Source organism: Corynebacterium sp. HMSC30G07 (genome assembly GCF_001806945.1).
In the GTDB taxonomy this organism is placed as follows: Bacteria; Actinomycetota; Actinomycetes; order Mycobacteriales; family Mycobacteriaceae; genus Corynebacterium; species Corynebacterium riegelii.
In genome coordinates, this window is sequence record NZ_KV786453.1 from 36,573 (window position 1) to 81,279 (window position 44,707).

Annotated in this window: 41 protein-coding genes and 2 tRNA genes; 24 read left to right on the top strand and 19 right to left on the bottom strand. The window is 61.9% G+C overall.

What is annotated here, in order from left to right; genetic code table 11:
• Positions 1 to 52 precede the first annotated feature (52 nt).
• Positions 53 to 7,504 carry a G5 domain-containing protein gene (locus tag HMPREF3104_RS02975; protein ID WP_210386480.1) on the top strand — a complete coding sequence of 2,484 codons (7,452 nt, stop codon included), beginning with the start codon at positions 53 to 55 and terminating at the stop codon, positions 7,502 to 7,504.
• 395 nt (positions 7,505 to 7,899) lie between these two features.
• Here the strand turns inward: HMPREF3104_RS02975 and HMPREF3104_RS02980 are convergent, their stop codons facing one another.
• Positions 7,900 to 8,652: a hypothetical protein gene (locus tag HMPREF3104_RS02980; RefSeq protein ID WP_070494175.1), complete on the bottom strand. Its 753-nt coding sequence runs from the start codon at positions 8,650 to 8,652 to the stop codon at positions 7,900 to 7,902.
• Between the two features lie 289 nt (positions 8,653 to 8,941).
• On the opposite strand from HMPREF3104_RS02980, the gene HMPREF3104_RS02985 reads away from it, so the two are divergent.
• A complete protein-coding gene (locus HMPREF3104_RS02985; protein WP_070494177.1) occupies positions 8,942 to 10,135 on the top strand; it encodes a hypothetical protein in 1,194 nt (397 codons plus the stop codon).
• A gap of 155 nt (positions 10,136 to 10,290) precedes the next feature.
• Here HMPREF3104_RS02985 and HMPREF3104_RS02990 read toward each other — a convergent pair.
• A tRNA-Pro gene (locus HMPREF3104_RS02990) sits at positions 10,291 to 10,367 on the bottom strand.
• Positions 10,368 to 10,510: 143 nt separating this feature from the next.
• Complete coding sequence (locus tag HMPREF3104_RS02995) at positions 10,511 to 11,401, bottom strand: metallophosphoesterase (RefSeq protein ID WP_070494179.1); 891 nt, start codon at positions 11,399 to 11,401, stop codon at positions 10,511 to 10,513.
• Between the two features lie 24 nt (positions 11,402 to 11,425).
• Between HMPREF3104_RS02995 and HMPREF3104_RS03000 the strand changes: the two genes are divergently transcribed.
• Positions 11,426 to 11,875, top strand: a complete 450-nt coding sequence (locus HMPREF3104_RS03000) for a GatB/YqeY domain-containing protein (RefSeq protein WP_052205552.1) — start codon at positions 11,426 to 11,428, stop codon at positions 11,873 to 11,875.
• A 5-nt stretch (positions 11,876 to 11,880) separates the two neighbouring features.
• On the opposite strand, the gene HMPREF3104_RS03005 is transcribed toward HMPREF3104_RS03000, so the two are convergent.
• Positions 11,881 to 14,328, bottom strand: coding sequence for a penicillin-binding protein (locus HMPREF3104_RS03005; protein WP_070494181.1), 2,448 nt, complete (start codon positions 14,326 to 14,328; stop codon positions 11,881 to 11,883).
• 144 nt (positions 14,329 to 14,472) lie between these two features.
• On the opposite strand from HMPREF3104_RS03005, the gene HMPREF3104_RS03010 reads away from it, so the two are divergent.
• From HMPREF3104_RS03010 to HMPREF3104_RS03020, 4 genes are read left to right on the top strand one after another with little or no spacing between them, the layout of a single operon-like run.
• A complete protein-coding gene (locus HMPREF3104_RS03010; RefSeq protein WP_083278896.1) occupies positions 14,473 to 14,835 on the top strand; it encodes a WhiB family transcriptional regulator in 363 nt (120 codons plus the stop codon).
• Positions 14,836 to 14,862: 27 nt separating this feature from the next.
• Positions 14,863 to 15,018, top strand: coding sequence for a Sp36 family protein (locus tag HMPREF3104_RS12255; RefSeq protein ID WP_168156350.1), 156 nt, complete (start codon positions 14,863 to 14,865; stop codon positions 15,016 to 15,018).
• A complete protein-coding gene (locus tag HMPREF3104_RS03015) occupies positions 15,018 to 15,491 on the top strand; it encodes a RidA family protein (protein ID WP_070494184.1) in 474 nt (157 codons plus the stop codon). The genes HMPREF3104_RS12255 and HMPREF3104_RS03015 overlap by 1 nt, the downstream gene beginning before the upstream one ends.
• 10 nt (positions 15,492 to 15,501) lie before the next feature.
• The gene (locus HMPREF3104_RS03020; RefSeq protein ID WP_052205549.1) at positions 15,502 to 16,314 is read left to right on the top strand and encodes an MBL fold metallo-hydrolase; all 813 of its coding nucleotides are present in this window, start codon (positions 15,502 to 15,504) and stop codon (positions 16,312 to 16,314) included.
• A gap of 83 nt (positions 16,315 to 16,397) precedes the next feature.
• Here the strand turns inward: HMPREF3104_RS03020 and glxR are convergent, their stop codons facing one another.
• Together glxR and HMPREF3104_RS12860 are read right to left on the bottom strand one after the other, a co-directional pair.
• Complete coding sequence (gene glxR, locus HMPREF3104_RS03025; protein ID WP_052205548.1) at positions 16,398 to 17,081, bottom strand: CRP-like cAMP-activated global transcriptional regulator GlxR; 684 nt, start codon at positions 17,079 to 17,081, stop codon at positions 16,398 to 16,400.
• Between the two features lie 62 nt (positions 17,082 to 17,143).
• Positions 17,144 to 17,266, bottom strand: coding sequence for a hypothetical protein (locus tag HMPREF3104_RS12860; RefSeq protein WP_256388253.1), 123 nt, complete (start codon positions 17,264 to 17,266; stop codon positions 17,144 to 17,146).
• 23 nt (positions 17,267 to 17,289) lie between these two features.
• Between HMPREF3104_RS12860 and nth the strand changes: the two genes are divergently transcribed.
• Genes nth through HMPREF3104_RS03045 form a run of 4 tightly spaced genes read left to right on the top strand, consistent with a single transcriptional unit; the run spans position 17,290 to position 20,551 of the window.
• On the top strand, positions 17,290 to 18,096 hold the full coding sequence (gene nth / locus HMPREF3104_RS03030) for an endonuclease III (protein ID WP_070494185.1): 807 nt from the start codon (positions 17,290 to 17,292) through the stop codon (positions 18,094 to 18,096).
• On the top strand, positions 18,089 to 18,694 hold the full coding sequence (locus tag HMPREF3104_RS03035; RefSeq protein WP_070494187.1) for a TlpA family protein disulfide reductase: 606 nt from the start codon (positions 18,089 to 18,091) through the stop codon (positions 18,692 to 18,694). Before nth ends, HMPREF3104_RS03035 begins: the two co-directional genes overlap by 8 nt.
• Positions 18,695 to 19,351: an NUDIX hydrolase gene (locus HMPREF3104_RS03040; protein WP_070494190.1), complete on the top strand. Its 657-nt coding sequence runs from the start codon at positions 18,695 to 18,697 to the stop codon at positions 19,349 to 19,351. It abuts the gene before it with no gap.
• A 21-nt stretch (positions 19,352 to 19,372) separates the two neighbouring features.
• Entirely contained in the window at positions 19,373 to 20,551 is a 1,179-nt protein-coding gene (locus HMPREF3104_RS03045; RefSeq protein ID WP_070494193.1) for a MarP family serine protease, read from the top strand.
• A gap of 16 nt (positions 20,552 to 20,567) precedes the next feature.
• On the opposite strand, the gene HMPREF3104_RS03050 is transcribed toward HMPREF3104_RS03045, so the two are convergent.
• The 3 genes from HMPREF3104_RS03050 to HMPREF3104_RS03060 form a co-directional block, all read right to left on the bottom strand.
• Entirely contained in the window at positions 20,568 to 21,332 is a 765-nt protein-coding gene (locus HMPREF3104_RS03050) for an alpha/beta fold hydrolase (RefSeq protein ID WP_070494195.1), read from the bottom strand.
• 9 nt (positions 21,333 to 21,341) lie between these two features.
• Positions 21,342 to 21,872 (bottom strand): phage holin family protein, encoded by a 531-nt coding sequence (locus HMPREF3104_RS03055; RefSeq protein ID WP_052205542.1) that lies wholly within the window; start codon positions 21,870 to 21,872, stop codon positions 21,342 to 21,344.
• Positions 21,873 to 21,949: 77 nt separating this feature from the next.
• Positions 21,950 to 22,741, bottom strand: coding sequence for an HAD family hydrolase (locus HMPREF3104_RS03060; RefSeq protein WP_070494197.1), 792 nt, complete (start codon positions 22,739 to 22,741; stop codon positions 21,950 to 21,952).
• Between the two features lie 184 nt (positions 22,742 to 22,925).
• On the opposite strand from HMPREF3104_RS03060, the gene ssd reads away from it, so the two are divergent.
• The 7 genes from ssd (at position 22,926) to HMPREF3104_RS03095 (ending at position 27,275) form a co-directional block, all read left to right on the top strand.
• The gene (ssd, locus tag HMPREF3104_RS03065) at positions 22,926 to 23,945 is read left to right on the top strand and encodes a septum site-determining protein Ssd (protein WP_070494199.1); all 1,020 of its coding nucleotides are present in this window, start codon (positions 22,926 to 22,928) and stop codon (positions 23,943 to 23,945) included.
• Positions 23,942 to 25,081, top strand: a complete 1,140-nt coding sequence (locus tag HMPREF3104_RS03070) for a TadA family conjugal transfer-associated ATPase (RefSeq protein WP_070494201.1) — start codon at positions 23,942 to 23,944, stop codon at positions 25,079 to 25,081. Before ssd ends, HMPREF3104_RS03070 begins: the two co-directional genes overlap by 4 nt.
• A complete protein-coding gene (locus HMPREF3104_RS03075) occupies positions 25,078 to 25,842 on the top strand; it encodes a type II secretion system F family protein (RefSeq protein ID WP_070494202.1) in 765 nt (254 codons plus the stop codon). Before HMPREF3104_RS03070 ends, HMPREF3104_RS03075 begins: the two co-directional genes overlap by 4 nt.
• Positions 25,839 to 26,417 (top strand): type II secretion system F family protein, encoded by a 579-nt coding sequence (locus HMPREF3104_RS03080; RefSeq protein WP_070494206.1) that lies wholly within the window; start codon positions 25,839 to 25,841, stop codon positions 26,415 to 26,417. Before HMPREF3104_RS03075 ends, HMPREF3104_RS03080 begins: the two co-directional genes overlap by 4 nt.
• 72 nt (positions 26,418 to 26,489) lie before the next feature.
• A complete protein-coding gene (locus HMPREF3104_RS03085; RefSeq protein ID WP_070494245.1) occupies positions 26,490 to 26,681 on the top strand; it encodes a DUF4244 domain-containing protein in 192 nt (63 codons plus the stop codon).
• A 19-nt stretch (positions 26,682 to 26,700) separates the two neighbouring features.
• Entirely contained in the window at positions 26,701 to 26,973 is a 273-nt protein-coding gene (locus HMPREF3104_RS03090; RefSeq protein ID WP_070494209.1) for a hypothetical protein, read from the top strand.
• Positions 26,970 to 27,275, top strand: a complete 306-nt coding sequence (locus tag HMPREF3104_RS03095) for an Rv3654c family TadE-like protein (RefSeq protein WP_052205535.1) — start codon at positions 26,970 to 26,972, stop codon at positions 27,273 to 27,275. The genes HMPREF3104_RS03090 and HMPREF3104_RS03095 overlap by 4 nt, the downstream gene beginning before the upstream one ends.
• Here HMPREF3104_RS03095 and HMPREF3104_RS03100 read toward each other — a convergent pair.
• On the bottom strand, positions 27,272 to 29,671 hold the full coding sequence (locus HMPREF3104_RS03100) for a DEAD/DEAH box helicase (protein WP_070494210.1): 2,400 nt from the start codon (positions 29,669 to 29,671) through the stop codon (positions 27,272 to 27,274). The genes HMPREF3104_RS03095 and HMPREF3104_RS03100 overlap by 4 nt on opposite strands.
• A gap of 175 nt (positions 29,672 to 29,846) precedes the next feature.
• Between HMPREF3104_RS03100 and HMPREF3104_RS03105 the strand changes: the two genes are divergently transcribed.
• Positions 29,847 to 30,050 (top strand): cold-shock protein, encoded by a 204-nt coding sequence (locus HMPREF3104_RS03105; RefSeq protein ID WP_070494214.1) that lies wholly within the window; start codon positions 29,847 to 29,849, stop codon positions 30,048 to 30,050.
• Positions 30,051 to 30,267: 217 nt separating this feature from the next.
• Here the strand turns inward: HMPREF3104_RS03105 and HMPREF3104_RS03110 are convergent, their stop codons facing one another.
• Positions 30,268 to 30,903 carry a DedA family protein gene (locus HMPREF3104_RS03110; RefSeq protein ID WP_070494216.1) on the bottom strand — a complete coding sequence of 212 codons (636 nt, stop codon included), beginning with the start codon at positions 30,901 to 30,903 and terminating at the stop codon, positions 30,268 to 30,270.
• A gap of 151 nt (positions 30,904 to 31,054) precedes the next feature.
• Between HMPREF3104_RS03110 and topA the strand changes: the two genes are divergently transcribed.
• A complete protein-coding gene (gene topA / locus HMPREF3104_RS03115; RefSeq protein ID WP_070494219.1) occupies positions 31,055 to 33,958 on the top strand; it encodes a type I DNA topoisomerase in 2,904 nt (967 codons plus the stop codon).
• Positions 33,959 to 33,979: 21 nt separating this feature from the next.
• Here topA and HMPREF3104_RS03120 read toward each other — a convergent pair whose 3' ends face one another.
• Complete coding sequence (locus tag HMPREF3104_RS03120; RefSeq protein ID WP_070494220.1) at positions 33,980 to 35,506, bottom strand: adenylate/guanylate cyclase domain-containing protein; 1,527 nt, start codon at positions 35,504 to 35,506, stop codon at positions 33,980 to 33,982.
• 36 nt (positions 35,507 to 35,542) lie between these two features.
• On the opposite strand from HMPREF3104_RS03120, the gene HMPREF3104_RS03125 reads away from it, so the two are divergent.
• The 3 genes from HMPREF3104_RS03125 (at position 35,543) to HMPREF3104_RS03135 (ending at position 37,336) form a co-directional block, all read left to right on the top strand.
• Positions 35,543 to 36,757, top strand: coding sequence for a DNA polymerase III subunit delta' (locus HMPREF3104_RS03125; protein WP_070494222.1), 1,215 nt, complete (start codon positions 35,543 to 35,545; stop codon positions 36,755 to 36,757).
• A 107-nt stretch (positions 36,758 to 36,864) separates the two neighbouring features.
• Positions 36,865 to 36,937, top strand: a tRNA-Thr gene (locus HMPREF3104_RS03130).
• 120 nt (positions 36,938 to 37,057) lie between these two features.
• Positions 37,058 to 37,336, top strand: a complete 279-nt coding sequence (locus HMPREF3104_RS03135; protein ID WP_070494224.1) for a hypothetical protein — start codon at positions 37,058 to 37,060, stop codon at positions 37,334 to 37,336.
• 167 nt (positions 37,337 to 37,503) lie between these two features.
• Here HMPREF3104_RS03135 and HMPREF3104_RS03140 read toward each other — a convergent pair whose 3' ends face one another.
• Together HMPREF3104_RS03140 and HMPREF3104_RS03145 are read right to left on the bottom strand one after the other, a co-directional pair.
• Positions 37,504 to 38,658 carry an MFS transporter gene (locus HMPREF3104_RS03140; protein WP_070494226.1) on the bottom strand — a complete coding sequence of 385 codons (1,155 nt, stop codon included), beginning with the start codon at positions 38,656 to 38,658 and terminating at the stop codon, positions 37,504 to 37,506.
• Positions 38,658 to 40,316: an AMP-binding protein gene (locus HMPREF3104_RS03145; RefSeq protein ID WP_070494228.1), complete on the bottom strand. Its 1,659-nt coding sequence runs from the start codon at positions 40,314 to 40,316 to the stop codon at positions 38,658 to 38,660. The genes HMPREF3104_RS03140 and HMPREF3104_RS03145 overlap by 1 nt, the downstream gene beginning before the upstream one ends.
• 67 nt (positions 40,317 to 40,383) lie before the next feature.
• Here HMPREF3104_RS03145 and HMPREF3104_RS03150 point away from each other — a divergent pair, with 67 nt between their 5' ends.
• Positions 40,384 to 41,244, top strand: a complete 861-nt coding sequence (locus HMPREF3104_RS03150) for a GDSL-type esterase/lipase family protein (protein ID WP_070494230.1) — start codon at positions 40,384 to 40,386, stop codon at positions 41,242 to 41,244.
• Here the strand turns inward: HMPREF3104_RS03150 and HMPREF3104_RS03155 are convergent.
• From HMPREF3104_RS03155 to HMPREF3104_RS03175, 5 genes are read right to left on the bottom strand one after another with little or no spacing between them, the layout of a single operon-like run.
• The gene (locus tag HMPREF3104_RS03155; protein ID WP_210386481.1) at positions 41,241 to 41,567 is read right to left on the bottom strand and encodes a DUF2304 domain-containing protein; all 327 of its coding nucleotides are present in this window, start codon (positions 41,565 to 41,567) and stop codon (positions 41,241 to 41,243) included. The genes HMPREF3104_RS03150 and HMPREF3104_RS03155 overlap by 4 nt on opposite strands.
• A 5-nt stretch (positions 41,568 to 41,572) precedes the next feature.
• Positions 41,573 to 42,280 carry a glycosyltransferase family 2 protein gene (locus HMPREF3104_RS03160; RefSeq protein WP_070494235.1) on the bottom strand — a complete coding sequence of 236 codons (708 nt, stop codon included), beginning with the start codon at positions 42,278 to 42,280 and terminating at the stop codon, positions 41,573 to 41,575.
• Between the two features lie 22 nt (positions 42,281 to 42,302).
• Positions 42,303 to 43,100, bottom strand: a complete 798-nt coding sequence (locus HMPREF3104_RS03165) for a glycosyltransferase (RefSeq protein ID WP_070494237.1) — start codon at positions 43,098 to 43,100, stop codon at positions 42,303 to 42,305.
• 23 nt (positions 43,101 to 43,123) lie between these two features.
• Entirely contained in the window at positions 43,124 to 43,987 is an 864-nt protein-coding gene (gene rfbA, locus HMPREF3104_RS03170) for a glucose-1-phosphate thymidylyltransferase RfbA (protein WP_070494239.1), read from the bottom strand.
• A gap of 13 nt (positions 43,988 to 44,000) precedes the next feature.
• Entirely contained in the window at positions 44,001 to 44,441 is a 441-nt protein-coding gene (locus HMPREF3104_RS03175; protein WP_070494241.1) for a hypothetical protein, read from the bottom strand.
• Between the last annotated feature and the right edge of the window lie 266 nt (positions 44,442 to 44,707).

Below are 44,707 nucleotides of genomic sequence, written 5' to 3' on the forward strand. Positions count from 1 at the left end.
CCCCCCCCCCCGGGAGTTGCGCAGGTGCTCTGCGGTTTGAGAAGGAGTAATTGTGGCTCATTCATCTCGTTCATCCCTCGGTCAGCAGAAACGGACACGCACAGGCATCGCGGCGGCGTCAGTCGTGGCTCTTGCGCTCGGCTCATTCAGCGTCGTGGGACTTGGTCCGCTGGCACCGGAGGCCGCGGCAGCGAGCTTCACTGGCGGTATCCGCGACAAGTCCGGTGCGGTGGATCTTGAGAACCAGCAGACCTCGGACCTGCTTGCCGATTCATGTGTTGTGATGAGTAGCAACTCGTCTGGTAGCCGTGCGGGTTTTAGCTGGAACACCTCTGAGCCGGGCGCGACCAGCCCCGACAAAACCCGGTGGGGTTTGAGCGTCGCCTTTGACAGTTCGAAGGGCCGCACGTTCGCTGATTGGAACTTTTCCAATTCAGGCCTTATGGGTGCGTACCTCGATGTAGCTCAAATTCCCGCCACGGATGCCGGTCAGACCCTTGGTGGCAAGGTAGTCACCCACAAGGCTGACGAAATCCTCGGTATTACTGCTTCTAGGCAACAGCGAAACCTGAACCTCTACGCGAAACTGACCGATGCGAAAGTCAAGCAGTTCGCTGAGGCCACTGCCGTTAACCCAGTCCGTTACGCATGGCAGGGCAAATATACGCAGGAAAATCCTCAAGGGCCAAGGGCCACCCAGGGAACCAACGCATCCTTTACGGCCGTCGTGAACCCGTGGCCGAGCGAGAACATCGAATGTAACCCGATCAGGGTGGAGTGGGAGACCCGGGAAAAGCTAGTAATCAAACCGGGTGACGTGCTCAAGGTTGGCAAGATCATCGTGCCGCCTGTCACAGACGGTGGCACGGATGATTCGCTGTCCCGCATGGTCGTTGAGGCCTATGATGCCCAGGGCAAGTTCATCGGCACCAGCGACACTGCAGCGTCTGGTGGTGGAACGCCGAGTGTGCGCATCGACCAGACCACTGGCGAGATCTTCTACACCATGCCTGAGTACAAGGGCACGTCGCTGAAAGCCCAGCAGGGCATGCGCTTCAGCGTGCTTGCGAAGCCGCGTACCGTGGAGCAGCTGCAGGCTGCGGTTGAGAACAACAACGGCGGTGAGGGTAGAGCTTTCGCAGCCTCCAACACTTTGCCGCGCTACAGCAAGGCTAACGAGATTGGGAACCATCAGTGGAGCTTTGACGACACCCAGTTCCACGATCCGAAGTATGACCCTGACCAGGTGGAAATCATCTCCGGCGTTGATGGCCCGAACGGACCTGTGCGCACGGAGCGCCAAAAGGTCACCTTTACAGAGGTCGGGAACCTGCTCGCGGAGCTGAAGAAGAATAACAACGTTGACATCAAATTTGAAAAGCAGTTGGTCTATTCGGGCTGGGAAGCCACTATGGATCCCAACACTTATGAGGTCACCGTCACCGCACCGATAAACCCGAACCCGGGTACCTTCGCGCAGCCACGCGTTGTTGTGACGTATTCCAACGGCTCCAAGGACATCATTCCGCTGCTCGTTGTTGTGGACCCAAATAACACCCAGGTCACTACACTGGTCAGCCCTGGAGCCACCACGGGTGTTCCGGGCCATCCCATCGACGCGCAGCTGACTTGGGAACCTGTCTTCGAAGACCACGCCCCCGTCCAGCCGACGAAGTATGAAGTCGACCCGAACACCGTGCCTGAGGGCTGGACTGTCACTGTGGATGACAACGGCAAGGTCACCGCGACCTCGCCTTTAGACGCGCCGAACTTCTCCACGATCTCCCCAGAGATCAAGGGCATCTACCCGGATGGCACGAGCGACACTGTCAAGCTGACCTTCCAGGTGATCAACAGTGTGAAGGTGCCGGACTACACTGCGGTCTCCGGTAAAAATAATGAGGAAGTGTCGCTCCAGCCGGTCATGCCCCCGGTGGGGCAGGGTGGCAAGGATACGGACGAAGAGCCGAACCGCTACACGTTTGAAGACGGCTCTACCGAATACACGACTGGGGATTGGACGCTCAAGATCGACCCGGACACCGGCGTACTGTCTACCACCATCCCGCCCAATGTTTTCCCTGGCGCGCAGCTGACCGTGCCGGTGAAGGTGCATTATGCCAGCGGCGCAAACCCGCAGATCACTACCGGCACCATCAGCGTGATTGGTGATAAGTCGGGTGAGGATACCGCGCACTACCTGCCGAAACTGACCAAGGCAGGGGAGTCGGTGACCACCGAGTTTCAAAGCCTCCTGACCGATCCGACGTTGGCTACGTTCAAGCTGCCACCGAAGAATCAGTGGCCGAAGGACTGGAAGTTCACTATTGACGAAAGCGGTACCGTCACCGCAACCCCAGGCCCGAGCGTTCCGAATGGTCAGTCCGTCTCCATCCCGGTGCACGTGACCTACCCGGATGGTTCTACGGCTGAGGTACCGGCAGACTTCACGGTGGTTGGGACCTACGCGCGTGCCAACCAGCCGTCGTATCCGACGGTGACGGGTAAGACCGGAACAACGGTGACAAGCCAGGTTGACCGCAAGAACATCAGCGACGCCTCGGAGCCGCGCTTCTCCCTGGTCACTGACCCGAACGACCCGGACTACATTGCGCCGCCGCGCAACCTCACCTGGGACCAGGTGCAGATTGACCCGGTTACGGGCGAGATCAAGACGCCAATTGCTGCCCACGTGTTGCCGGGCTCGTCCGCGGACATTCCTGTGCGCGTGACGTACAAGGATGGTTCGACGGACTTCACCATCGCCACTGTGGTTGCTCAGGGTGCGCACCGTCAGATTTATGAGCCGAAGTACGAGCAGAAGACCACCAAGCCGGGCGAGGGTGTTGCCTCCTCCATCACGGAGGATACGAAGGTCCCTGAGCGCGACCTGGCCACGGACGTGTCGAAGCGTTACAGCGTGCCCGACACTGTTGATGGTTGGGCAGTCACGATCGATGAAAACGGCATTGTTACCGCAACGCCACCGGCAACCGCGAAGGCCGGCGACGGCATTCAGGTGCCTGTGACCGTGACCTACCTCGACGGTTCCCAGGACGTTGTCTTGGCTCCGTTCAAAGTGAGGGAGTCGCAGAAGGACGTCTACGAACCTTCCTACAATGTGGATGTCGCCGGCCCTGGCGAAGAGGTGAAGCGAAACGTCAACCTGAACAACATTCCGGCAGGTTCGACCTTCTCCTTCGGCATCAAGGGGGAGGATCCGGTGCTTGAGACTACTGTCGACGGCTGGACGTACAAGATCGATCCCGCCACCGGCGAAGTTTCGGTGACCCCGCCTACTGACGCCAAACCTGGCGACAAGCAAAGGTACAACGTCTCCGTCACTTATCCTGACGGTTCGGTTGATGAGGTCCCCGTTTCCACCGTGGTGAAGCTGACCAACAAGTGGGAGGCCAACCCGACCTTCCCGACTGAGACGGTCAGCCCTGGCGGCACGGTCACCTCGCCATTGAACGTGGACAAACCGCAGGGCGTCAATTATTCGGATGTAAACCCGTTTGTCATTGACCCTGCGGGGCTCCCAGCGGGTAGCGCACCTACCGGTGAAACCAATGAGCACGGCAATCCGACCTACAAGATTGCAACCGCAAACGGTGGCTGGATTGTCGGTTTGGACAAGCAGGGCAACGTCATCTCCACCGCGCCGGCAACCGCCAAGGCAGGCGACAAGATCAACGTCCCGGTCATTGTGACGTATGGGGACGGCTCCAAGGACACCGCCACCGCAACGGTGAACGTGGAGGACGCTCCTACGCGCGAGGTGCCGTTCAAGGTCGTCTACAAGTACGACGCCACCGTTAACCAGGGCACCTACCAGGTTGAAACCGAGGGTGTGCCTGGTGAGGACACCTTTAACAGGGAAACTGGCAAGTGGGATCCGACCAAGGCTCCGGTGAATGAGGTCGTAGTCATTGGCACGAAGCCGATGAGCGAGAAGGTCGAGTGGACCGAACCCATTCCGTACTCCACCATCGTGCGCGAAAACCCCGCCCTGGCTCCGGGTGAAACCCGCGTCGTGCAGGATGGCTCCAACGGCGAAGCGTCGTACACCGCCATCTTCAATGGCGTGAACGGCGAGGCCACCGTCCAGGAGACCAAGGCCCGCACCGAGCCGACAGACCGCATCGTCGAATATGGTCCGCGCCTGGCCGACCAAGAGCTGGTCACGGAGACCAACCGCAAGATTCCGTTCGAGACGACAATCGTCTTTGATGACGGGTTGGATGCGGGTACGCAGGTCGTCGATAAGCAGGGCGTTATCGGCGAGGAAAAGGTCACGAGCACACAGAAGCTTGTCGACGGCAAGCCGTCCGGCGACCCAGTCGTTGACATCACCACAGTGACGGAGAAACAGGATGCCGTCATCCGCGTGGGTACCAAGACCACGGGTACCAACACGGAGACCGTGACGTCTGAGGTTCCGTTTGGTGTGCAGGTCGAGTTTGACCCGACCATGGCGGCAGGTACCTCCGAGGTGACAACCCCGGGTGTGCCGGGCGAGAAGACGGTGACGATCAAGCGTGACATCACCAACTCACAGCCGGGTGATCCGCAGATCACCGAGGAGATCACCAAACAGCCGGTTGACCAGGTGATCAAGGTTGGTACGAAGCCGTCTGAGGCTTCGTCGAAGGTTGAGTGGACCGCACAGGTTCCGTTCGCGGTGGAGACTCGCCCGAACACCTCGCTGAAGCCGGGTGAGATCAAGGTTGTCCAGAAGGGCGAGCCGGGCGAGAAGACCTACACGGCTGACTTTGCTGCGACGGGTGATCAGGCAACGGTGACCCCGGAAGAAAAGCAGACGAAGGCCCCGGTCAACGAGATCATCGAGTACGGCCCGACGCCTGAGGACACCTCTGTGGTGACCAAGGTTGAAAAGCCGGTTCCGTTTGAGACCGAGATCGTCTTTGACAACACCCTTGACTCTGGAACGCAGGAGGTGAAGCAGCACGGTCGCGTTGGCAAGGACACTGTGACATCCACTCAGAAGATTGTGGCTGGCAAGCCGTCTGGTGATCCTGAGGTGAACACTGAGCGCACCGAAGAGCCGATCAAGCAGATCATCCGCGTGGGTACGAAGACCACTGGTACGAATACCGAGACTTTCGAGACGGAGGCTCCGTTCAAGGTCGTCGTGAAGTACGACCCGAACATGCCTGCTGGCACCTCCGAGGTGACCACCCCGGGCGTGCCGGGTAAGAAGACGGTGACGATTACCCGCAACATCACCAACTCGCAGCCGGGTGACCCGACGGTCTCCGAGGAGATCACCAAGCAGCCGGTCGACGAGGTCATCACCGTTGGCACCAAGCAGGCCACGGCAACTGACAAGGTGGAGTGGACCGAGCCGATTCCGTTTGGCACCACCTTGCGCCCGAGCCCGGCGCTGAAGCCGGGCCAGACCAGGGTTGTCCAGCCGGGCAAGAATGGCGAGGCGTCCTACGCCGCTGTTTTCTCTGGTACCAACGGGGAGGCAACGGTCCAGGAGACCAAGGCCCGCACCGAACCGGTCGAGCAGATCATTGAGTACGGCCCGCGCCTGGCAGACCAGGACCTGGTGACGAAGACCGAGAAGTCTGTCCCCTTCGAGACGAAGATTGTCTTTGATGACGGGTTGGATGCGGGTACGCAGGTCGTCGATAAGCAAGGCGAACTTGGTACTGAGGTGGTGACCTCCACGCAGAAGATCGTGGATGGCAAGCCGGAAGGTGAGCCGACCGTGATCACTGAGCGCACCAAGGAGCCGGTAGCTGCCGAGATCCGCGTGGGTACCAAGACCACCGGTGAGACCACGAAGACGGTTGAGGCTGAGGTGCCGTTCGGCGTGAAGGTCGAGTTCGACCTGAACATGCCTGCAGGCACCTCCGAGGTTGTTACCGATGGCAAGCCGGGCAAGAAGACCATCACCGTGACCCAGAAGGTGACCAACTCCAACCCGGATGGTCAGGCCACCGTTGAGGAGAAGGTCACCGAAGAGCCTGTGGATCAGGTGATTAGGGTTGGTACGAAGCCGTCCGAGGCCTCGTCGAAGGTCGAGTGGACCGCGCAGGTTCCGTTCAATGTTGTGACCCGCCCGAACCCGGCGCTCAAGCCGGGTGAGATCAAGGTTGTTCAGAAGGGTGAGCCGGGTGAGAAGACGTACACCGCTGACTTCACCGCTGTGGGTGACCAGGCGACGGTGACGCCTGAGGAGAAGCAGACCAAGGATCCGATCGACGAGATCATCGAGTACGGCCCGACGCCTGAGGACCAAACGGTCACCGGTACTGAAACGAGGGTCATCCCGTTCGAGACGACCATTGTCACCGACCCGGACCTGCCGGCAGGTCAAACTGCAGTCACCCCGGGTGAGAACGGTGAAGAGACCATCACCTCCACACAGGAGTTCAAGGATGGCAAACTCGTCGGTGAGCCGAAGATCACTTCAGAGCGCACCAAGGAGCCGAAGAACCAGATCATCCGCGTTGGCACGAAGACTGAGACGGCGACGTCGACAGTCGAGTGGACTGAGAAGACCCCGTTCGAAATCGAGCTTCGCGTGAACCCGGATCTGGAGCCGAACGAGACAAAGGTTGTCCAGGAGGGTACCCCTGGCGAGGTCAAGCACACGGTTACGGTGACCGTGGAAAACGGCAAGGCCACGCAGGGGGAATCCACCGAGAAGATCAGCGATCCGACGCCACGCATCATCGAGGTTGGCCCTGTTGAGAAGCACGAGACCTCGCTGACCGACACGTACACCGAGGAGATCTCCTACGACACCATCATCGAGGAGGACCCGAACCTCGAAGCCGGCAAGGTTGTCGAGGACCAAGCCGGTGTCAACGGTGAGAAGGAAGTTTCCAAGACCTGGAAGCTTGTCAACGGTGTTCCATCGGGCGAGCCGGAGACCACCGAGACGGTGACGAAGGAAAAGCAGGATCGTAAGGTTCGCGTTGGCACCAAGTGCAACTGCGGTCAACCTTCGGATCCTTCGGATCCGTCTGACCCTGGCCAGCCGGGTGAGCCGGGCGATGACAAGAAGGGTTCGTCTGAGAAGGCGGAGCGTTGTGTTGCGAATGCGTTTGCAACGAACAGTCCGCTGCTGTGGATGCTGCCGATCGGCCTGTTGGCAGGCATCGGCTACGGCGTGAACGAGGCATTCGGTCCGCAGATCCAGGCTGCGTCCGCTCAGATCAATGCTCGCTTCCAACATGTGCTGCCGAACAACAACGCTGGCTATGGTGGTAATAATCAGCCGGAGTGGATGCGTCAGCTGCAGGCGAAGGCTGACGGTATTAACCGCCAGTTTGCTGGCTATAGCGAGCAGCTGCAGCCGTTGGGTATTGCACTTGGTGTGATCGCCTCGCTTGCGTTGCTGGGTTCCCTGATTGCTCAGGCGTGTACTGAGGAAGGCTTTGATAACGGCATGACCGTGTGGGGCCTCAAGGGTGGTTCCTCTGAGCCTGGCAAGCGTCCGAAGGAATGGTCCTCCCAGAACTAGTTCGCTAGCTCTGAGCGTTAAGCGCTGAACCAGTAAAGGCGGTCCCTGTAAAAAAGGGGCCGCCTTTCTGGTTGCGTGAGGGCTTGGAAAAGCTACGACTATAACCGTAAAACGACGGCGGGAACCTGTTTCCAAATTCGGCATGCCGATTTTGGTTCTGCGGGGTTCGGTATAGAAGGGTGTGGGGTGTCCTCTTACGCGTTTTAGTGACTAGATGCTCGGTCAGAGGGTTAAGAGAGCTCCAGAGCGGTGCTGTAACCGAGCATCTAGTTACAAAAATCCATACGCGGCAGAAAAATGAAGAAGACTGTTTCTAGGTCCTAGTCCTAACAAAACAGAAGGCGCAATAAGCGGACGTCCTCTGGCCGCAAAATCCTGGCGGTTCTTTACCCACCCTACAGCTTTAGCTCGAACGGCAGCTGGATGCCCATCTTCGGCAGCGCTCCCACCAGGCCAACCAGTGCTACAAGCACAGAGATCACTACGCCAGCGATGACGTCAAAGTTGTTCTCACCGCTCTGGCTGCTCATGGAGGACAAATCCACACCCGGCACCCCACCACCCGCGTTGCCGTGCTCCTCCGGGAACGCAATGACCTTGCTGATGCCGCTTGCGCACGCATTCTCCGCAAGCTTTACCGAGGTGTTCCAGGTATTCAGGCGCTTCTCAAGCTGGCCGGAAGGCGTTGCCACCCAGGCTGCGTTGAGCTTGTCCACCTGCTCCTTGGTCAACCCATCCGTGTTCTCCAGTGGGAAGACGGTGGGGATCTTCGGGAAACCGGTGTCCTTCACGGGCTTGACGGTGAAGTTGTTGAGATCAACGTCCTCCTGGGTTGCTCCAGTGGTGGGTTTCAGGGTTTCCAGGTCGCGCTTCGCCCGCTCGTAGACAGCTTGCACATGCTCAGTGTGTTCCGACGCCTCCGCGAACACCCCCTCAACCACCTTCACCACATCACGCGCACGCTCATAGCCGCCAATCTTCTTCGACTGATCAAACGTGCCGCGAGCGTAGTTCAGCTCTTCCTTACTGAACTTCACCGCACAGCGTCCATCCTTCTGCTCTCCAATCTCAGCGGCGTTTGCCGGAACGGCGAGGGCGGTCATGGCAACCGTGCAGGCGGTCGCGGCGGCAAGGGTACGCAGTTTCATGGGTGGCTCCTTCAATGCGTAGGGGATGCTGCGTTTCGCGGACGATCGAGGGTCCACCTATATAAACGCTTCCCCCGCCCGCCGAGTTACACCCGCTCCGACACGTTTGTAGCTACCTACACCCGGCTACTAGCTGAAAGGGGCTCCACAGAACTCCGAGCCTCTTCTACTCGTGAACCGGAAGAGGGCCCCGTAAGCGCTAATACGCTTCAACGAGACCCTCACCGGCGAAGACAAGGTCATTCACCGGTCTGCAAGGCAGTATATAATCTTGCGGCATTAAGGGGTAATGAAACATGCAATTGGGAGGGAATTCATGCCAAGAAATATCTCGTGGATTTCAGAAGCTCGGTTCCAGCCATATCTCAAACAAGCTGGGGGCTTCAAGGAAAAGGCTTGGGATCTTTACGAGTGGAACGCAGCGATTTCTGCGGCACTGTTCGAAGTAGTACATCATGTTGAAGTCCTTATCCGAAACGCGATGATGCGGGAGCTTGAGAAGGTCCACCCGATGTCCTTTCCCTGGAATCGGCCGAACATGGACAATATCGCCTCTGTGGCAGCGCGCCTCACGGACCGAAAAACACAAAAGGCTCCAGACAAGAACGATATTATTTCCCAGCTCAACCTCGGTTTTTGGACTGACCTTGTCTATCCAAGCGATTTTCAGAAATCAGCGCTTTGGAATTCACACCTTCACCGTGCATTCCCAGGCCAGCGAGATTCCCAAATAGTCGGACTCGCCCTCGAGGACCTGCGTCAGCTACGCAACCGATGCTCGCACCAGGATTCACTGCTGACGATCGACCCCGCTATTGAAATGAAGAAGATCGAAAGACTAATAGCGTGGATTGATCCAGCAGCTGTCGAATGGATCTCTTCACTTTCACGAGTTGAGGACGTACTTAAGAAGCGTCCTAACGTTCCAAACGAACCCGACACCTTGATCGTTGCGTCTACGCGTAACCGTTCAGTAGTGAAATCTGGCAAGGGTAGCTTCCGCTACCCTTTATATGACTGCTACCGCTCAAAGCACGGGATCATTCTCGAAGACTCCGTACGTATAGGACGTGAAGTTACCTACCTCGGCTTTTATTTGCCCAAGGAGGACCCACACTCCACATCAGTCTCAACGTATGTGAGCTCCGAGCCTAAAGCCCACATAGCACGTGAACTCCCCCTCATTGAGGAACGCTATATTCCGCAGGAGTGGTCAAAAGAACACGCGAGGAAGCTGGAGTCCGGTGACGAGCGTTCACGGAAAATCGGAAAGCTCATGAAACACGGACTTGGAAATGGTTACACCGCTGACAAAAACTATGTCATCTACCTGCTGTCCGATCCTGCAGCCCCGGAAACCATTTCTAACCCAGTGGAAATAGTGCATAACGAAGCAGGCCAGGGGTCAGCGTTTGTGAAGCTCACGCGCTATCTAAGGATCGATGCCCTCCGCGGCGCACGCCAGACATCCGATCTTCGGTAACTAGGAGATGTCGGACTAGACACGCACCGGGTGCAGTCGATGACTAGACAGTTCAGCGCCGGACGCTATCCGATGTTTGCGCCAGGCAAGCCGGGCACGCCAGACCAGACCCGTGGAACGAGAAAACCTCCAGAGCGTTAACCCTGGAGGTGATGTGGTCGGGATAACAGGATTTGAACCTGCGACCTCTTCGTCCCGAACGAAGCGCGCTACCAAGCTGCGCCATATCCCGGTTGCCGTAAGGCTTCGTACCTCGCGGCTTTTGCCCCGCGGTACTCGCAACACTGTACTCCGCTTCTTGCCAGGGACAAAATCGCCAGCCAGCCAGCGCGCAACCAGCACCAAACCAGCGCGCAACCAGCGCGCAACCACGCGCTAGCTAGAGCGCTCAACCACCCGCAGCAGTATCGCCGTCGGCGGGCAGAACAGGCGCACGGGCGCGAACTTCGACTGGCCCAAACCGGGGGAGACCTCCATCCACATGCGTCCATAACGGTGCAGGCCAGAGGCACGCTTGCGGTCAATGTCTGCGTTCGTCACAATCGCGCGCCGCCCCGGCAAACAGATCTGGCCGCCGTGGGTGTGGCCTGCCAGGGCGAGTTGGTAGCCGTCGGACTCGAAGGCGTCAAGGACGCGCCTGTAAGGAGCATGCAGAAGGCCAATTGTGAGGTCCGCATCGGGGTTGGGGGCGCCCGCCACCTTGGAGTAATCGTCCAGGTCGTGGTGCGGGTCGTCCACACCCGCCAAGGCCAAGCGCACGCCGGAGGCCTTGAACTCCAGGCGCTTGTGGGTGGCGTCTTGCCAGCCGCGCTCAATAAACGCCGCGCGCATGCCCTCCCATGGAAGGTCCACGTAAGACGGGGTGCGCTTGCCGCCGGTCAAATACTTCAGCGGGTTGACCGGCTTCGGCGCCCAGTAATCATTCGTGCCAAACACGAACGCGCCCGGCACATTCAAAAGCGGGCCCAAAGCGTCGAGCACCCACGGCACCGCGCGCGTATCCGAAAGGTTATCGCCGGTGTTGATCACCAGGTCTGGCTCCAAATCGGCCAGTCCGGAGACAAACGACACTTTCTTCTTCTGCCCCGGAATCATGTGCAGATCCGAGATGTGCAGAATGCGGAAGTCGTCTTTACCGCGCTGTGAACCCTTCAGCGTGCCTGGCGGCAGCAACGGCAGTTCGTATTCGTGCAGCTGAAAGTGGGTGGTTTGGGTGATGGCCCACGTGAGCGTCGATAAGCCTAAAGCTCCAATGACCTTCTTCATTCACACCACTGTAATCTCGCAACCATGAGTGCATTCAAAGACCAGATCCGCGCAGACATGAAAGAGGCCATGAAGGCCAAGGACAAGGACCGCACCGGCACCATCCGCATGTTGCTTGCCGCCATCCAGCTCGCCGAGACCGAGGGCGCAAAGCACGAGCTTGAAGAGGCCGAGATTCAGAAGATCATCGCCCGCGAGATCAAGAAGCGCCGCGAATCCGCCGAGATCTACCAGACCAACGGCCGCGAGGACCTGGCAGCCCAGGAGCTGAAGGAAGCGGAGATCCTGGAGGTCTACCAGCCGAAGCAGCTGACGGACGAGGAGCTTTCCCAGCTTGTAGACGCCGCGGTGAACTCCACCGGCGCCACCTCCATGGCCCAGATGGGCCAGGTGATGAAGGAAGCTACCGCTGCCGCCGCTGGTCGCGCGGACGGCAAGCGCATCTCCGAGGCCGTAAAGGCGCGCCTGAGCTAGCTGGCCTAGTTGTTGAACAGGCTCTGGATGCCGTCAGCCACGTCGCCGAACTGACGGCCAAGCTCATCCAGGTCTACCGGGGGATTCGGCGCGGGCACAGGCTCCGTCGGCGCGCCGGGTGAGGTAGTGGGGGCGCCCGGCGTGGTGGTTGCCGTGCCGGTGGGGGAGGTTGTGGTGGCGCCCGTGCCGTCGGAGATATTGACGGTGACGATGGTGCCGCGCGTCAGGTTCGGATCACTTGCCGCCACGGACACCACCTGGCCTGCGGGCGCGCCGCCGCCGCTGACGGTGACCACGGTGACCGTAAAGCCTTGGGCCTCCAGCTTGGCGCGGGCGGCGGCGGACTGCATACCAATGACCTCGTCCAGCACGCCGCGGCGCGTGCCCTTCTTGTACGTCCAGGAAGACTCTGGCAGGCCAGCAGCGGCCGCACCCGGCACTTGGCCGGCGCCTTGGAACCACGTATCGGCAGCTTCGTTGCCGCCGAAGAGGTTGCCGTAGGAGCACTGGCGCACCGGCCCGGTACACAGCGGGGAGGACTGGATGCCGTCGTTGAAAATGTACGGCGCAGCAGATACCCCTCGGGTGAATGCGAGGAACGCCGAGGACTGGTGGGACTCCGTGGTACCCGTCTTCGCGGCAACCGGCGCGCGCCAGCCGTTGAAGTTAGCGGCGCGCTGTGCGGTGCCCTCGATGGCGTCCAGTGACATGCCCTGGGACAATGCGGCGGCGACCTCCGGGGCAATCGCCTGCTCACACGCCGGGCGCTCGATGTACACCTCGTGGCCGTCCTTGTCGGTCACGCTTCGGATCGGGTTGGGCTCGCACCACATGCCTTTGGACGCCAACGTGGCGCCCACATTGGAAAGCTCAAGGGCGTTGACCGCCAGCGGCCCAAGGGTGAACGCGCCCATGTTTTCGTCCTTGGCGGCCTGCGCGATTGAACGGCCGTCCCCAAATGAGCCCTCATCAAGGTAGGAGCGCAGCCCCAAACGCACGGCCGTATCCACCACCGGGGCGACGCCCACTCGCTGAATCAGCTCAATAAACGTGGTGTTGGGGGAGTGGGCGAGCGCCTCCGCCAGCGTCATGCGCGGCGGGTACACGCCTGCGTTTTCCACACAGTACGCATCCGGCGGGCAGCCGGCCGCACCGCCTTTACCCATGCCGTAGACCACAGAGCGGGTGGGCACCTCCAACACGGTGTCCAGGCCGTAGCCCTGCTCAAGTGCGGCAGCAGCAGTGAAGATCTTGAATACGGAACCCGCGCCGTGGCCCACCAGGGACGCCGGCTGCGGCAAAATCGTCTGACTCTGCTCTAAGTCCAGGCCGTAGTAGCGGGAAGATGCCATCGCGGCAATCTCACGCGTCTCCGTACCCGGAATGATGATGTCCATAACGTTGGCAACGCCAGGGGTTTCCGCAGCAACGTTGTTGCGCACCGCACCGTTTGCCGCCGCCTGAATCGCCGGGTTCAACGTGGTGTGAATGGTGTAGGATCCGCGCTCCAGCTCCTCCTGCGTCAGGCCCTTCTGCGCCAGGTAGCGCAGGGCGTAATCGCAGAAGAAGCCGGCGTCCCCGGCGGCAATGCAGCCGTCTGCAAGCAAAGCTGGCTTCTCCAACATGCCAAGCGGCATGCCTGCATTCCTGTCGGCCTCTGCTTGGGTGATGTAGCCTTCGGCAGCCATGTTCTGCAGCACGATGTTGCGGCGCGTCGTGGCGCCCTCTGGGTTGGTGTACGGGTTGAGTGCCTCAACGGACTGCAGCAGGCCAATCAACAGCGCCGCCTGTGCCGGGTTCAACTCCACAGCCGGGATGCCGAAGTAGGTCTGTGCGGCAGCTTCGATGCCGTAGGCGTGGTTGCCAAAGCTGACCAGGTTTAAGTAGCGGGTGAGAATCTGATCCTTATCCAGCGTCTTGTCCAGATCAGAGGCCATGCGCATCTCACGCAGCTTGCGGGGAATCGACTGCTCGGTTGCGGCCTTGGCGTCCTCATCTGAATCGGCCTCCACCAGCCACAGGTAGTTCTTCACGTACTGCTGGTTGATCGTAGAAGCGCCCTGCTCCACCCCACCGGCCAAAATATTGGTCACCATTGCGCGGGCAAAGCCCTGCATGTCTACGCCCTCATGAGTGAAAAAGCGGCGGTCCTCCGTAGCCACCAGGGCGTCCTTGGCGTATTGGGAAATCTGGTGGCTCTCCACCTCATAGCGGCGCTGATTAAAAATCGTGGCAATCGTGTCCCCGTTGACATCTGTGATGGTGGTCACCCCTGGGACAGCGCCGTCGGACATGTCCGAAAGGTTGGACTGCATCGTCTCATCTGTACGCGCAATAGCCATGCCGCCGAGCCCCGCGATCGGGGCAGCACACAACGCCACTGCCAGCGCAGACGCCAACGTCGCGGTGATCAGCTTTCCAAGAGATTGCCCGAAGGACCGAATGCCAGACACGCTTTTACAGTAAACGATGCGTCGATGTGGTGGAATAGCCCACTCCCCCCAAATCTGTGATCAATTCGACACCTGCAGGGGGCTGTGAATACACTTACACATGCAATATGCAGAGTGTTGCAAGAAATTTGAAAGGGGTTTGCCATGACCGCCACGTTGAGTCGCACCGCCTACGCTGAGCCTGCAGCCCGAGTAACTGCGCGGAAATGTGACGCATCCGGCAATTTGGTGTTTGACCGTGGGGATTGGGTAACGCAAGCGAACTGCCGCAACGGTGACCCGGACGCCCTTTTCGTCCGTGGGGCTGAGCAGCGCAAGGCTGCAGTTGTGTGCCGTCGTTGCCCGGTGCAGCTGGAATGCCGCGCCGATGCACTGGATAACCGTGTGGAGTTTGGCGTTTGGGGTGGTCTGACTGAGCGTCAGCGCCGCGCCGTTCTTCGTAAGAATCCGCATGTGACGGACTGGGCAGAGTATCTGTCTTCCGGTGCCGCAATCGAAGGTCTTTAATCCTGAGATCCCGGTATGGTGGTTGCCATGACTAAATGGGAATACGTCACCGTACCGTTGCTCTCGCACGCCACTAAGCAGATCCTGGACACCTGGGGTGAAGACGGGTGGGAACTCGTCTCCGTCACCCCGGGCCCGAACCCGGACAATGTTGTGGCTTACATGAAGCGGGAGGTTCAGTAATGTCGTGGAACGCTCGCCTAGCTGAGCTGGGCATTGAACTTCCCTCCGTAGCCGCCCCCGTGGCCAGCTACGTCCCCGCAATCCAGGTGGGTAACCAGGTGTGGACGTCGGGGCAGTTGCCGCTTATCGACGGAGCCTTGCCCGCCACCGGCAAAGTCGGCGCAGCCGTCAGCGAAGCCGATGCTGCCGAATATGCCCGCCAGTGCGCGCTGAATGCTCTGGCCGCTGTAGATGCCTTGGTGGGCCTAGATAACGTCGCCCGCATTGTGAAGATTGTTGGCTTTGTTTCCTCTGACCCTGCCTTTACTAGCCAGCCCGCAGTAATTAACGGTGCCTCGGACCTGATGAAGGAAATCTTTGGTGACGCAGGCGAGCACGCACGCTCCGCGGTAGGCGTTGCTGTTTTGCCGTTGGACGCGCCGGTGGAAGTAGAGCTGGTTGTTGAGCTAGCTGAAGCGCCAGCAAAGGCATAGGGTAGAAGACATGAAGCACCCTGCATATAGCCAGTTGCGTCCAGTGACGGCGAACGCCGCCGTCGTGCTCGCCCCTAACCCCAGCTACGGCTCCCTTGAAGGCACGAACTCCTGGGTAATCCGGGATCCTGAGGATGAGTACAGCATTGTTGTTGACCCGGGCCCAGCAGATGAGGGTCATCTCAACGTGCTGCAGGCCAAAGCCGACAAGGTCGCCCTGATCATTCTGACCCACCGCCACCACGACCACGCCGATGGCGCGGAGCGTTTCCGTCAGCTCACCGGCGCACCGGTGCGTGCATTTGACCCGAACTACTGCTCCGACGGCGTTGAGCCGCTGCAGGACGGGGAGGTCATCTCCGTTGACGGTGTCACCCCCAAGCTGAAGGTTGTCCATACCCCGGGCCACACCTCTGACTGCGTGTGCCTGTACGTCTACCCGGGTGAGCCTGAAGGTGCCCCTGAGGGCATCATCACCGGCGACACCATTGCTGGCCGCCACACCACCATGATTTCTGAGACTGACGGTAACCTCGGCCTGTACCTGGAGACCCTGGCCAAGCTGGAGGAAGACGGCCGCGGCGTCATGCTGCTGCCGGGCCACGGCCCAGAAGGCGAAGATCTCTCGGCGTACGCACGCAAGTACATTGACCGCCGTAACCAGCGTCTTGAGCAGATCCGCGAAGCTCTGGCCACCCACGGCCAGGACGCGGACATTAACACGCTTGTAGACGCGATCTATGACGACGTTGACCCCGTCCTGCGCGGCGCCGCCGAGCAGTCCACCCGTGTTGCCCTGCGCTACCTGCAGGCAGACCAGTAAGGTCATTTCAGTACTGACGAAAAAGCCGCCCTTTTCGGGGCGGCATTTTCGTTTGCGTAGCTCAGGCGAACTAGCGGGCAGATTTAGCGGGCGCGGCGAGCCAGGTGCTCCGTGTCCACGATGAGCACGCTCTTGCCCTCCAGGCGGATCCAGCCGCGGTGAGCGAAGGTGGCCAGCGCCTTGTTCACGGTCTCGCGGGAAGCGCCGACAAGCTGGGCGATCTCTTCCTGGGTCAGGTCGTGGTTGACGCGCAGGGCGCCACCTTCCTGCATGCCAAAGCGGTTAGCCAACTGCAGAAGCGTCTTGGCCACGCGGCCCGGAACGTCCGTGAAGATGAGGTCTGCCAGCGACGCGTTGGTGCGGCGCAGGCGACGCGCCAGCACGCGAAGCAGCTGCTGGGAGATCTCCGGGTGGGTGTCAATCCACTGCTTGAGCATCGTGGAGTTCATCGTTGCCGCAGTGACCTCGGTGACGCACACGGCGGAAGAGGTGCGCGGGCCCGGGTCGAAGATGGACAGCTCGCCGAACATGTCGGATGGGCCCATGACGCTGAGCAGGTTCTCGCGACCGTCGGGGGCATGGCGGGCGAGCTTCACTTTCCCGTCCACAATAATGTAGAGGCGGTCGCCCGGTTCGCCCTCATCAAAGATGGTGGTGCCACGCGGGAACGTGACAGTCTCCATATCCGCAATCAGGGCGGCGACAGCGTCAGGGTCAACACCCTGGAAGATGCCTGCCCGTGCGAGGATTGCCTGCACGTCTTCCATCGGAACCTCCTGTAACATATTTCTGTGACGTAATCAGTCTCTAAACCATGTTGAGACTACCATCACACGGCAGTGTTCGTGGCCAAATCCCCCGTAGTGCCTAGCGCGGCCTGTTCCATCCGCTCCATGCCAATGGTAAACAGCCCAAGAAATAGCGGAACAATGATGGCGGCGATGATGGTCATGGGGATGATTGTAGGGTGTGCGTATGGCGTCGATAAGCAAAAGCTCCCACCGGCGGGGCAAACACCCCGCAGCAAAGGGGACCGAAACCCGGCTGGGGCTTGTGCGGCGCGCACGGAGAATCAACCGTACGCTGGCGAAAACCTACCCTGATGCGCACGCTGAGCTGGACTTCTCCAACCCGCTTGAGCTGCTGGTGGCAACCGCGCTGTCCGCGCAGACCACAGACGTGCGCGTAAACCAAGTCACCCCCGCACTGTTTGCAAAGTACCCAACCGCGGAAGCCTACGCGGTGGCTAACCAGGCGGAAGTTGAAGAAATTATCCGCTCCACCGGATTCTTCCGCTCCAAAGCCGCCAACCTCATCGGGCTGGGACAGAAACTGGTCAGCGATTACGGCGGTGAGGTCCCAGTGGCGCTGGAAGACCTGGTCACCCTGCCCGGCGTTGGGCGCAAAACCGCGCACGTGGTTCGCGGCAACGCCTTCGGGCTGCCCGGTTTGACGGTGGACACCCACTTCCAACGCCTGGTGAAACGGCTGATGTTTACGCAGGAAACTGACCCGGTAAAGATTGAACACGCCGTGGGCGAACTGCTGGAAAAACGCGAGTGGACCATGTTTTCCCACCGCATCATTTTCCACGGGAGGCGCGTATGCCATGCCCGGAAGCCGGCGTGTGGGGTGTGTCCGATAGCATTTGACTGTCCAAGCTTCGGTGCCGGACCTATAAACCCGGAAGAAGCCGCTGCACTGGTCAAAGGTATAGAACGCGAACATATTCTGCGCATGGCCGGATTTGAAGAGCCCGGAATGGAGGAGGCGAGTGAATAAGCAAGCAATGGCATCTGTGGTTGCCGCTGGTGTGGCCACAGTGTTCATCCTTGCTGGGGCGTTTGCCCTGCTCCGCGGTGGGCCCGATGGGGGCCCGGCCGCGTCGTTGGCTTCTTCGTTCGACCCCTCGATGAGCGTCCAGCGCTCCGAGGTCATGGCGCCTGCTGCGGAGTACTCCGGCAACCGCCCGGACTGTGTTGCCGGCGGTGTTGGCGGCGTTGATCTGCCGTGCCTTGGTGGCGCGGAGGATCCGGGCCAGTTTGCGGACGTCACGCTGGTCAACGTGTGGGCGTGGTGGTGCGTGCCGTGCCGCGAGGAGCTGCCGGTGCTAGACCAGTTCGCCCGCGAGCACCCTGAGGTCAGCGTGGTTGGCGTACATGCGGACGCCAACGCTGAGAACGGCATTGCGCTGCTGGATGAACTAGACGTGTCTTACCCCAGCTACCAGGATGATTCCGGCAAGTTTGCTGGCCAGCTGGCCCTGCCGAATGTGGTGCCGCTGCTGCTGGTGTACAAGGGCGGCGAGCAGGTCGGCGTATACCCGCAGACGTACGCGAGCGTGGAAGAGCTTGAGGCGCTGATCGGGCAGGTTAACTAGATGGACGTAGCGCTCACCCCTGAGCGCGCACCCAGCTGGCTGCGCCCGCTCATTGACGCTTTGGGCGACCCGGATCCTTCCGAGCCGGCTGATGCCGCAGTGCTGGTGCTGTTCACTGGCGCGGATCAGGGTGATTTGCCTGAAGACGCCGCGTTGTTAATCACCCACCGCCATCCCAACCTGCGCCACCACTCTGGCCAGATGGCGTTTCCCGGCGGCCGCATTGACCCGGAAGACCGCGGGCCGGTGGATGCCGCCCTGCGCGAGGCAACCGAAGAGACCGGCCTTGAACGCCACCGCGTGACGCCGCTTGCGGTGTTAGACGTGATCACCACAGGTGGCTCGCGCAAGCGTGTGCGCCCAGTGATTGCCTACGCCGCGGACCCCGGTGAGGTCTACCCGGCCAGCGAGATTGAAACCGATGACGTGTTCTTCATTCCGATTGCGCACTTGGTGGATCCGTCGAAACGCTTGAAAGTGAAGTTTCAGAGGTGGTCCGGTCCGGCGTTCTGGGCGCGCTGCTACCTAGTGTGGGGTTTTACCGCCGGGGTGATAGCCAAGCTTCTAGACGCCGCCGGTTGGTCCCGCCCCTGGGACCACACCACCCGCCATCCGCTTGATGACGCCTTGGCACGTTCCTGCAACGATGAGCGCTAAACGCCAGCTACACTAACGCCGATGTTTTTGGATTTGGCTCTGGTTGCACTGATTGTGCTCTCGCTTATTGGCGGGTGGCGCTCTGGTGCGCTGGCGTCCGTCTTCGCTGCCATTGGCGTGGTGGCCGGGCTTGTGGTGGCGCTGGCGATCGCACCCTTTGCGCTTGACGTGACAGATTCGCGCGTGCTGCGTATTGCGATCTTGGTGCTGCTGGTTGTCGGTTTTGTGGCCGTGGGCAACATCGCCGGCTCGGCTGCGGGTGCGCAGGTACGTGGCAGCGTGCGCAGGCGGTGGGTGCGCCGCGTTGACTCCCTTTTCGGCGCCGCGTTCCAGGCTTTGGCGATGAGCCTAGTGCTGTGGTTTATCTCCATCCCGCTGGCGGCATCCGTGCAGGGTCCGGTGGGCGACACGCTGCGCGCCTCCAAGGTGTTTGGGACGATTGACCAGGTAGCGCCTGCAGGCATTAGCCAGATGCCGCTGCGTATGGCCGCGATGCTGGACCAGTCCGGTTTGCCGCCGCTGGTACCGCCGTTCGGCCCGAGGGTTGCGCAGGTGGACGCGCCGGATCCGGCGCGTGTGCGTGAATCCATGTTGGCTGAGGTCCGCCCGGCCGTGGTGCAGGTGCTGGGTGATTCCAGCGTGTGCCAGCGCCGCCTCACCGGCAGCGGCTTTGTCATCGACGATGACTACGTTTTGACCAACGCCCACGTTGTCGCAGGCACCAACGTTGTCGCGCTGGACACCGTCATCGGCGTGAAAGAGGCCGAGGTGGTGCTCTACGACCCGGATGTGGACATCGCCGTCCTCCACTCCCCGCAGCTGGGCATCGACCCACTCCAGTGGTCCGCCCAGGAGCTTTTGCCTAACGACGCCACCGTGATCCTCGGCTACCCCCAATCCGGACCCTTCGAAGCTGCCCCCGCCCGCGTACGAGGTCGCCTGAACATCTCCGGGCCTGACATCTACGCAGCTGGGCGTGTGGATAGGGAGGCGTACGCCATCCGCGGCAGCGTCCGCCAAGGCAATTCCGGCGGCCCGCTGGTTGACGTGGATGGTGACGTAGTGGGCATGATCTTCGGCGCCGCGATGGACAACGCCGAAACCGGCTACGCCCTGACCGCATCGCAGGTGCGCGAGCGGATTGGCGACGTGCGCACGCTTCGCGTTCCCGCGGATACGCAAGCCTGCGTCGGCGGGTAGCAGCTGGCGTGGTGCTCTAGCGCAGGGTGCTGATCAGCGTTTCCACGAAGCGGTCCGGGTCCTCGATGTGGGGCGCTGCACTGAACCAATCGCGGACAGGGGCAGCAGCGCGAGAACCAACACCAGCACCACGCCGCAGGCCAGGCAACACTGGCCGCAGCCGGGAGGTTTCCACGATGTGGGGCAGGGCGTGGTCAATCTCGCGCGCCAAGGTTCTTAAGTGCAGGAACTCCTCGAAGCGTGGGGTGTTGTGGAAGGCGGGGGAGGTATCAGCGGCCAGGCTGGCTCGCCAAATGTGGTCTTTCACGCGAGCGCTGGCGCCCAGCAGGCGTGGGCTCACACGGGCACCATAAGCAGCTAGGCCGCGGCTGGGAGGAAGCGCAACAACGCGCTTAATAACCTGCGGGTTTCGTGCAGCGGCAGCGCGGGCGATGATTGCGCCCGTGTCAGCGCCGACAACGGTGGCTGTTGTGTGGCCGAGGGTGTGGATGGCACCGTGGACGTCCTCAAGCAAAATGTGCAACCAGCTGCCCGCGCGATGAGCGGGCTTGTCACTCATGCCGTACCCGCGCAGGTCAAGGGCCGCAACGTGGTAGCCGTGGGAGGCAAGCGGGGCGATGACATCCTTGAAATCCACCCATGCGCCGAGCGCGCCGTGGATCAGCAGGATCAACTCTGAAGACGCCGACGCGGCGTCCGCCACGTGAAGGCGAACGCCGCGTGTGTGCAGCATGCGGTGGGTGAACTCGCCGTCGAGCTCCACCACGTTGGGGGAAACCACGTTCGGGGTTTAGCGCGAGGTGCCGGAGGTGTACAGGCCAGCCTCGTTCTTGGTCAGGTTTGCCTGCGCCTGGCCCGGGACCAGGTTCTTGAGCTCATTAACGCTGTCGATGGTGCGCTTCGGCGCCTGGATCTTCTTCACGCTGCGGAAACCGATCAACGCCATGAGGCCAGCCAGGGCGATCATGATAAGGAAGACGATGAGGAACGCCCAGCCGCGGTGCATCCAGGATGCCAACATCTCAGCGAAAGCGAAGAAGAGGAAGAAGGTTGCGTAAAGGGCGATAACGCCGGCGGCGCCGAAGAGGCCACCGCCTACCGCGCCCTTCTTTACAGAACCCATAACCTCGGCCTTGGCCAGCTCAATCTCGCCGCGGACCAGGGTGGATACCTGCTCAGACGCATTCGAGATCAGCGTGCCAATGGAGTCATTGCCGGGTTTGGTGGTGCCGGTTTCATAAAGCGGAATGGAATTCACCACGGAGTCTGCCATGGAGTCCACTGCGTCGGTGCCGCTGGTGTACAGGCCTTTGTTGCTCACTGTTTATACCTTCCTGAACGTTTATTTATCCCATACAACACTAGCCACATTTAGCTGGCCGCGCTGAAAACATGCTGCTACGCCGAGCGCTTATCTTTCAGCAGCTGCCTGGTCAGTAGCGTCGCGGCCAGGGCCACGGCGGCGATACCTGCGACAACGCTGGCGCCGATGGTGACCTCGCGGGCGTTCGGCATTTGGATCAGCGGCTCCGGGTTTTTGAAGATGCGGATCTCCCAGCCGTTGGCGGCCGCGTGCTTCTTCAGCGCGCGCTCCGGGTTGACGGCCACGGGGTTGCCCACCATCTCAAGCATGGGGATGTCCGTGGCGGAGTCGGAGTACGCGTAGCTTTCGGCAAGGTTGTAGCCGTGCTCCTCGGCGAAGCGATGCACGGCGTCTGCCTTGGCGTCGCCCTTGAGGTAGTTGGTGATCTCGCCGGTCAGGCGGCCGTCTTCCACACCCATTTCGGTGGCAACGACGGTGTCAATGCCCAGCTCGCGCGCGATTGGCTCCACCAGGATGGACGCGGAGGCGGAGATGATAATCACGTCGTGGCCTGCGGCTTTGTGCTGGTTAATTAGTTCGCGTGCCTCGGCGTAGATGGCGGGGGTGACTACGGTGCGCATCGTTTCCTGGGTGATGCGCTGAACGTCTTCAACCTTCCAGCCCTCAACCAGTTGCGCGAGTGCGTCGCGGGTGGAGTCCATCTTCTCGCTGGACTGTCCTACGAGCATGTATGACACTTTGGCCCAGTAGAGTTCGAGGGCTTCGGCGCGGGTGATCATGCCGTTGTGCATGAATTCTTTGCCGAAAGCGAACGCGGATGACGTTGCAATGATCGTTTTATCCAGATCAAAGAACGCAGCAGTCATAGTTTGTGAGTGTACTGATTTGCGCGAAGTAAGCACTCTGGGACAGGCCTTGTTTCGGCGAATTCCCAGGTGGTTCAAAAAGTTATCCACAATTTCGTGTTGATGCGTCAACAAAAATCGGGGGTTATCCACAGGTTTTTGCGCGGCCGTTGATGTTTGGTTTCACGGATTGCACGCTGTTTTTATGAATCAGCGCAGCTCAACACCTATCGCCGTGGCAGTGGATGATCCACTGCTGCACCCGGAGGCCATCCACATCGCCGCCGCCACCGGTCGGCCCATCATTGAGGTCCCCGACCCGGCTCAGCTCGCCCGCATTCAGCAGAGAGCCTTCGCCGTGCTTACAGACGCCACGTGTAACCCCACTCCCAACACCTTCCACATCACGCACGATGTGGACCCGACGACACCCCGCACGTTTGCCTTGCCGCTGCAGGCGGCGGAGTTGCTCAAGGCGTTAGGCGCACTGTATACGCAGCTCACGCAGCGCACGCCGACGGCTAGCCGCGGCGGGAAGGTGATTGCGCTGGTTGGGGCGTGTGGGGGAGTGGGGGTGTCTACGTTTGGGGCGTCGATAAGCAAGAAAGCTCCCGGTGCCACCTTGGTGGACGGGCATGCGCACTCCGGCGGGCTGGATCTGCTGCTGGGGCTGGAGGATGTGCCGGGCGCACGCTGGGGTGAGGTGGCCTTTGGTGAGGGGGCGATTGCGCGTGCGGACGTGCGCCGCGCGCTGCCCGTGAGCAGTGACGATGTTGCCGTGCTGACGTTTCCGCGCTCCATGCTTGCCGACGTTTCACTGCCCCAACCCAACGACATCGACGCCGTAGCCACTGCTTTGGGTTCCTCGGGCGTGACCGTGCTGGACGTGCCGGTGGAGCTGGTGCCGCAGCGTTGTGACCTGGCGCTTGTGGTGGTGCCGGGGCAGCTGCGTGCGGCGGCGTCGGCGGCGAGGATTGTGGCGCAGTTGGCCGCGAAGAGTGTGCCGCATGGGCTGGTGTTTCGCAGGCACGGCTGGGAGTCCCTGAGCGCTGGGGAGGTGGAGCGCATTGCGATTTCCAACGTGGTGGCGGAGCTGGCCGACTGCCGGGGCCTGACCAAAACCGTGGAGCGCGCCGGGCTGTCTGCGAGGTTGCCGCGCCAGCTTGCCCGTGCGGCGGATGCGGTGCTGACTGAAGTTGGCGTTGGGGCTGGGGGTGCGCGATGAGCACGCACGAGGAGGTTTTGGCCAAGGTGCAGCGCAGGCTTGCGGACGAGCCGGGCGCACCCACCGCCCAGCGCCTTGCCCAGCTGATCCGCGAGGAAGCGGTGGTGATCAGTGACTTGGACGTGCTGGATCTCATGCGCCGCCTGCGCGAAGACACCACGGGTGCCGGGCCCTTGGAGGCGCTGCTGGCCAGCGGGGACGTGACGGACATCTGCGTCAACGGTGCGGATGCGGTGTTTGTGGATTCCGGCCACGGCTTGGAGCGCGTCACCCAGCAGTTGTTCGCTGCGGAAGAGGACGTGCGGCGTTTGGCCACGCGCCTGGCGCTTCGCTGCGGGCGCAGGTTGGATGACGCGTACCCCTTTGCGGACGGCCACCTGCGCCGGCCAGACGGCACGCTGTTGCGCTTTCATGCGGTGTTGTCGCCGACGTCTGCACACGGCACCTGCATTTCTTTACGAGTCCTCCACACCGCCACCGCTCGCCTGGACGACCTGGTCTCACGCGGTTCGGTGCCCGAAGAGGTGGCCGAGGTGCTGCGCGCCGTCGTTGCTGAGCGCAAGACGTTTTTGGTTGTCGGAGGCACTGGCTCCGGAAAAACCACGCTGCTGTCTGCCCTCCTGGCGGAGGTGGACCCAGCCGAGCGGATCCTGGCCATCGAAGACACCCTGGAGCTGACACCTTCGCACCCGCACGTGCTGAACCTGTCCACACGCGGGGCGAACACGGAGGGCGCCGGCGAGATCACGATTGCAGACCTGGTGCGCCAAGCACTGCGCATGCGCCCGGATCGCATTGTGGTTGGTGAGATCCGCGGCGCCGAGGTCATCGACCTGCTGGCGGCGTTTAACACCGGCCACGACGGCGGCGCGGGCACCCTGCACGCTAACTCCATCGAGGAAGTGCCTGCACGCTTAGAGGCGCTCGCCGCGTTGGGAGGTTTGGACCGCGCCGGGTTGCACGCGCAGCTGGCAGCGGCGGTGGATGTGGTTGTGGTGGTGCGCCGGCTGGCAAGCGGGAAGCGCTGTGTGCAGCAGATCGGTGTGCTCGATGCGGCCGATGGCGTGGTGCGCATGCGCGTGGTGTGGGACGCCGACACCGGCGCACACCCCGGTTTTGCGGAGGTGGCGCCATGAGTGTCAAGGTTGCGCTGCTGTGTGCTGCGGCGTTGGCACTGCACCCGCCAAGGCCTGTGAGCCGGGTGGATGCTGCTTCTCGCCCTTTCAGCCCCGCCTGGATCCCGGTTGGGGTGGGCGTGGTCAGCCTGGTCGCGTTCAGTGTTGGGCGCGCGGGCGTAGTCATTGCCTTGGCTATGGCGGCGGCGGTGGTGGTGTACACGCTGCAGGAACGTCGAAACGCGCGCCTTCGGTTGGCCGGGGCGCAGGCGGCCGCAACGTTCATCGGGCACCTGGCCGAAGGCGTGAGCGCCGGTGCGACCATGGCGGATGCCGCAGCGCGCGCCGCAGAACGCCTCCCCGCAGGCGTACCTCGGGCTCTGCTTCATGACGTCTCCCTGCTCACCACCTTCACCCACCAAGGCAGCCTGCCACCGACCCTGACCACCCCTGAGCTAGAACGGGTGGCGTGCCTGTGGCGCTGCGCGCAGACCCGTGGTGTGCCTATTGCCAGCCTGCTAGCCACCGCCCGCGATGAGATAGACAACCGCCTGCAACACCGCGCCGCCACCGATGCCGCACTCACCGGGCCAAAGACCACCGCCACGGTGCTCTCGCTGTTGCCGCTTGGTGGGGTTGCCATGGGCAGCGCCATGGGTGCTAACCCCGTCGGCCTGCTTCTCGGTCCGGGGATCGGCTCGGCGCTGCTGTTGGTGGGCACCGCCTTCGTATGCGGCGGCGTGCTGGCCTCCGGGGCGATTATCAGGAGGGCCGCCGCATGATTTCTCCACTGACCTTTGTGTTGATGGCGCTTGCTGTGGTGGTGGGCGGGCCGTTACCAAGCAGGCGCGTGCAAATAGCCGGTACTGGCGCGGGTACTGGTGAGCCCGCGCAACACCGCCCTCGCGATGGCCCCGCGATGGCGGATCACAACCGGTGTGCCAGTGACATCGCCCTGTTCGCCGCCTGCGTCACCGCGGGGCTTCCCCCTGCGCTCGCGGCGGCAACGGTGGCGGACACCTACCCATCCGGGGCGAGTCCCTGGCACACCACGGCCGCACTTTTGGCGCTTGGGGCACACCCCGAGCGCGCCTGGTCCGAACTGCGCCCCCTGCCTGGGGGAGCGGACCTGGCAGACCTTGTCACCTTGTCCAACGCGTCCGGTACTGCGCTTGCCAACGGCTGCACGCGCATCGCCGAACGCCTCCGATCCACCTCCGCCGACGCCGCCACGGCGAAAGCGGAACGCGCCGGGGTGCTCATCGCCATCCCCTTGACGGCGTTTTTCCTCCCGGCGTTCTTCGTCCTTGGCCTGGCACCAGTGGTGATCAGCCTGGGCGCAGACATGCTCAATTAATGCACTAACAAAAACGTGAAAGGAACAATCATGAACCGCATCCACACTTTTGCCCTGATCGCACAGCTGAAAATGGGCGATTACCTCGCGCAAACAGCAGAGAAGCTGCGTAACGATAGAGGCTTATCCACCATCGAATACGCCTTTGGCTCTTTGGCGGCCGCCGCCCTTGCCGGCGTGCTGTACATGGTGGTCAACAGCAACGGCGTGAGCAGCGCTATTGAGTCCGTGATCACGGACGCGCTCAATGACCGCCCCAAGTAGCCGCACCCTAGGTTGAGCCATGACCACCATCGAAACCGCACTGTCCATGACCGTGCTGGTCACCGTCACCGCGGCCATCATCGGGGGTATTGCCACCATCGCGGCGTTTATCTCCGCAGTGGACATCGCGGGTGCGGCGGCCCGCTCGGCCGCCATTGGCGTGAGCTACCAACCCCCGCGCGGTGAGGTAGCGATCAGCGAATCCGCAGGCCTAGTCACCGCCACCGCGCGCGTCCCCGCAGCCATTGGCACCATGCGCGCCCAGGCCATCTTCCCCGTGGAGTACCAATGAGCACCGTCACCTCTGCCGGCATCGTCAGCGCCGTCGTCGCCCTGGCCGCCTCCGTGGCGGCGATCGGCGGTGCGGTTGCGGATTCCCACCGCGCCCAGGTCGCCGCCGAGCTCGCCGCCGTCGCGGGTGCCACCGCCCTCTACCAGGGCGCGGACGCCTGCGCGGTTGCCGCACGCACCGCCGAGCTCAACTCGGCCACCCTGGAGCATTGCTTGCTTATCGACGGCCACGTCACCACCACAACCGCCATCCCCCGCACCATCCGCACAGCCACCGGCCACGCCCGGGCAGGCCCGCTCTAGTCCTTCTCTTTCTTCATGACGGAGGGGCTCTGCCCCGACGTCATGCTCTGCCCCGACGTCATGGTGACAAGCGCGCCAAGCAGCTTGAGCGCGGCGTGTTTGTCCAGCGGCTGGTTGCCGTTGCCGCACTTCGGCGAGTGCACACACGAGGGGCAGCCGTCCTCGCACCCGCAGGCGCGCACCGCCTCGTAGGTGGCGGTGATCCATTCGTGGAAGCGGCGGAAGCCCTCGTCGGCGAAACCTGCGCCGCCGGGGTGGCCGTCGTAGACAAACACGGTGGGCAGCATCGTGTCTGGGTGCAGTGCGGTGGATACTCCGCCGATGTCCCAGCGGTCGCACGTTGCAAGCAGCGGCAACAGGCCAATGGCGGCGTGTTCCGCGGCGTGCAGCGCGCCGGGAATTTCGCCCGCGGAAATGCCCATCGCGTCCAGTGCCATCGGGTCGATGGTGTAGGCCACCGCCCTGGTGATCAGGCGTTGTTCGGGTAAGTCGAGCGGGATGTGTTCGGAGACGGTGCCGTCCGCAAGCCGGACCACATAGCCCGTCACCCGGTCAACCACCTCAACATCCACATTGGCCACCCACAGCCCCGGCGAGGGGTTGGTCAGCTCAGTTGGTGTGCCCAGGATGGTGATGTCCGTGGTGGAGCGCGCCTGCGTGGTGTAGTCCGGGGTTTCCGGCGTCACAAGCGCCACGTAGTCCTCCAGGTCCAGCGTGTCCACGACGAATTGTTCGCCCTGGTGGATGTACACGGCGCCGTCGTGAACCTGGCTCATCGCGCGCGCTGCATCCACGGTGCCAAGCAGGCGGCCGTCGGTGACGTCCACAATCGCCACCTCCTGGCCGGACCCGCCGCGCAACGACACGTTCGCGTGCGCCGTCTCCGGGGAGATCTCCCCCTGCAGCTGCGGTACGGCAAAGTAGCGCTCCCCGCGCTTGCGCAGGAAACCGCCGTCGACCAGCTCGTCCACCACTTCGGCAGCACCGAAGGTCTCAATGTCCGCGCTGGTCAGCGGGCGCTCAACGGCCGCGCAGTACACATGCCCACGAAGCAAATACGGATTGGAGGGATTAAACACACTGTTTTCCACCGGCTTGCGCAAAAGCGCCTCCGGGTGATGCACCAGGTAGGTATCCATCGGGTCATCGCGCGCCACCAGCACCGCCACCGAATGCTGACCCCGCCTGCCCGCGCGCCCTGCTTGTTGACGAAACGACGCAACCGTCCCCGGAAACCCCGCCATCACCACAGCGTCCAACCCACCAACATCAATGCCCAACTCAAGCGCGTTGGTGGTGGCCATGCCGAGCAACTCGCCTTCATCGAGTGCGCGCTCTAACTTGCGACGATCCTCCGCCAGATAGCCCGCACGATATGAGGCCACCCGCTCGGCAAAATCCGGCCTGCCCAAAAGAACCAGCTCCTCCTGGGTGCGCATGGCCACGATCTCCGCCGCGCGCCGGGAGCGGACGAAGGTGAGGGTACGTGCGCCGTCTGCAATCAGCTGCGCCATGATGCCAGCCGCCTCGGTGGTGGCGGCGTAGCGCACCGGCGCACCATTGTCCGCAGTCGGGGCGTCCGGGCCCTCGATAAAGCCCGGTTCCCACAGGGCGATGGTGCGCTCACCGGTGGGCGCACCGTCCTCCGTCACCGCAATGACCTCGCGCCCACACAACCTGGACGCCTGGCCCGCCGGATCCGCAGCGGTTGCAGAGGCGAAGATAAACGTCGGCGTTGCGCCGTAAGCCTCCGCAATCCTGATCAACCGACGCAGCACCAACGCAACGTTCGCCCCAAACACCCCGCGGTAGGTGTGGCACTCATCCACCACCACGTACCGCAAATGCCGAAGCAGCCGCGCCCACCGCTGATGACCAGCCAAGATGCCCGCGTGCAACATGTCCGGGTTGGTGAACACAAACCGCGACTGCTCCCGAATCCCCGCCCGCGCCTCCTGCGGCGTATCCCCGTCATACGGCGCCGGGCTGATATTGGCCGCACGCAGTCCTGCCGCACCCCGCACCATCTGCGTGGTTGCCTGCAACTGGTCAGAGCCCAACGCCTTCGTCGGCGTCACATACAACGCACACGCCTTCTCATCCGCAGCCAGCGCAGACAACACCGGCAGCTGATAACCAAGCGACTTGCCTGAAGACGTCCCCGTTGCCACCACCACATCACGCCCCGCCCACGCATGCTCCGCGGTTGCTGATTGGTGGATGTAGGGGTGGGTGACGTCGGCGTGAACAAGCAACTGCTCCAAACTCGGCTCAACCCACGCTGGCCAGCTGGCGAAACGCGCCGGGCACGCCGGCACCTTCTCAACATGCGTGATGGTGGAATGCGGCAGACGGCGCTTGAGGGAACCAATGAGACTGTCGCCGAAATCTTCCATGCAAGCAGGGTAGCCGCGCAGGCCAATTCGTGGCAGACTGGGAAACGTTCACAGATTTTGTGCGCGCCCTACGGCGGCGCTCGCGAGGATTGTGCACGCGGGCGCCAGGTCTTTCGAAGTCCTGGTGGACGACAACTCCAAGAACATCACGTCTTTCGAAAGGTCCAAACACACAATGGCAACTGGAACTGTCAAGTGGTTCAACGCAGAAAAGGGCTACGGTTTCATCGCACCAAGCGACGGATCCGCAGACCTCTTCGTTCACTACTCCGAGATTCAGGGCTCCGGCTTCCGCACCCTCGAAGAGAACCAGCAGGTTGAGTTCGAGATTGGCGAAGGCCAGAAGGGCCCGCAGGCCCAGCAGGTAAACGTCATCTAGCGTTTTGTTACCTCGGGCGTTTACCGCTCTTGATAGTCCCCGCCCTGGTGGTGGGGGCTTTTTCGTTGGGGGAGTGGCTAGTCCGTGGGGTTGGCATCCGCGGTGCAACAATCTGGGGAGCTCGTGTCGCCACTTGGGCGTTTAGGGTTCAGAATGCAACAATTTCGGGATTAGTGCAGCGGCGCCCCTGAAAAGCTAAAGCCCCAGCCCGAAACCCCTAGACCTCCGACACACCTCGGCGGATGTCGCGGTTTTCAAAGAACCAGTTCTGCACACGCTGGATGATCAGGCCAACCAAGGACCCCAGCGCAACGCCGACGATCATGGCGAGCAGGGGGTAGTCCGCAAGCAGGGAGCCACCGGCGTAGCCCAAGCCCACGGCGAGGGAGGCCCAGAGGATGACACCGATGGTGTCGTAAATAAAGAAGGCGAACCAGTTGTAGCCAACGGAAGCAAAAACAATGGTGGCAACCCACCGGGCCCAGGGGAGGAAACGGCCGACGAGGATGGTGATGCCGGCGCTGCGTTTCATGTTGCGGCGCACCCATTGGATGGCTTGGCCGGCTTTGGAGTCCGGGTCGAGGCGGTTGACCACGCCGATGAGGCGGCCGCCGAGGGCGAAACAGATATTGTCTCCAACCACACCACCGATGATGGCGGCGATGATGGTGTATTTCAGGTCGGGGACACCTTGAGACGCGGAGAACGCCCCGGCCAGGTTGAGGATGGTTTCGCTGGGCAGGAGGGGGCAGATGGCGTCGCCCACAATGACAAGGCTGAGCAGCGGGTAGAAGAACGGCGTTGCCATCAGCATGTGCAGGAATGCAATGAATGCGTCCATGAGTGATGACATTGCTTCCACGCCGTAAGCCTCCTTCCAAATGCAGGGCCAAATACAGGCCCAAAATAAGCTCCCCAGCTAGTGTAGTCTTCTGCGCCACAAACCCTTGGGGGCAAGGTTCGCAGGGTCCTTGCAGGGGTAGTGTTGCCGTGATCTGCTACAAATGAGGAAGTTTCGGCAAAGTGAAGTGAGGTGTCACATCAGCGTGGCTGCGAGCGGCAAGACCCTGGTGATCGTTGAGTCGGCGACCAAGGCGAAGAAGATCCAAAAGTATTTGGGTGACAATTATATTGTGGAGGCCTCGGTGGGCCATATCCGCGATTTGCCCAGTCGCGCTGCCGATATTCCGGCGAAGTACAAAAATGAGCCGTGGGCGAAGCTGGGTGTGAACCCGGATGAAAGCTTCGCGCCTATCTATGTGGTCAGCCCGGATAAAAAGAAGAAGGTTTCGGACTTAAAGGCCAAGCTCAAGGAGTCGGACAAGCTTCTTCTGGCAACAGACCCGGACCGTGAGGGTGAGGCGATTGCCTGGCACTTGCTGGAGACGTTGAAGCCGAAGGTGCCGGTTGAGCGCATGGTGTTCAACGAGATTACTGAGTCCGCGATTCGTGAGGCCGCCGAAAACACTCGCGAGTTGGATATGGATTTGGTGGATGCGCAGGAAACGCGCCGCATCTTGGACCGTCTGTATGGCTATGAGGTCAGCCCGGTTTTGTGGAAGAAGGTTATGCCGCGTCTGTCGGCTGGCCGTGTGCAGTCGGTGGCTACGCGTGTGATTGTGGAGCGTGAGCGTGAGCGCATGGCGTTCATTGCTGCGGAGTATTGGGATCTCACGGCTTCGCTTACCCCGCAGAGCGGCGACACGAACTTCGATGCGAAGCTCATTACTATCGACGGCGCACGTATCGCCCAAGGACGCGACTTCGACGATAGGGGGCGGTTGAAGGGGGAGGCGGTGGTCGTCGATAAGCAAAAAGCCCAAAGCTTGGCTGGTGCGTTCGGCGATACTATGCGGGTGACCAGCGTGGAGGAGAAGCCGTACACGCGTAAGCCCTATGCGCCGTTTATGACGTCGACGCTGCAGCAGGAGGCTGGCCGCAAGCTGCACTTTACGTCCGCGCGCACGATGCGCATTGCGCAGCGTTTGTACGAAAACGGCCACATTACCTATATGCGTACAGACTCGACGTCTTTGTCCAAGCAGGGCCTGGATGCGGCGCGTGCTGCGGCGCGTGAGCTCTACGGTGCGAACTTTGTGGCGGATTCCCCGCGGGTCTATGAGCGCAAGGTGAAGAACTCCCAGGAGGCGCACGAGGCGATTCGCCCAGCTGGTGAGCGTTTTGCAACGCCGGGTCAGCTGGCGGGCTCCCTGGATGCCGAAGAGTTCAAGCTCTATGAGCTGATCTGGCAGCGCACCGTTGCCTCCCAGATGACGGACGCGCGCGGCAACTCCACGAAGATCACGGTGACCGGTGAGGCGAATACCGGCGAGGTCGCTGAGTTTGCCGCTACCGGCCGCACGATCACCTTCCCGGGCTGGCTGCGCGCCTACTCTGACCAGGACAAGGAGACGCACCTGCCGCAGGTAGCTGAGGGTGATGCGCTGAACGTCAACGGCATCAGCGCCGATGAGCACTCCACGAACCCGCCGGCGCGCTACACCGAAGCCTCCCTGGTGAAGAAGATGGAGGAGCTGGGCATTGGCCGCCCGTCCACCTACGCCAGCATTATCAAGACCATCCAGGACCGCGGCTACGTGGCTGCCCGCGGCAACGCGCTTGTGCCTACGTGGGTTGCGTTTTCCGTGGTTGGCCTTTTGGAGAACAACTTTGACGCGCTGGTGGATTATGACTTCACCTCATCCATGGAAGATGAGCTGGATGAGATCGCGCACGGCAATGAGGACCGCACGCAGTGGCTCACCGGCTTCTACTTCGGTGACGCTGATGCGCGCGACACCATGGCGGATGCCATTGCGCGCCGCGGCGGTTTGAAGCACATGATTGACGCAAACCTGGAGTCCATTGACGCCAGGGAGGCGAACTCACTGAAGCTGTTCGAGGACAGCGAGGGGCGCGACGTCATCGTGCGTGTTGGCCGTTACGGCCCCTACATTGAGCGTGTGGTGGGTACCACCGCAGACGGCGAGCCGGAGTACCAGCGCGCGAATCTGTCCGAGTCCGTCACGCCGGATGAGATCACCCTTGAGATGGCGGAGAAGCTCTTCGCCACCCCGCAGTCCGGCCGTGAGCTGGGCGAAAACCCGGCCAACGGTCGCATGATTGTGGCCAAGGAGGGCCGTTACGGTCCGTACGTGACAGAGCTCGTGCGTGACGACGAACGCGTGAAAGCCGAAGCCCACGCCGAAGAAGTTGTCGCCGAAGAGCGTGCCGCGGAAGACAAGCAGCGTGCGGAAGAAGGCAAGCGCGCCAAGAACTGGGAGACCAAGACGGCGGCTGCGCAGAAGGAAAAGCGCATCGCAGCGCTGGTGGACGAGCAGCTCAAGCCAGCCACCGCATCCCTGTTTGCCTCCATGGAGCCGGCGACGGTGACGTTGGAGGAGGCGCTGAAGCTGTTGTCGCTGCCGCGTGAGGTTGGCGTGGACCCGGCTGATGGCGAGGTGATCACCGCGCAGAACGGCCGCTACGGCCCGTACCTGAAGAAGGGCAGCGACTCGCGCTCCTTGGCCAGCGAGGACCAGATCTTCAACATCACGCTGGAGGAAGCCCGCCGCATTTATGCGGAGCCGAAGCGCCGCGGCCGTGCTGCTGCGAAGCCGCCGTTGAAGATGCTGGGTGACAATGACGTGACCGGCAAGCCGATGTCCATTAAGGACGGCCGCTTCGGCCCCTACGTCACCGACGGCGTGACCAACGCCTCTCTGCAGCGTGGTGATACGCCAGAGACCATGACGGACGAGCGCGCCAACGAGCTGCTGTCTGCCCGCCGCGCCCGCGAGGCGGCGGATGGTGGTGCCGCCAAGAAGGCCACCAAGAAGCGTGCAAAGAAAACCACGAAGCGTGCAAAGAAAACCACGAAGCGTGTGGTCAAGGCCCGCAGGAAGTAGCGGCGGTCGGATTAGGACGGGTTAGGAGCGGTCCGCCAGGGTGGAGCGCACCGGACGGGCCAACTGCGTCATCTTGTTGCGGCCGCGCAGCTCCACGGACTTCATCAGGGTCCAGCGCTGCTGCTCCACCTCATTGGCTGCGCGCAGGGTCGCCGCGTTGGTGAGCACCTTGCCCGGGGTGTCCTTTGCCAGTTCCGTCAGGCGTGCGGCGGCGTTAACGGCGTCGCCGATCACGGTGTACTCGAAACGGTCGGAACCACCGATGTGGCCGGCAACCACGTGCCCGGACGCCACACCGATGCCTGCCTGGAGTTCAAGGCCAGCCAGTTCGTCGGTGAGTTCGCGGGCGGCTTGGAGGGCGTGTGACGCAGCGTCGTGAAGCGAAACTGGAGCTCCAAAAACCGCCAAGGCAGCGTCGCCCTGGAACTTGTTGATGATGCCCTTGTTCTCATGCACCACGTCCACGACGATCTCGAAGAAGCGGTTGAGCTCCGCCACAACCTCCTCCGGGGTGTGGTCGACGGCGAAGGTGGTGGACCCGATCACGTCGATGAACAGCACCGCCACGCGGCGATCCTCACCGCCTAGCTCCGGCTTTTCCTCTAGGGCCTTCTGGGCAACCTCGGCGCCGACATAGCGGCCGAAAATGTCCCGCACGCGCTGGCGTTCGTTCAGCCCGCGCATCATCTCGTTGAAACCGGCCTGCAGAACGCCGATCTCCGAGCCGTCGTAGATATCCACCTGCGTGTTGCGCTCACCGCGGCGCACGCGGTTAATCGCGTCCTGCAGCTCCTTAATCGGGTCCACCACGTTCATCACCGAAAATGCGGTGCCCACAAAGCCGGTGATCAGCGCTGCGATGGTGAGCACCAGGGCCGCCGGGATCAACTCGCCGGGGGTGTGGGTGAAAAAGCCGCGGGCCTGCGCAACAAACAGCAGCAGGATGCCCAGAAGCGGCACGCCGGAGGTGACCAGCCACGTCATGTACAAGCGCTGCTTGATCGGTGGCTCAAGCGTGGAATCTTCAAACCTGCGCGCCAACGCCGTCGCCGCAACTGGGCGCACCAGGCGCTCTGCCTGCAGGTACGTCAACACCGCCATGACAAAACAGGTGAGCAGCGTGGCTACGAAAATAACTAACGCCAGCTGCCACGACAGGCGGGAGGCCACAAACGTGATGATTGCAATGCCAACCAGCCACACCGCAACCACAATGCCCGTCTGCAAAACAGGCAGGCGAAGTACCAGGTTGCGCACCATATTCGGGTCATGATCGTCCGGACTTAACTGCCATTCCAAAACCGGGCGGAAGAGCAGCAGCGTCACAATCAGGCCAATAACCACGGCCAGGGCGAAGTAGATCACGCCGATGAGCCCCAGGCCCATGTGGTCCAGGCTGAGTTCTTCAACCTCGCGCATGGGCAGCAGGTAGCGCACGAACAACATGATGGCGATGGCGCCAACGACATTGGTGCCCAGCACACTCGCGGCGTACAGCGGCCACGATGTGCGCATGAGCCAGGTAAGGCCGCGCCAAAGTCGTTTCATGGTGTATCACCTTAGCGCCGAGTACCCTTAGCCGTTGTGACTACCGTAGCTCCGCGCAGCGTTGCACAGCGACTTGCTGATGCACCCAAGGTCCGCGACACAATTTTGGCCGCCGCCGCAGCCGCACGCGGAGTGGAAGGTGCGGACCCCCACGCCTTTGCGCACGCCTGGTTGTTCACGGGCCCGCCCGGCGCTGGCCGCTCGAATGCGGCGCTGGCGTTCGCCGCGGCGCTGATGTGTGAAGACCCGTCCGAGATCGGCTGCGGCCGCTGCAAGTCCTGCCGCGATGCCCTGGCGGGCACCCACACCGACCTGGTGCATGTCGTGCCGCGCGAGCTTGCCATCAAAGTTGAGCCGGTGCGTGAGATTGTTGCTCAAGCTTCCCGCTTGCCGACGGTTGCGTCACACCGCATCCTCATCATCCAAAACGCCGACCGCCTTACCAAGGAGGCGGCCGACGTGCTCCTCAAAACCGTTGAGGAGCCACCGGAACAGACCGTGATCGTGTTGTGTGCGCCGTCCACGGACCCCCAAGACATCTCGCAGACGCTGCGCTCACGCTGTAGGCACCTCTACATCCCGGCGCCCTCGCAGCGGGAAGTGGTCCGCGTGCTTATGAAGGAAGAGGGCGCCAGTGAGCACGATGCGCAGCTGGCTGCGGCAGCGTCCCTGCACCACATCGGGCGCGCCCGCAAGCTGGTGACCATGGAATCGGTGCAGTTGCGCCGCGCTGCCGCCATCAACTTGGCGGAGCTGGTCTTCCACGGCGCCCAAGGCTTCCAGGCGGTGTCCACCCTGGTCAAGCGCGTGCAGAAGGAGGCGGTGGACGACTACGCCGAGGCGGACGCTCTAGAGCGCGAAAAGCTTGAAGTAGCGCTTGGCGTTGGCACGAAGGGGCGCGGTGCCGCCAAAGCAATGTCCGGCACTGCCAGCGAGCTCAAAGAGCTTGAGGTCGCGCAGAAGGCGCGTGCTACTCGACGCAAACGTGACGCCCTCGACCTCGCCCTCGTAGACCTCGCCGGCATCTACCGCGACGCGCTGGTGTTCAAGTCCGGTGCGGAAGTGCCCCTGACCCACCCGGACTTTTCTGGCCTGGCGGAGGAGATTGCCAAGCGCGTGTCCCTTGAAGGTCTGGTGGCCTGCCAGGACGCCATCGCCCAATGCCGCGCCCGCCTACACCAAAGCGTTGATCCCACCGTGGCGTTTAACGGCATGCTTGGGCACATCCGTAAAGCTTGCGGCGCCCGCTGATGAGGTTTTTCTGGCCCTGACCAGTGCGTTTCTTTTGTTCGGTGATGTCCACTACACTGTCATCCCGGTACACACTGCGTACTGTGTTGCGCACAATGTTGTGTCCGGCCACCTTAGCTCAGTCGGTAGAGCATCTCACTCGTAATGAGAAGGTCGCGAGTTCGATTCTCGCAGGTGGCTCAACTAAAATCCCAGCTAGACAATAGTTTTAGCTGGGGTTTCGTTGTTGGTGTGGCTTGCCGAGTTGTCCCCGGTTGTGGTGGCCACCCCTAAAAGAACTCGGAGAGAAATTTGCTCTATGTGGCTCTTGGCGCAGTGGTCGCGCTCTTCATCTCGTTATGCATCATGGCAATGGGGTACCTAGTCCACCTGTCGGCTAAGCGAAAGGTGCTTTCTCCATACCGTTTCTTAGTCGTGATGGTTGTGCTAGCACCGGTTTTTCTGATCTACGACATACTCAGCGATGAGATGTGTAGCGGCCTTTTCAATTACGTGGTCAGCGGTTACTTAATTACCGCAGTCATCATCAGTTCTCTGTGGCGCATCATCACGGATGGTTTCAACAACGCGCGGGAATAGGGGCGATCACTGGGAAAGAGACCGCGTGCAGTACCGGATAGCCGGATGCGTCGATTAATCCGTTACGAGTACTAACTATGCGGAATCGACAGCCGTCTCGCCGCGCCCTCTAAACGGAGCTAGCTCCATCTAGGCCCGCATACCCACGACGCCACACACCCCGAACCTCAACCCCCAACAACCCCGCGCACCAGGTACCCGCGTTGAATCTGCGCGCTGCGGATGAGCGCGGAGCTCGCGGCGAGCACGGCGAACACCGCAAACGGCAGGCTCGGCCCGACGCGCGGCGTGATCCACGCGATCAGCGGCGAGATCCCGAACCCGATGTAGGTGGCCACGTAGTACAGCCCGATGACGCGGCCGCGTTTTTCGGGCGGGGTGTACTCGTCGACGTCGAGAAGCCCCTCGCGCAGGCACAGCCCGTACGCCAACCCGAGCAGTGCGGTAGCAGCCAGGAACACGGCGGCAGAAGGTCGTGCCCCGCCAACCGCGATGAGCGCCATGCCGCCGGCCGCACCGAGCGCCCCGACCACGCCTGCGCGCGGCCCCCACTGCCCGCGGCGCGCGAGCGCCTGCACGGCCAGCGCCACGCTAAAGCCCAGCACAGCGGCCACGCCGGGCATAAACGCCGCGCCGATGGCAAAGTCGGTGCGCCCGGCCAGCACCACCATCGCCGTCGTGATTGAGGCGAAGACCCAGATCCCCATCGGCACCGCAGTCGCGAGCGCCTTGGCCTCGCTGTGCGCGGAGCGAGTCTCAGCCGTCCGCGTCACCGCAGGTGCGCCGTCGTCGCGCATGCGTATCGACGCCACCATCACCCCCACAGCCATCACAATCGGCACCACGAACGGGATCTTCACCGCGTCCGCGGCCAGGTGGGCGACCACGCCGGAGGAAACCGGACCAAGCATGAACCCGGTGGTCAGGGCGATGCCCGCGGCGGTGGCGCCACTCGCGCCGCGGAGCCTGCCTGCCCAGGCGGTGCCGGCGCTGACCACCAGACCCACCCCGAGCCCGACGATGAAGCGGCCGAGGAGCAACCCGTGTCCGGGGACGCCCAGCATGAGGTAGACGTTGCCCGCGGCCGCGATAACGGTGCCCGTAACCACGGCGGGGCGGGAACCGAAGCGGTCGGCGACCCACCCGCCGATGAGCAGGCTGGGGAAGAGTCCAACCGCGTAGATACCGTAGGCGCTGTTGGCCAACACGGCGGAGACGTCGTGGTCGCGGCGCAGCAGCACCAGCACCGACGCGAAGTGGTTCGCGGACCACCCGGCGGTGATCAAAAACGCGAGGGTGAGCGCGTACGTGGCGCGTGCCATTAGCTGTCCCGGCGGCTTTCCGGCAGCAAGCGCGGCACGACCTTGCCAATGGCGTTTCGCGGCAACTCCTCAACAAAGTGCACGTCACGCGGGATGGAATGGTCCGCCAGGTGGTTGCGCACCCAGTCGCGGACGGAATCTGCGGTGAGTGCATCCCCCGCCGAGTCACCAGCGCGGACGATCCAGACGGCGATGCGTTTAAACATCACGTCATCATCAACGCCGTGGGCGTAGACCTCGTCCACACCCGGCATCTCTTCGAGCACCTCAATGACGGATTGCGGGTGGACGTTTTCGCCGCCGACGATGATCATGTCGTCATTGCGGGACAGGACGTGGAGGAAGCCGTCTTCGTCGAAGTAGCCGAGGTCGCCGATCTCGATAAGCCCGTCGATTACTTCGGCCTTGGTCGCCGGGTTGGTGTAGCTGCGCAGGGCGGTTTCGTTGTGGAGGAAGATGCGGCCGGTTTCGCCGGTGGGGACTTCGTTGCCGTTGGCGTCGAAAAGCTTGAGCACCGTGCCAGGGGGAACCTTGCCCGCGATGCTTGGGTCTGCCTGCAGCTGTTCGGGTGTTGCGGCGGCGGCCAGGGCGAGCTCGGTGGAGCCGTAGATATTGGCAATGATCGGGCCGAAACGTTCGGTGGTGCGCCGCAACAGCGCCGGCGTGATGGCGTTTCCGGCGGTGGCTAGGTAGCGCAGGGTAGACGTGTCGTAGTTTTCGTCCAGGTCCAGCATCTGCTTGAAAAAGATCGGTGAGGAGATCAGGCCGGTGCAGCGGTAGTTCTGGATCTGTTGGAAGCACACTTCCGGGTCAAAAACGCGGCGCGTGACAATGGTGGAGCGGGTTGCCAGCGCTACCTGGAGTGCGGACCAGCCCCAGGTGTGGAAGATGGACGCGGAAAGCTGCACGGTGTCGCCGGCGCGCCACGGGATCGCCTCCAGGTAGCCCGCCACCACAAACGGCAGCTTCGGCTCGGGCCGCACGATGCCCTTGGGGATGCCGGTGGTGCCCGAGCTCATCAGCACAATGTTGCCGTGCTTGGGCCACATGGGCAGTTGCTTGCCGACGCCACGCCGACCCACCAACTCCGCCAACCTCAACATTCCCGCGCCGTCCTCCTCTTCAAAGGCGCGGACAACCGTGATGTTGTCCATGATGGTGTCGGTTTCGGGGAGGCGGGGGAGGAACTCGTCATCAATGAACAAGATGTTGATGCCGGTTTCTGCGAAGATGCCGCGCAGCTGCTCCGGGGAGGAGCCGATGTTTAGCAGGAAGATGTGTCCGCCGGCATAGCCCTTGGCGCCTAGCGGCAGGATGATGCCGCGGCCGTTGCGTGCCATCACGCCAATGCGTAGCTCATCAAGACCGCGTTCCTCTTTGGTCTCAAGGAGCCAGGCGGCGAGTGAGCGCGATTGGTCGCGAAGTTGGCGGTAGTTGAGGACGCCGGAGTCGTCGATAAGAGCGGTGCGCTCAGGCGTAGCGGCTGCGCCTTGTTCGATCTCCCTGGCGGTGGTGAAGTGGAAACGTGCCAGGTTGGGCAGGACTTTGAGGGCCGCAAGGGGGCCGCCTTCGGCGCTGATGATGCCCGCGCGTGTAACGGCCGGGACGAATCGGGCGAAGGATTTCAGTAGAAACGTAGGGTGTGCGGTTGGTCGCATAGTGCTACGGTAGCGTAAGTTACTGAAGTTACAAATGTTTCCAGTGGGAAAATTGGGAGGAAAGCGAATGTTTGGAAAAACCGGGCGCACCAAAGCCCGAAATAAAGCCAAAGCGCTCGTCGCTGCTGCGCTGTGCCTCGGCACATTCGCACAGTCTGTAACCGCACCACAGATGGCCCAGGCGCAGCAGCGCAACATGGTCGTTTTCGGTGACTCCGTAGTCTCCGACCCGAATGCGGCCCAGTGGCTCGGCGGCAAACTGGGCATCGGCGGCCAGGGCTCCTCCGACATCACCACCTGGTGCCCAACCAGCCCAACCAGCTGGGGTAAGCGCTCCGCTGCCAAACTGGGCCTGCCAGCCTGGGACTACTCCTGCACCGGCACCGTTTCCATCCAAAAGGGACCGCAGTTTTCCTCCCAGGTCACCCGCGCGGTTAACGACGGTGGCCTGAACCCCAACACCGCCCGCGTCATCATCTCCACCGGATTCAACGACACGTACCATAACGACGGACGCGATCGCGCCACCTTCCGCCGCGACTGGGTCGCCGCCATGGCGCCCCAAATCCAACGCATCCGCGCCGCCGCCCCCAACGCACGAATCCAGATCGTTGGCTACCCCAAGGTCACGCAGAACGGCAACGTGTGCCTCTTCCACGTTGCGCCGAACGTCAGCGACACTACGCCGTTCCCGGCCGTTGCCGATTGGGAAGACAGCATCCAGTGGGCACAGGTAGACCTGGCGCGAGCAACCGGCATCGAGTTCCTAGATCTAAAGCCGTCCACGTGGAACAACAGTATGTGCGCACCTGACCACGCCCGCATGTGGGCTGGCCTAGTGGACTTCTACAGCGGCGCCGGCAACCTGCCGATTCACGTGAACCAGCGCGGCCACGAGCACGTGGCCAACGTGATCGCGGCGTCTTAGTCTGCTTCCGGCGGTACGGCGTTTTGTAACGCCACCGCCCGGGCAAGGCGCGCGTAGCGCAGTTCTTGTTCGCGGAAGCGGGTCCACGTGGAAATCGTCGTAAAGAAAAAAGCGACGATCAGCACATACAGCATCAGATCCGTACCGCGGTCAACCCCCAACCAGTTGGCCAGGACCGTGACATCATCCGGGCGCAGGATCGCCCACACGGCGGCGAGCATCATCAGCACAAAGCCGATCTTCACCCACGCCTTCGCATTCGCCTTCTTGCGGTTGGTGAAGAAATACACCGCCAACGCCACCGTGGCGGCAATCAGGATCATCTGGATCACTTGAGCCTCCTCGCCATCAGGCCGTCTGCAAGAATGTTCACACCGTTGATCAGGGACTGGCCCTTGGACATGGAGTACTCCGTGTACAAAATATCCACCGGCTGCTCGGCCACACGCCAACCGTGATTATCAATCATCGCCACAATCTCCGAGGCGTGGCTCATCCCGTTCATGCGAATGTCCATCTCTTCGGCCACCTTGCGGTTGAAGGCGCGGAGGCCATTGTGTGCGTCGCTAAGACCCAGGCGCTTCGTGCGTGGCGACAGCATCACCACCGTCTTCAACACCACGCGCTTAATCCACGGCACCTGCGAATTATCCTGGCCCGCAAAACGCGTACCCACGATGATGTCCACCGGCTCCGTGCGCAGACGATTAACCATCGCCACAACGTCCTTGACCTGGTGCTGGCCATCGGCGTCAAAGGTGACAAAGTACTGCGCGCCCGGTTGTGCACGTGCGTACTCCACACCCGTCTGAATTGCCGCGCCCTGGCCCAAGTTCACCGGGTGGTTCACCAAATGCGCACCAGCAGCGTGGATGGCTTCCGCCGAGTTGTCGCGCGAGCCGTCATTGACCGCAACGATGTTGGGGAACGTCTCGCGAGCATTCGCAATAACGTCAAAAATCACCTGGCCCTCATTGAAGCAAGGAATGACAAGCCAGGTGTCGCTGAAATCAGGGAGTGTACGCGACGTATCCATCGCAGGGATACCTTAGTCGCCCTTACTGGCCACGGTGGAATAGACGCGAGTACACGCGCTTAGTCACACCGATTGGCAGCATCCGGTACGCATTTCGCACCGCAAAGTTGAATACCGCTCGCGGGCGCGACACCAACCCATAGGCCACCAAATTGCGCTGCATGGTCAGCTCCGCACGACGCGTCTCACCAGCCGCACGACGCCGCAACTGCGCATCATTAACCCGCAGATACGTCAACGGCTCCGGTAGATTCGCCAGCTCCCACCCGTTGCTGAGCAGCCGCGCCCAGAGGTCATAATCCTCCATAAACGGCACGTGCTGGTAGCTGCCCACCTGGCGCACCGCATCCGCGAGGAACATTACGGACGGATGATTCAACGGCGAATTCATCTTCGCGTAATTCCGTGGATTCTCCGGAAGTGCACGGACCGGGCCAGCGTCTTCAATACGATGCTCAAACTCGCGCACCGCCGAGCCAACGGCGGCCACCTCCGGGTGGTGGGCCAGAAACTCCAGCTGGCGCTCAAAGCGCTGCGGGTACGCCGCATCATCCGAATCCAGGCGGGCAACAAACTCCGAATCAACGGTTTCCAGTCCAGCGTTGAGCGCCTTGCCAAGGCCGACGTTGTGCTTCAACGGCACCAGGCGCGCCGGGAACCCCGCTAACACCTCCATCACCGCTTCGGAGACCTGGCCGTCCAGCACCACCACAACCTCATCCGCCGGACGCGTCTGCGCCGCCAGCGACTGCAAGCACACAGCCAACTCGCCCGCATCCGTGCCGCGGTACACGCTCATCAAAACAGCTAGTGAAGCCATGTCACAAAACCCTAATCTCGTACTTAGTCCCGCACCGCATCCAGTAGGTAGCGCCCGTAGCCGGACTTCATCACCGGCTCCGCCAAACGCTCCAGTTGCGACGCGTCAATAAAGCCCTCCCGGTAGGCGGCCACCTCCGGGGAACCAATCACGGTGCCAGTGCGCTTCTGGATGACCTCCACATACGCACTGGCTTCTGACATGGAGTCAATCGTGCCCGTGTCCAGCCACACATCACCCCGGTGCAGGCGGTGCACCTTCAGCTGGCCGCGCTTGAGATATGCGTCATTCACCGCAGTGATTTCCAGCTCCCCGCGCTCGCTCGGGGTAATTGACTTTGCAATCTCCACCACCGAGTTGTCATAGAAATACAGCCCCACCACCGCAAAGTTGGACTTCGGCGTTTCTGGCTTCTCCTCAATGGACAACACCGTGCCATCCGGGTCAAACTCCACCACGCCATAACGCTGCGGGTCCGAGACCTCGTAGGCAAAGATCGCGCCACCCTCCACCTTGCGAGTTTCGCCCAGGATGCGGGTCAGCTCCGAGCCGTCGAAGATGTTGTCGCCCAAGACCAGGGCCACCGAGTCGTCCCCAATGAAGTCCTCGCCGATGATGAACGCCTGCGCAAGACCATCCGGGGAGGGCTGCTCTGCGTAGGAGAGCATGAGGCCGAGCTGGGAGCCGTCGCCAAGCAGCCGCTCAAATGCCGGCCTATCCTCCGGGGTGGTGATCACCAGGATCTCGCGGATGCCCGCGCTGATCAGGGTGGTCAGCGGGTAGTACACCATCGGCTTGTCATAAATGGGCATCAGCTGCTTCGAAATGCCCTGAGTAATCGGGTATAGCCGAGTGCCGGAACCGCCCGCGAGGATGATGCCCTTCATAGCAGCCTAGGGGTTAAAACGGCAGGTCAGGCAGTTGCTTGCGGACGTCCGCGAGCACCTTATCCACCTGCTCCTTATCCATCTGCAACGCCATATTCAGCAGTGCGGTGATGATGCCGATGACAAACAGGATGATGCCCGTCGTGCTCACCTCAGAGAAGTCACCCGAGGAAAACGCACGCAGAATAGTCAGCGTGTCGGACTTCTGCTCCGTGGTCGTCGGGGTGGTGGTCTTGGTGGACTTCGTCACCGTCACCGTTGGCTTGGTGGTCACGGTGGTGGTCACCGTCGAGCCCGGGGTGGGGGTTGCAGTGGCTGTTGGTGTTTCGGTGCCTGTGGCAGTTGCTGTTGCTGTTGCGGTTGGGGTCTCGGTTTCAGCGTCAGCGTTACTGACCAAAACAGTGGCGCACATGGCGGCTGTAGCCAGGCCAATTGCGGTGCGGGTGCGAATCATGCATGACAGTGTATGTCATCGATCGCCGCATGGTTGACTGATCGGTCGCGACATGGCGGGCAAGCAGGTGCCTCGGTGTTCAACCTCTTGGGGTGACGGGTTTTTGGGGCGGGGTGGCCCCAGTTGGGCTCGGTGAAGTCTCGTTTAGCGGTGCGGTTCGAACGTTCGTTTGGCATTTTCTTATCGACGGACAGGGCGTGTGGGGTGGCAGTCTATACTGAATGCAACCGCCAGCCTGTGGTGTGAATGTGCATGCGGAAATAGTG

Bases quoted from the DNA above. Each gene is read 5' to 3' on its own strand.
- HMPREF3104_RS03095 (WP_052205535.1), top strand. From the start codon at position 26,970: ATGAGCACCGTCACCTCTGCCGGCATCGTCAGCGCCGTCGTCGCCCTG.
- HMPREF3104_RS12860 (WP_256388253.1), bottom strand. From the start codon at position 17,266: ATGACCATCATCGCCGCCATCATTGTTCCGCTATTTCTTGGGCTGTTT.
- HMPREF3104_RS03080 (WP_070494206.1), top strand. From the start codon at position 25,839: ATGATTTCTCCACTGACCTTTGTGTTGATGGCGCTTGCTGTGGTGGTG.
- HMPREF3104_RS03015 (WP_070494184.1), top strand. From the start codon at position 15,018: ATGTCGTGGAACGCTCGCCTAGCTGAGCTGGGCATTGAACTTCCCTCC.
- HMPREF3104_RS03040 (WP_070494190.1), top strand. From the start codon at position 18,695: ATGGACGTAGCGCTCACCCCTGAGCGCGCACCCAGCTGGCTGCGCCCG.
- HMPREF3104_RS03060 (WP_070494197.1), bottom strand. From the start codon at position 22,741: ATGACTGCTGCGTTCTTTGATCTGGATAAAACGATCATTGCAACGTCA.
- HMPREF3104_RS12255 (WP_168156350.1), top strand. From the start codon at position 14,863: ATGACTAAATGGGAATACGTCACCGTACCGTTGCTCTCGCACGCCACT.
- HMPREF3104_RS03150 (WP_070494230.1), top strand. From the start codon at position 40,384: ATGTTTGGAAAAACCGGGCGCACCAAAGCCCGAAATAAAGCCAAAGCG.
- topA (WP_070494219.1), top strand. From the start codon at position 31,055: ATGAGGAAGTTTCGGCAAAGTGAAGTGAGGTGTCACATCAGCGTGGCT.
- HMPREF3104_RS03020 (WP_052205549.1), top strand. From the start codon at position 15,502: ATGAAGCACCCTGCATATAGCCAGTTGCGTCCAGTGACGGCGAACGCC.
- HMPREF3104_RS03165 (WP_070494237.1), bottom strand. From the start codon at position 43,100: ATGGCTTCACTAGCTGTTTTGATGAGCGTGTACCGCGGCACGGATGCG.
- HMPREF3104_RS03175 (WP_070494241.1), bottom strand. From the start codon at position 44,441: ATGATTCGCACCCGCACCGCAATTGGCCTGGCTACAGCCGCCATGTGC.
- HMPREF3104_RS03070 (WP_070494201.1), top strand. From the start codon at position 23,942: ATGAGCACGCACGAGGAGGTTTTGGCCAAGGTGCAGCGCAGGCTTGCG.
- HMPREF3104_RS03160 (WP_070494235.1), bottom strand. From the start codon at position 42,280: ATGGATACGTCGCGTACACTCCCTGATTTCAGCGACACCTGGCTTGTC.
- ssd (WP_070494199.1), top strand. From the start codon at position 22,926: ATGAATCAGCGCAGCTCAACACCTATCGCCGTGGCAGTGGATGATCCA.
- nth (WP_070494185.1), top strand. From the start codon at position 17,290: ATGGCGTCGATAAGCAAAAGCTCCCACCGGCGGGGCAAACACCCCGCA.
- HMPREF3104_RS03045 (WP_070494193.1), top strand. From the start codon at position 19,373: ATGTTTTTGGATTTGGCTCTGGTTGCACTGATTGTGCTCTCGCTTATT.
- HMPREF3104_RS03090 (WP_070494209.1), top strand. From the start codon at position 26,701: ATGACCACCATCGAAACCGCACTGTCCATGACCGTGCTGGTCACCGTC.
- HMPREF3104_RS03075 (WP_070494202.1), top strand. From the start codon at position 25,078: ATGAGTGTCAAGGTTGCGCTGCTGTGTGCTGCGGCGTTGGCACTGCAC.
- HMPREF3104_RS03110 (WP_070494216.1), bottom strand. From the start codon at position 30,903: ATGTCATCACTCATGGACGCATTCATTGCATTCCTGCACATGCTGATG.
- HMPREF3104_RS03010 (WP_083278896.1), top strand. From the start codon at position 14,473: ATGACCGCCACGTTGAGTCGCACCGCCTACGCTGAGCCTGCAGCCCGA.
- glxR (WP_052205548.1), bottom strand. From the start codon at position 17,081: ATGGAAGACGTGCAGGCAATCCTCGCACGGGCAGGCATCTTCCAGGGT.
- HMPREF3104_RS02995 (WP_070494179.1), bottom strand. From the start codon at position 11,401: ATGAAGAAGGTCATTGGAGCTTTAGGCTTATCGACGCTCACGTGGGCC.
- HMPREF3104_RS03000 (WP_052205552.1), top strand. From the start codon at position 11,426: ATGAGTGCATTCAAAGACCAGATCCGCGCAGACATGAAAGAGGCCATG.
- HMPREF3104_RS02980 (WP_070494175.1), bottom strand. From the start codon at position 8,652: ATGAAACTGCGTACCCTTGCCGCCGCGACCGCCTGCACGGTTGCCATG.
- HMPREF3104_RS03145 (WP_070494228.1), bottom strand. From the start codon at position 40,316: ATGCGACCAACCGCACACCCTACGTTTCTACTGAAATCCTTCGCCCGA.
- HMPREF3104_RS03120 (WP_070494220.1), bottom strand. From the start codon at position 35,506: ATGAAACGACTTTGGCGCGGCCTTACCTGGCTCATGCGCACATCGTGG.
- HMPREF3104_RS03100 (WP_070494210.1), bottom strand. From the start codon at position 29,671: ATGGAAGATTTCGGCGACAGTCTCATTGGTTCCCTCAAGCGCCGTCTG.
- HMPREF3104_RS03155 (WP_210386481.1), bottom strand. From the start codon at position 41,567: ATGATCCTGATTGCCGCCACGGTGGCGTTGGCGGTGTATTTCTTCACC.
- HMPREF3104_RS03085 (WP_070494245.1), top strand. From the start codon at position 26,490: ATGGGCGATTACCTCGCGCAAACAGCAGAGAAGCTGCGTAACGATAGA.
- rfbA (WP_070494239.1), bottom strand. From the start codon at position 43,987: ATGAAGGGCATCATCCTCGCGGGCGGTTCCGGCACTCGGCTATACCCG.
- HMPREF3104_RS03105 (WP_070494214.1), top strand. From the start codon at position 29,847: ATGGCAACTGGAACTGTCAAGTGGTTCAACGCAGAAAAGGGCTACGGT.
- HMPREF3104_RS03140 (WP_070494226.1), bottom strand. From the start codon at position 38,658: ATGGCACGCGCCACGTACGCGCTCACCCTCGCGTTTTTGATCACCGCC.
- HMPREF3104_RS02985 (WP_070494177.1), top strand. From the start codon at position 8,942: ATGAAACATGCAATTGGGAGGGAATTCATGCCAAGAAATATCTCGTGG.